Annotated in this window: 52 protein-coding genes and 3 pseudogenes (1 of these 55 running past the window's edge); 26 read left to right on the top strand and 29 right to left on the bottom strand. The window is 52.7% G+C overall.

The window, feature by feature from the left end:
* Positions 1 to 616: the 5' portion of an IS6 family transposase gene (locus ACR0KN_RS13875; protein ID WP_480654518.1), read on the bottom strand. It extends 38 nt beyond the left edge of the window; the window shows 616 of its 654 coding nt (coding positions 1-616); the start codon lies at positions 614 to 616; the stop codon falls past the left edge of the window.
* Between ACR0KN_RS13875 and ACR0KN_RS13870 the strand changes: the two genes are divergently transcribed.
* The 3 genes from ACR0KN_RS13870 to ACR0KN_RS13860 all read left to right on the top strand — a co-directional run bounded on the left by ACR0KN_RS13870 (position 521) and on the right by ACR0KN_RS13860 (position 4,347).
* Positions 521 to 847, top strand: coding sequence for a hypothetical protein (locus ACR0KN_RS13870; RefSeq protein WP_480654315.1), 327 nt, complete (start codon positions 521 to 523; stop codon positions 845 to 847). The genes ACR0KN_RS13875 and ACR0KN_RS13870 overlap by 96 nt on opposite strands.
* A 132-nt stretch (positions 848 to 979) precedes the next feature.
* Positions 980 to 2,245: a TAXI family TRAP transporter solute-binding subunit gene (locus ACR0KN_RS13865; RefSeq protein ID WP_260023778.1), complete on the top strand. Its 1,266-nt coding sequence runs from the start codon at positions 980 to 982 to the stop codon at positions 2,243 to 2,245.
* Positions 2,246 to 2,472: 227 nt separating this feature from the next.
* The gene (locus tag ACR0KN_RS13860) at positions 2,473 to 4,347 is read left to right on the top strand and encodes a DUF3604 domain-containing protein (protein WP_480654313.1); all 1,875 of its coding nucleotides are present in this window, start codon (positions 2,473 to 2,475) and stop codon (positions 4,345 to 4,347) included.
* Between the two features lie 204 nt (positions 4,348 to 4,551).
* Here ACR0KN_RS13860 and ACR0KN_RS13855 read toward each other — a convergent pair whose 3' ends face one another.
* The gene (locus tag ACR0KN_RS13855; protein ID WP_480654516.1) at positions 4,552 to 5,304 is read right to left on the bottom strand and encodes an amidohydrolase family protein; all 753 of its coding nucleotides are present in this window, start codon (positions 5,302 to 5,304) and stop codon (positions 4,552 to 4,554) included.
* Between the two features lie 319 nt (positions 5,305 to 5,623).
* Positions 5,624 to 5,905 carry a hypothetical protein gene (locus ACR0KN_RS13850; protein ID WP_480654311.1) on the bottom strand — a complete coding sequence of 94 codons (282 nt, stop codon included), beginning with the start codon at positions 5,903 to 5,905 and terminating at the stop codon, positions 5,624 to 5,626.
* A 119-nt stretch (positions 5,906 to 6,024) separates the two neighbouring features.
* On the opposite strand from ACR0KN_RS13850, the gene ACR0KN_RS13845 reads away from it, so the two are divergent.
* Positions 6,025 to 6,306 carry a hypothetical protein gene (locus ACR0KN_RS13845; protein ID WP_480553672.1) on the top strand — a complete coding sequence of 94 codons (282 nt, stop codon included), beginning with the start codon at positions 6,025 to 6,027 and terminating at the stop codon, positions 6,304 to 6,306.
* A gap of 495 nt (positions 6,307 to 6,801) precedes the next feature.
* On the opposite strand, the gene ACR0KN_RS13840 is transcribed toward ACR0KN_RS13845, so the two are convergent.
* Positions 6,802 to 7,650 (bottom strand): serine hydrolase domain-containing protein, encoded by an 849-nt coding sequence (locus tag ACR0KN_RS13840; RefSeq protein WP_480654309.1) that lies wholly within the window; start codon positions 7,648 to 7,650, stop codon positions 6,802 to 6,804.
* Between the two features lie 196 nt (positions 7,651 to 7,846).
* On the opposite strand from ACR0KN_RS13840, the gene ACR0KN_RS13835 reads away from it, so the two are divergent.
* A complete protein-coding gene (locus ACR0KN_RS13835) occupies positions 7,847 to 8,827 on the top strand; it encodes a hypothetical protein (protein ID WP_480654307.1) in 981 nt (326 codons plus the stop codon).
* Between the two features lie 216 nt (positions 8,828 to 9,043).
* Here ACR0KN_RS13835 and ACR0KN_RS13830 read toward each other — a convergent pair whose 3' ends face one another.
* The 7 genes and pseudogenes from ACR0KN_RS13830 to ACR0KN_RS13800 all read right to left on the bottom strand — a co-directional run bounded on the left by ACR0KN_RS13830 (position 9,044) and on the right by ACR0KN_RS13800 (position 17,370).
* Complete coding sequence (locus tag ACR0KN_RS13830) at positions 9,044 to 9,610, bottom strand: molecular chaperone TorD family protein (protein WP_480654305.1); 567 nt, start codon at positions 9,608 to 9,610, stop codon at positions 9,044 to 9,046.
* On the bottom strand, positions 9,607 to 12,072 hold the full coding sequence (torA, locus tag ACR0KN_RS13825) for a trimethylamine-N-oxide reductase TorA (RefSeq protein ID WP_480654303.1): 2,466 nt from the start codon (positions 12,070 to 12,072) through the stop codon (positions 9,607 to 9,609). The genes ACR0KN_RS13830 and torA overlap by 4 nt, the downstream gene beginning before the upstream one ends.
* A gap of 10 nt (positions 12,073 to 12,082) precedes the next feature.
* Positions 12,083 to 13,270 carry a pentaheme c-type cytochrome TorC gene (gene torC, locus ACR0KN_RS13820; protein ID WP_480654301.1) on the bottom strand — a complete coding sequence of 396 codons (1,188 nt, stop codon included), beginning with the start codon at positions 13,268 to 13,270 and terminating at the stop codon, positions 12,083 to 12,085.
* Positions 13,271 to 13,301: 31 nt separating this feature from the next.
* Positions 13,302 to 13,475: a periplasmic nitrate reductase, NapE protein gene (locus tag ACR0KN_RS13815; protein ID WP_480654299.1), complete on the bottom strand. Its 174-nt coding sequence runs from the start codon at positions 13,473 to 13,475 to the stop codon at positions 13,302 to 13,304.
* Positions 13,476 to 13,748: 273 nt separating this feature from the next.
* A complete protein-coding gene (gene terL / locus ACR0KN_RS13810; protein WP_480654297.1) occupies positions 13,749 to 14,543 on the bottom strand; it encodes a phage terminase large subunit in 795 nt (264 codons plus the stop codon).
* 62 nt (positions 14,544 to 14,605) lie between these two features.
* Positions 14,606 to 15,358 (bottom strand): annotated as a pseudogene (locus ACR0KN_RS13805) (IS6 family transposase).
* Between the two features lie 101 nt (positions 15,359 to 15,459).
* On the bottom strand, positions 15,460 to 17,370 hold the full coding sequence (locus tag ACR0KN_RS13800; protein WP_480654295.1) for a mechanosensitive ion channel family protein: 1,911 nt from the start codon (positions 17,368 to 17,370) through the stop codon (positions 15,460 to 15,462).
* Between the two features lie 224 nt (positions 17,371 to 17,594).
* Between ACR0KN_RS13800 and ACR0KN_RS13795 the strand changes: the two genes are divergently transcribed.
* Positions 17,595 to 17,792, top strand: a complete 198-nt coding sequence (locus ACR0KN_RS13795) for a CoA transferase (RefSeq protein ID WP_480654514.1) — start codon at positions 17,595 to 17,597, stop codon at positions 17,790 to 17,792.
* Positions 17,793 to 17,876: 84 nt separating this feature from the next.
* Here ACR0KN_RS13795 and ACR0KN_RS13790 read toward each other — a convergent pair.
* From ACR0KN_RS13790 to ACR0KN_RS13770, 5 genes and pseudogenes are all read right to left on the bottom strand, one after another.
* Positions 17,877 to 17,996: pseudogene (locus ACR0KN_RS13790) on the bottom strand (IS6 family transposase); the annotation flags it as partial.
* A 94-nt stretch (positions 17,997 to 18,090) separates the two neighbouring features.
* Positions 18,091 to 18,543: an N-acetyltransferase family protein gene (locus tag ACR0KN_RS13785; RefSeq protein ID WP_480654293.1), complete on the bottom strand. Its 453-nt coding sequence runs from the start codon at positions 18,541 to 18,543 to the stop codon at positions 18,091 to 18,093.
* A gap of 55 nt (positions 18,544 to 18,598) precedes the next feature.
* On the bottom strand, positions 18,599 to 20,665 hold the full coding sequence (locus ACR0KN_RS13780) for an oxidoreductase (RefSeq protein WP_480654291.1): 2,067 nt from the start codon (positions 20,663 to 20,665) through the stop codon (positions 18,599 to 18,601).
* 75 nt (positions 20,666 to 20,740) lie between these two features.
* Positions 20,741 to 21,424 (bottom strand): TetR/AcrR family transcriptional regulator, encoded by a 684-nt coding sequence (locus ACR0KN_RS13775; RefSeq protein WP_480654289.1) that lies wholly within the window; start codon positions 21,422 to 21,424, stop codon positions 20,741 to 20,743.
* 160 nt (positions 21,425 to 21,584) lie between these two features.
* Positions 21,585 to 21,914 (bottom strand): DUF6614 family protein, encoded by a 330-nt coding sequence (locus tag ACR0KN_RS13770; protein WP_480654287.1) that lies wholly within the window; start codon positions 21,912 to 21,914, stop codon positions 21,585 to 21,587.
* Positions 21,915 to 21,992: 78 nt separating this feature from the next.
* Here ACR0KN_RS13770 and ACR0KN_RS13765 point away from each other — a divergent pair, with 78 nt between their 5' ends.
* On the top strand, positions 21,993 to 23,285 hold the full coding sequence (locus ACR0KN_RS13765) for an NAD(P)/FAD-dependent oxidoreductase (protein ID WP_480654285.1): 1,293 nt from the start codon (positions 21,993 to 21,995) through the stop codon (positions 23,283 to 23,285).
* Positions 23,286 to 23,306: 21 nt separating this feature from the next.
* Here the strand turns inward: ACR0KN_RS13765 and ACR0KN_RS13760 are convergent, their stop codons facing one another.
* Together ACR0KN_RS13760 and ACR0KN_RS13755 are read right to left on the bottom strand one after the other, a co-directional pair.
* Positions 23,307 to 24,608 (bottom strand): MATE family efflux transporter, encoded by a 1,302-nt coding sequence (locus ACR0KN_RS13760; RefSeq protein WP_480654283.1) that lies wholly within the window; start codon positions 24,606 to 24,608, stop codon positions 23,307 to 23,309.
* 78 nt (positions 24,609 to 24,686) lie between these two features.
* A complete protein-coding gene (locus tag ACR0KN_RS13755) occupies positions 24,687 to 25,325 on the bottom strand; it encodes a TetR family transcriptional regulator C-terminal domain-containing protein (protein WP_480654281.1) in 639 nt (212 codons plus the stop codon).
* 139 nt (positions 25,326 to 25,464) lie between these two features.
* On the opposite strand from ACR0KN_RS13755, the gene ACR0KN_RS13750 reads away from it, so the two are divergent.
* From ACR0KN_RS13750 to ACR0KN_RS13735, 4 genes are read left to right on the top strand one after another with little or no spacing between them, the layout of a single operon-like run.
* A complete protein-coding gene (locus tag ACR0KN_RS13750) occupies positions 25,465 to 27,102 on the top strand; it encodes a phytoene desaturase family protein (protein WP_480654279.1) in 1,638 nt (545 codons plus the stop codon).
* Positions 27,099 to 28,631 (top strand): phytoene desaturase family protein, encoded by a 1,533-nt coding sequence (locus ACR0KN_RS13745; protein WP_480654277.1) that lies wholly within the window; start codon positions 27,099 to 27,101, stop codon positions 28,629 to 28,631. The genes ACR0KN_RS13750 and ACR0KN_RS13745 overlap by 4 nt, the downstream gene beginning before the upstream one ends.
* On the top strand, positions 28,628 to 29,803 hold the full coding sequence (locus tag ACR0KN_RS13740) for an aminomethyl transferase family protein (RefSeq protein ID WP_480654275.1): 1,176 nt from the start codon (positions 28,628 to 28,630) through the stop codon (positions 29,801 to 29,803). Before ACR0KN_RS13745 ends, ACR0KN_RS13740 begins: the two co-directional genes overlap by 4 nt.
* A 13-nt stretch (positions 29,804 to 29,816) precedes the next feature.
* On the top strand, positions 29,817 to 31,196 hold the full coding sequence (locus tag ACR0KN_RS13735; protein WP_480654273.1) for an aminotransferase: 1,380 nt from the start codon (positions 29,817 to 29,819) through the stop codon (positions 31,194 to 31,196).
* 33 nt (positions 31,197 to 31,229) lie between these two features.
* On the opposite strand, the gene ACR0KN_RS13730 is transcribed toward ACR0KN_RS13735, so the two are convergent.
* A complete protein-coding gene (locus tag ACR0KN_RS13730) occupies positions 31,230 to 32,009 on the bottom strand; it encodes a class I SAM-dependent methyltransferase (protein ID WP_480654271.1) in 780 nt (259 codons plus the stop codon).
* Positions 32,010 to 32,195: 186 nt separating this feature from the next.
* Between ACR0KN_RS13730 and ACR0KN_RS13725 the strand changes: the two genes are divergently transcribed.
* On the top strand, positions 32,196 to 34,655 hold the full coding sequence (locus ACR0KN_RS13725) for a GcvT family protein (protein ID WP_480654269.1): 2,460 nt from the start codon (positions 32,196 to 32,198) through the stop codon (positions 34,653 to 34,655).
* A 24-nt stretch (positions 34,656 to 34,679) separates the two neighbouring features.
* On the opposite strand, the gene ACR0KN_RS13720 is transcribed toward ACR0KN_RS13725, so the two are convergent.
* From ACR0KN_RS13720 to ACR0KN_RS13700, 5 genes are all read right to left on the bottom strand, one after another.
* Positions 34,680 to 35,312, bottom strand: a complete 633-nt coding sequence (locus ACR0KN_RS13720; protein ID WP_480654267.1) for a TetR/AcrR family transcriptional regulator — start codon at positions 35,310 to 35,312, stop codon at positions 34,680 to 34,682.
* A 1-nt stretch (position 35,313) separates the two neighbouring features.
* Positions 35,314 to 36,156: an ABC transporter permease subunit gene (locus ACR0KN_RS13715; RefSeq protein WP_480654265.1), complete on the bottom strand. Its 843-nt coding sequence runs from the start codon at positions 36,154 to 36,156 to the stop codon at positions 35,314 to 35,316.
* Entirely contained in the window at positions 36,157 to 37,065 is a 909-nt protein-coding gene (locus ACR0KN_RS13710) for an ABC transporter permease subunit (protein WP_480654512.1), read from the bottom strand.
* 50 nt (positions 37,066 to 37,115) lie between these two features.
* Positions 37,116 to 38,258 carry an ABC transporter ATP-binding protein gene (locus ACR0KN_RS13705; protein ID WP_480654263.1) on the bottom strand — a complete coding sequence of 381 codons (1,143 nt, stop codon included), beginning with the start codon at positions 38,256 to 38,258 and terminating at the stop codon, positions 37,116 to 37,118.
* 88 nt (positions 38,259 to 38,346) lie between these two features.
* The gene (locus ACR0KN_RS13700) at positions 38,347 to 39,456 is read right to left on the bottom strand and encodes an extracellular solute-binding protein (protein WP_480654261.1); all 1,110 of its coding nucleotides are present in this window, start codon (positions 39,454 to 39,456) and stop codon (positions 38,347 to 38,349) included.
* Positions 39,457 to 39,864: 408 nt separating this feature from the next.
* On the opposite strand from ACR0KN_RS13700, the gene ACR0KN_RS13695 reads away from it, so the two are divergent.
* The 3 genes from ACR0KN_RS13695 (at position 39,865) to ACR0KN_RS13685 (ending at position 42,789) form a co-directional block, all read left to right on the top strand.
* Entirely contained in the window at positions 39,865 to 41,136 is a 1,272-nt protein-coding gene (locus tag ACR0KN_RS13695; protein ID WP_480654259.1) for an aromatic ring-hydroxylating oxygenase subunit alpha, read from the top strand.
* Positions 41,133 to 41,396, top strand: a complete 264-nt coding sequence (locus ACR0KN_RS13690) for a hypothetical protein (RefSeq protein ID WP_480654257.1) — start codon at positions 41,133 to 41,135, stop codon at positions 41,394 to 41,396. Before ACR0KN_RS13695 ends, ACR0KN_RS13690 begins: the two co-directional genes overlap by 4 nt.
* Before the next feature lie 127 nt (positions 41,397 to 41,523).
* Positions 41,524 to 42,789: a flavin monoamine oxidase family protein gene (locus ACR0KN_RS13685; RefSeq protein WP_480654255.1), complete on the top strand. Its 1,266-nt coding sequence runs from the start codon at positions 41,524 to 41,526 to the stop codon at positions 42,787 to 42,789.
* Positions 42,790 to 42,910: 121 nt separating this feature from the next.
* Here ACR0KN_RS13685 and ACR0KN_RS13680 read toward each other — a convergent pair.
* The 4 genes and pseudogenes from ACR0KN_RS13680 to ACR0KN_RS13665 form a co-directional block, all read right to left on the bottom strand.
* A pseudogene (locus tag ACR0KN_RS13680) lies at positions 42,911 to 43,579 on the bottom strand (IS6 family transposase).
* 260 nt (positions 43,580 to 43,839) lie between these two features.
* Positions 43,840 to 44,250 (bottom strand): DUF6841 family protein, encoded by a 411-nt coding sequence (locus ACR0KN_RS13675; protein ID WP_170776125.1) that lies wholly within the window; start codon positions 44,248 to 44,250, stop codon positions 43,840 to 43,842.
* A 221-nt stretch (positions 44,251 to 44,471) separates the two neighbouring features.
* Positions 44,472 to 45,221 (bottom strand): hypothetical protein, encoded by a 750-nt coding sequence (locus ACR0KN_RS13670; RefSeq protein ID WP_480654253.1) that lies wholly within the window; start codon positions 45,219 to 45,221, stop codon positions 44,472 to 44,474.
* 287 nt (positions 45,222 to 45,508) lie between these two features.
* Positions 45,509 to 46,075, bottom strand: coding sequence for a Crp/Fnr family transcriptional regulator (locus ACR0KN_RS13665; RefSeq protein WP_480654251.1), 567 nt, complete (start codon positions 46,073 to 46,075; stop codon positions 45,509 to 45,511).
* Between the two features lie 90 nt (positions 46,076 to 46,165).
* On the opposite strand from ACR0KN_RS13665, the gene ACR0KN_RS13660 reads away from it, so the two are divergent.
* The 5 genes from ACR0KN_RS13660 to ACR0KN_RS13640 all read left to right on the top strand — a co-directional run bounded on the left by ACR0KN_RS13660 (position 46,166) and on the right by ACR0KN_RS13640 (position 50,563).
* Positions 46,166 to 46,723, top strand: a complete 558-nt coding sequence (locus ACR0KN_RS13660; protein WP_480654249.1) for a hypothetical protein — start codon at positions 46,166 to 46,168, stop codon at positions 46,721 to 46,723.
* Positions 46,724 to 47,165: 442 nt separating this feature from the next.
* The gene (gene hydA, locus ACR0KN_RS13655) at positions 47,166 to 48,590 is read left to right on the top strand and encodes a dihydropyrimidinase (protein ID WP_480654247.1); all 1,425 of its coding nucleotides are present in this window, start codon (positions 47,166 to 47,168) and stop codon (positions 48,588 to 48,590) included.
* Entirely contained in the window at positions 48,587 to 48,976 is a 390-nt protein-coding gene (locus ACR0KN_RS13650) for a VOC family protein (RefSeq protein WP_170477889.1), read from the top strand. Before hydA ends, ACR0KN_RS13650 begins: the two co-directional genes overlap by 4 nt.
* The gene (locus tag ACR0KN_RS13645; protein ID WP_480654244.1) at positions 48,973 to 49,653 is read left to right on the top strand and encodes an aspartate/glutamate racemase family protein; all 681 of its coding nucleotides are present in this window, start codon (positions 48,973 to 48,975) and stop codon (positions 49,651 to 49,653) included. The genes ACR0KN_RS13650 and ACR0KN_RS13645 overlap by 4 nt, the downstream gene beginning before the upstream one ends.
* Entirely contained in the window at positions 49,646 to 50,563 is a 918-nt protein-coding gene (locus tag ACR0KN_RS13640; RefSeq protein WP_480654242.1) for a dihydrodipicolinate synthase family protein, read from the top strand. Before ACR0KN_RS13645 ends, ACR0KN_RS13640 begins: the two co-directional genes overlap by 8 nt.
* 289 nt (positions 50,564 to 50,852) lie before the next feature.
* Here the strand turns inward: ACR0KN_RS13640 and ACR0KN_RS13635 are convergent, their stop codons facing one another.
* Positions 50,853 to 51,647, bottom strand: coding sequence for a helix-turn-helix transcriptional regulator (locus tag ACR0KN_RS13635; RefSeq protein ID WP_170477879.1), 795 nt, complete (start codon positions 51,645 to 51,647; stop codon positions 50,853 to 50,855).
* Between the two features lie 117 nt (positions 51,648 to 51,764).
* On the opposite strand from ACR0KN_RS13635, the gene ACR0KN_RS13630 reads away from it, so the two are divergent.
* From ACR0KN_RS13630 to ACR0KN_RS13605, 6 genes are read left to right on the top strand one after another with little or no spacing between them, the layout of a single operon-like run.
* Positions 51,765 to 52,895 carry an ABC transporter ATP-binding protein gene (locus ACR0KN_RS13630; protein WP_170477876.1) on the top strand — a complete coding sequence of 377 codons (1,131 nt, stop codon included), beginning with the start codon at positions 51,765 to 51,767 and terminating at the stop codon, positions 52,893 to 52,895.
* Positions 52,896 to 52,926: 31 nt separating this feature from the next.
* Positions 52,927 to 54,090, top strand: coding sequence for an ABC transporter substrate-binding protein (locus ACR0KN_RS13625; protein WP_480654239.1), 1,164 nt, complete (start codon positions 52,927 to 52,929; stop codon positions 54,088 to 54,090).
* Between the two features lie 27 nt (positions 54,091 to 54,117).
* Positions 54,118 to 54,969: an ABC transporter permease gene (locus ACR0KN_RS13620; protein WP_170477870.1), complete on the top strand. Its 852-nt coding sequence runs from the start codon at positions 54,118 to 54,120 to the stop codon at positions 54,967 to 54,969.
* Between the two features lie 9 nt (positions 54,970 to 54,978).
* Positions 54,979 to 55,794, top strand: a complete 816-nt coding sequence (locus tag ACR0KN_RS13615) for an ABC transporter permease (protein ID WP_170776138.1) — start codon at positions 54,979 to 54,981, stop codon at positions 55,792 to 55,794.
* A 35-nt stretch (positions 55,795 to 55,829) separates the two neighbouring features.
* Positions 55,830 to 56,588, top strand: a complete 759-nt coding sequence (locus ACR0KN_RS13610) for an SDR family oxidoreductase (protein WP_170776144.1) — start codon at positions 55,830 to 55,832, stop codon at positions 56,586 to 56,588.
* A gap of 17 nt (positions 56,589 to 56,605) precedes the next feature.
* On the top strand, positions 56,606 to 57,382 hold the full coding sequence (locus tag ACR0KN_RS13605; RefSeq protein WP_480654236.1) for an SDR family NAD(P)-dependent oxidoreductase: 777 nt from the start codon (positions 56,606 to 56,608) through the stop codon (positions 57,380 to 57,382).
* Positions 57,383 to 57,671: the final 289 nt, after the last annotated feature.

The following is a 57,671-nucleotide window of genomic DNA, read 5'->3' as shown; positions in this document are numbered from 1 at the left end:
CGGTGCGTGCCAGCTTGAAGGTATCTCTGCTGGCTAGCGATCTTTCTTGGTTGAAGTAGTTGTAGACCGAGGAGCGGACGGCGGCGAATTTCTGCAAACTTCGCATGCGCCTGAAACGCTGCATCGCGCGTTCGCGCCGTCGAAACGGCAGGTGCGAATTCTCGACGCGGTTGTTGAGCCACCTGCCCGTCCTTTGTTTTTCGAGTACACCCAGTTCTCTGAGCGCGGCTCTGTATGAGGCGAAGCGATCCGTGACGACGGTTTCCACTTTACCGCGTATCTTCTTGAGGAATTTCAATGCTGCCTGATTGTTTCGACGTTTTGTGACGACTGCTCCCAACGCTTCGCCCTCGTGATCAACAGCCCGCGAAAGGTAATGCCTCTTGCCATTCACCTTCACCAAAACCTCATCCACGTGCCACTTCCATTTGGAGGATGCGCGCAGTTGTTGAACCCTCTTTCTTCGGATCTCAGAGGTAAACATCGGACCGAACCTGTTCCACCAATATCGGATAGTTTCGTGGCTCACGTCGATCCTGCATTCGTGCAGCAGATCTTCGCCATTCCGAAGCGAGAGCGGGAAACGGGTGTACAGCAACACCGCAAGGCGGATGATCTCGGGCTGGTTTTGAAGTACTTAAAAGAGGCAGGATTGGTTATGGGCAAAAGCTACGCAACACCCCTACCCCGCTCAAGCAAAGTTCTTCTGACAAGACCTGCGGGACATTGCCGACAAAAAGACAAAACTAAAACTCTGGTTTACGATAGGATAAACCGTTGCTTAGACGGCCAGTTTTTGATTTCAACCTCGTTCAAGCGCTCTTGGTTTTTTGCGCAACCAACTTAATCTTCAGGGATACTTGAACCGAAGAACTCGAACTTTCGAGTGCTACCCACTGTGATCGGTTTCTCGTTGGCAAAAAGACTGCTATCAAATGAGAACGAATTATCGGTTCCGATCATCTGAATGTGAGAATAAATGCGCTTAGCTCTTTTCATTCTCTTTCCGATTATGTTTATCGGGTTGCTTGTTTTTCTGATCTTTGGCTTGAAACCGCCCAACAGTATTAAGCTGGCCGCTGGCATAAGCGGCGGCGGATATTGGCAAGTTGGACAACTCTACAAAGCAGAACTTGCACGTGACGGCATTCAGGTAATTTTAGTTGAAACTGAGGGGTCCGTTGAGAACATTCAGAAACTTGTTTCTGGCGAAGTGGATGCCGCATTTGTTCAGGGTGGCCTGGAATTACCTCAGGACGAAAACTTACAGTCTTTGGGCGCCATTTTTCTTGAACCCATGGTGGTGTTCCGCGGAAAGTCTAGTCCAGTCGGGGCCAATGCAGGAGAATGGGGAGACATTCGCTTAGCTGCAGGAACCAAGGCGTCCGGTACCCGCGCCGCCGCTTTAGCGCTAATTGAGGCCGCCGAATTGCAAAATGTCGGCATAAACCTCGTCGATGTCGGGGGCAATGATGCGATAAAGGCGTTATATGCCAACGAAGCGGACGCGGCGTTGTTTGTCGCTCCACTCGATGCACCTTACCTTATGGATGCAATTTTTGATCCAGAAATCATTTTCGTCCCTATGGCTTTGGTCGATGCCCTTGCATTGAAACTTTCCGGAGCGAATTCGGTAACTGTACCGGCAGGATCAATCACACTTGACCCTCCGAGACCACCAGAGGACGTCAAGATCTTAGCATTGCGAGCTTCACTTATCGCCGCATCCGATCTGCACCCTGCAGTAACCGATAGATTAGTGAATGCAGCAAAGAACATTCATAGCGAACCTAATATTTTGCAAAGTGCGCGCGAGTATCCGAACACGGCTTCACCGCCTGTACCACTGAACAAAATTGCCACAGAACTCATAAACTCTGGGCCAAACTTTTTGCATGGCGTCTTGCCATATTGGATCGCAGCCCAGTTTGGCAGCGTACTGTTATTGCTGTTGCCTTTGTTGTTCTTAGTACCGTTTTTGCGGATAGTCCCGTCCAGTTACGTGTGGTTTCAAAAGCGCCGGGTCTGGCGTTTTTATCAGCGTATCATGGCGCTTGAGGAGGAACTCAGCAAGGCACAGACCTCAACTGAGGTTGAAGAAGTCGCCAAAAATATCGAAAACGTGGACACCGCCCTTGCAAATCTGAATCTGCCGCTCGCATACCGCCGGGGAGCATATGATGCACGTTTGCACATAGACCTAATTCGACAGGAGATTGCGCGTCGCCAAACTGCAAAAAGTTGATGAAACCTCAACGTTCGCAAGCAATCCGCGCTAAAATACCTTTTTAATTTGAGACTTCGATACAGGTGTGTGCTTTAGTTATTGCGTGTACGCCGCTTTGGGGTCGCAGCCATCGTTCGCAGAGATTTATTGAGCGGCGGCTGTGCTGGACGAATAGAGTTCAGATTATGCGTCATAGTTACTTGTATTGAGCGTTGTTAGGTTTGAACAAAATATGAGGTTAGGAAATGATCCGTTTAGCATCTATTCTGACTATCGCGCTTGCGGCTGGTGCGCACGCTGAGGACGTCCCAAGCACTCAACCTGGCGACAGAGAGTATTCTCCTTACCCGCAGCAAGACTTCCCTAATCAGGTCTTTTTCGGTGACACCCATTTGCACACATCGTACTCTGCTGATGCCGGCATGATCGGGAATGTACTTGGCCCTGATGAAGCGTACAGGTTTGCCAAAGGCGAAGTCGTTATATCCAGCACCGGAGTCGAAGCGAGGTTGCGCCGACCATTGGATTTTCTGGTTATCGCCGATCACGCCGAGAACCTTGGTCTTGCGCCGTTGCTCTCAGCCAAAGATGCCACGCTGCTCTCCACGGAGTTTGGCCAGCAACTGAACGCGGCTGTCGAGGCCGGTGATCCCGTTGGCGCATGGTCGATTTGGAGCCAAGCCAAGTCCACTGGCACAGACCCATTGGCGGATTATCAGGAGATTTACCAAACGGCGTGGAGCAACATTACCTCTGCCGCTGAGGCACACAATCAACCGGGTTTGTTTACTGCGCTTATCGGGTTCGAGTGGACCTCAAACCCACAGCGGAACAATCTGCACAGGAATGTCATATTCAACGGTGACAAAGAGGGCGCTGACAAGATCATCCCGTTCTCGAACTTTGATAGCTTTGACCCCGAAGACCTTTGGGCATGGATGGAACAAGCCGAAGAGACAACAGGCCAAAAGCTGCTCGCGATCCCGCACAATGGCAATTTGTCCAACGGGTTGATGTTCGACGAAGTGCGCTTGTCCGGCGAAGCGTTCGATGTTGAGTATTTCAAACAGCGTGCCAAGTGGGAACCGATCTACGAAATCACGCAAATGAAAGGTGACGGCGAAGCACATCCCATGCTGTCACCAGACGATGAATTTGCTGACTTCGAAACGTGGGACAAAGGACAACTTGGACCAGAGCCCAAGACACCGGAGATGCTTCCACGCGAGTATGCGCGGGCAGCATTGCGGCGGGGGCTTGGATACGAGGCGGAAACAGGGACAAACCCTTTCAAATTTGGCGTGATCGGTTCAACCGATGCTCATACATCGCTGTCCACGGTTGGCGAGGACAATTTCTTCGGGAAAGTCGCGGCTGTTGAACCTACTGCTGACCCGATCCGATTTGAAGAAGTCGTCGGCGGCATTGGTGGTGACGAGAGTGTTGCCCAATATGCATGGCAGACTTCGGCGTCGGGTTTGGCGGCCGTTTGGGCAAGGGAAAACACCCGCGAGGCCATTTGGGATGCTTTTGCTCGGAAGGAGGTCTATGCGACCACGGGACCGCACATGCGTATTCGCGTTTTTGCCGGATTTGAATTCGACGAAACAGACCTGCCACGAGCGGATTTTGCCGCGTATGGATATGAAAATGGCGTCCCGATGGGGGCGGATTTGCCAGCGGATAGTGACGGTCGGTCTCCGCGCCTTCTCGTCCGTGCGCTCCGTGACCCCGATGGGGCCAACCTCGACCGTATTCAGATTGTCAAAGGCTGGCTGAACAGTGACGGCACAACTTCGGAACGTGTTTATGATGTTGCTTGTGGCGGGCGTGAGCTTGTAAACACGGCGTGTGAGGGCCCGGTTGGCAATACGGTGGATGTAGAAAACGCGTATTGGACAAATGACATCGGCCAGGCAATTCTCGCTGGATATTGGAAAGACCCGAACTTCGACCCGACGCAAAGCGCGTTTTACTATGTCAGAGTGCTGGCAATACCAACGCCGCGTTGGACGACATACGATGCAAAGGTGTTCGGAACGGAGATCCCAGACGAAGCACCGCGCTCGATACAGGAGCGGGCCTACACATCACCAATTTGGTACACACCTCAGGGATGAGCGATATTAGGTTAAGACTAAGTATCACTTAGTCTGCTCTGGGCTCACTGCCGACATTCATTGCAATCTGCTAAACATCTGCTTTGCGGACGAAGCAGATATCGCCCGCAGAGCGAAAACAGAGACTTCTTCCACTTTGGAAATAGATGCGCGGGGTGCCGAGGTGGGTTTCACCCCGCGCGACACTCAGTTGAGCGTATTCTTTTAGATCACACCATCCTTCATGATGAGATCAATGTTGTTTTCGTAGTCGACGAGCAACTCAGCATCTTCGACCGGGTTGCCCTCGACCAGAAGCAGATCGGCGTAAGCGCCCAGCTCGATGACACCCAATGGGCCTTCCTGATAAGGATTGCGGGGGCCCGACATCGCAACGAGTTCTGCCGTCGTCGACGTAGCTTGCACCAAAATTTCATGAAACGTGAACCATTGTTTGCGGAGCGCGAACTCTTCATTTTGCCGCGCTAGAGTATCCGAAGTGCCAAATACGTCAGTGCCGAAAGCAATCTTCACTCCATTATCTCTTGCGAGGCGCATGGACAAGTCGAGCCCTTCAACAAGTGGTTGGATTTTCGCGACCATGGAAGAAGGCAAGACTTCCAAAGACTCAGGTGTTGGCGAGAATGCGACCGCTTGAGGATTGTAAATCGCACCAGCGTTTCTCATCGCTACCATAGTGGACGCGTCCTTGATCATGGTCCCATGGTCGATGTTCATGACCCCAGCTTCAAGACCCCGCAGCACCGAACGGTCGGAACATGCATGAACCATCACATACGTGTTCCAGTCCTCAGCAGCCTCAACTGCCGCCCTAATCACATCTACTGTGAACTGCGCTGTGTCCAAAGGGTCGTAAGCAGATGCGGCGCCACCTCCAACACTCACTTTTATCTGCGTCGCGCCGCAGCGAAGTACTTCCCGCGTATAGGCGAGTACTTCACTGCGACCGTCCGCCAGAAAGGCCCAGTTCGTCTCAAAAGCATTTCTGCTGCTCCGATCGCGCGTATGACTCTCGTTAAAAGAGCGAAAATCGGTATGACAGACGTTTGACCGATGAAGTGACCAGACGGGTAAATTCGAGGGCCGGCAAGCAATCCTTCATCAATAGCCTTGGCAATACCGTAAGCCGGCCCACCAGCATCCCGAAGCGTCGTAAACCCACGCAACAGCATTTTTTCGGCTTCTTAAGCGGCGACTGCGCTCAGGTAGCCCCAGTGCCAATCATTCGCGACTTGGTTGGGCGAGGCTGGGATCATGATGTGATTGTGTGCATCAATCAAACCGGCATCAGCGTACGCCCGCCGCCGTCGATGATCTGAGCGTTTGCCGCGACCAGAGGTTCTGATGACACTTCGGCGACAAGGTTACCGACCACCAGCACGTTTGCGTTCTCGATCCGCTCTTCGCTTACGCCGTCAAAGACGTGGACATTCGTGAAAAGGACCGGAATGTCTTCTTCTTTTGCGACGCTTGGTGCTGCCGCCAGTCCCGCAAGGCAAACCGCCGAAGCGGCAAAAACCAATCTGAGTGATGCAACCGGACAAATTTGGAAACCCATCAACGTACCTCCCTGATTTGTAAATTCTGACCTTGGATGTACGTTAACAGGAAGTAGAGCATTTGAGTGTTGTCTTCTGTGGAAAATTTCAATTTTCTCAGTCCAGTAAGGATAACTCAATGAACCAGTCCAAGGCCGCATTAATGGCGCTTCCCGTGATGCAGTCGAAGTTCTTGGCCGAGGTGATTGACCGAGCCTGCAATTCGGGTGCGGACCGCAATCAGATATTGAAGGGGTGTTTGCTGCGACCCGAAGTACTCGATGAACCCAGCCAACCCATTCCTGGCGCGTATATCTGGCATCGACACGGGCCGCTGTTTTGTCCGGCAATCCTTATCTATGCGCAGAAATCGCGCGGGAATATGATTGGAGTGCAGGTTTCGTACCTCCGGTCACCATGAGCGAAAATGCCGCCAAACTAGGCTGCCTACAAACTCGTATGAATCAAATGAGTGTTGCTCTAAGACAAATTCGAAGCGGTCTCAGTTGCGCCAATTGGGAGTGTCCTCAATGCCGCGCACGGATCGCGCCACTCAAGCAAGCCAAATCTGAACGGGATCTTTGACCGACATGACTGGACCGGCAAAGCGAGATTTTGGAAACATAGTAAAGCTGGCCACCGCCTCTTTCACCTTTCAAAAGAGCAACTTAATTGGCGCTCCAGTTGCTCCACCGCCCCACGGAAGACGAAGGCTGTTTGATAGTTCAGCGCCGTCCAGGCCAAGCGTGACCAACCCTAAGCAGTGTTTATGAAACGTCTAGGTAGCATTCAAAATCGGACCATCTAACAATCTGACCAATTCTCCAAAATAGCCTCCAGAACGCGCGGGACGCGTAGGATCAGATGTAATTGCGACAGCAAGGTTTCGCTCAGGACGGGGCGCTATGATTTGGCCTCAGTACCCACGCGCCAAAGCATAGCCTGAAGGGGACAGAAACCAGCCATAGCCGTAGTCCATTCCAGAGAAAGGCGAACGGCCGTGTGGCTTGGTCGATTCCATGACCCAACGCTCAGGAACGATTTGCGTGTTGGCAAAAGCCCCGCGGTCCCGAAGCAACACCGCGATCTTCAACATCGACCTCGGCCTAATCGCCATCTCGTTCCCACCCAAGTAGTAGCCCTGTGGATCCCTTGTCCAAGCAGGTATCTCGATACCAAGCGGAGCACCTAGCCTTTCACGCGTCAGTCTCAATAGGCTTTGTCCGGTTGCTGCGGTCAGTGCTGCGCCAAGCACATGGGTCGATCCAGTAGAATAGAGCATCTGCTGTCCGGGCTCAGCAACCATCGGTCGTGTCAACGCGTCTGCGATCCAGTTGGGATAGTTGATCCATTCTCCGTAGTTGCTGCCCGAAGTTCTTTCGAGCCCCGCGCGCGGCGTCACCAGATCCTCCATCGTAATGCTTTCGGAACCGGGTGTCGCATTAGCGGGCAAAAGCCGTGGAGCGACCTCCTGCAAGGTGGATTCTACAGATGGGATATCCTGCCGGTCAATCGCTGTCCCCAACAACAAAGCCACGATGCTTTTCGAACAAGACTTAATATTGTCCGGCCTATCCAGGCCTGCACCCTGTTGGGCCTGCGCGAAAATGACATCGTCGCCGCGTTGAATTTGAAGTGAATGCAACTGCGGAAGACCGCTAATTGCATCATTCAGCGCCACCGTTCGTCCCCGCGCAATATACGTAGCACAAATTGCGGTTGCGGTAACCAACAGGAGCTTTCGACGGGTGATCATGGCCTTCATTTGGAAGCAAATCTCGGAATGTCCAGACACCTACGCAACATCACAAGATTTATTGTCCAAGATGTAAGAAAGCCTCCGCAAACGAAAAATGGGATTTGAGGCAACAGGGGGCGTCGTTCGTACAATTGACGAGCATCCTTGCGCTTACGAATTGTGTTAGACTGACCCCGAGGACATTCTAGCAGGAGATCTCCCGTTGCTAACGAATTCACTCCGTCTCGCACTCTCGGTCATAACAATCGCCATGTCGGTGGGCGCCCTACCGGACCGCGCCAATGCGATAACGCAAGATGTTCCTGCGTGGCTACAAAAGCACGTCGGTACAGGTGAGGGGCAAATCGCGCCAATCGTTTTGGAAAGGGCACGAGCGCTTTACATCAAGAAACTACGCCGAGGCGAAGTCAGGAACCCTTGCTACCTTGCCAAGGACGCAACCCGCCCCAGCACTGCAAGTAACGGCAATCCGGGTAAGCGTTTTTATGTCATCTGCGAGTCACAAAAGTCCTTCCGAGCGGTTTCGTCCGGCTATGGCAATGGCAGAAAACTCCAGCGCGCCAATTTTTCGAATGGCCGACAATGCGCGAAGAACTTCAGCAATGCAGAGGGCTCTAAACTAACCGCCGGAGGCGCCTATGTGACGGCTGAAACCCGCACGTCCTTCAAAGGTTACCACAGTCATTCCGGCAAAACGCAGCCGTTCTACCGCACGTTTCTTTTGTTTGATGGTGAAGGAGAAACGAGCAATGCTCGCGAGCGTGCCATCGGAGGCCATCCGGCTGTCTTCCTGAAGTGGCAATGTAGGTTCAAAAACCCTCAAAGCACTCATGCAGACAACGACGGTTATGTCCCCTACGGAAAACTTGTGAACTACACTGGTGGTCGTAGCAATGGTTGCACAACCTGGTCACAATCCGCCTCAAAAGAGATTTTGGCGCTTGTAGAAGGGAACCCGGCGACCCTCTACATCTACCCAGAATCCAAAGACATAAACGCTGTCGCCAAAGCGTTAAAAAAGGGAAAATCACTTTCTCGAGCTGGAGTTTATTGGAACGCAGCTTGCCTAAAAACGATTGGCGAACCAAAGTTTTGGCCCAAAAGCAGCCTCCAACCGATCATAAATAGTTGGAGAGCATCCTTGCCTCAACAGCCACCACTGGAATTGCCGATCTGCAAGTAAACTGCAAAGCAGACCGTTGGCGCGCTACCCTTCAAGCCTTTCTGCTGTGGGCTCGATGTTGACGTTCAGCGAGTTTCACTCAATGTCTGCTTTGCGGACAAAGTTTCCATTCGCCGCCATGTGGTCTTGAGATGCCGGCCGATCTTCTTCTACGCAAACCAAGATGTCCCGTTAGCCTAGAAATAATCTTTTCACAAAACGCTTATTCCACTTTGACTATACTCTTTTTAAGCCCTCCACCACGGCTTCAGTAATCTTCACAAGCGACAAGTAAAAAGGATCGGACCCGCTATGGCGATGGACCTTTTTCGAGAAAACACTGTACCATGGCAATATCTCACTGGAAGCAAATTGTGTGGCGTCTAGTGCGGCGTGATGCCCTTCCAAACAAATCGCGAGATACTCGAGCATTATTGCCAAGTGATCGGCCGGTTCAGAGTAGCTATTGGCAACTTCTTTTCCGGCTTGCTTCAGAAGTGACAGCATTCTGTAATGTGGGGTGGACATGAGTGTCCCGTCTCCTTGCCAGGCGGAAGCATATAGTGGCGCCGCTTCCCTTCCACCTGCCAGAAACACACTTCCGTAACTGATTGCGAGCCTTCTTTGCGTTTCCTGAGCATTGGACCACGTTTTCATTTCCTGGATCAGTTGATCTGTTCCAGCAGCACCACGCAAAAGCTCGTCTGCGACTCCGTTGTAGCATGCCGCAATTGTTGCCAAGTCAAGTTCACGCGCGAATGCATTCGATAGAAAACGTATCAGTTGCGGGGAAACTTCTTTCATACACTAGTCGGCCCGCCAAAAGCCGTTACTTGCGGAACTTCTCCTTCAAACTTCTCCATCTCAACTATACAGGTATTGGCTGAAGTAGCTTGAGAAAGTTTTGAGGCCCCCACATCCAAAGTGACGGTGTTTGGATCACCATAAGTGTCTAAAGCGTTTGGCGATGCATCGACTGGACCGTACCAAGCACCTTCATGAATACGAATTACTCCTCTCGGATAATCTTCACTCAGAACTGCACCCGCTAAAAGTTGACCGCGATCATTAAAAACACGCACGATATCCCCGTCTTCTATACCTCGTTCGGCCGCGTCTTCCGGGTTGACGTATACAGGCTCTCGATCCTTAACCGCGTACGTCGCGCGGTATGGATCGCTCTCGCACATTTGAGAATGAAGTCGCTGATCAGGGTGACAGGATTGTAGCCACAGCGGAAACTTCTCTGACCCCGGCCCCCCATGAGAACGTTCGATTTTTTCCATCCACTTAGGATGCTCTCCGCAATCATCGTACCCATAGTTGCCGATAGTACGGCTGGAAATTTCAATAAAACCTGAAGGCGTTCCAAGAGCGTTTATTTCCGGGTCGTCGCGGAAATCGGCGTGCCTGACCCAGGGTTCACCCCTCTCAAACCGAACGATGCCTTTTTCCCAAAACTCGTCGAAGGACGGCATCTCATAGCCTCCCTCGTTTGCGCTGCGGGTCGTTTCATAAAGGCTTTTAACCCATTCCATTTCATCCCAACCGCGTGTGTATTCTTCTTCGCGATCGAAGCGTTTGCAGAATAGCGAGAATATCTCAAAATCGGTTTTGGAGTGGAACAACGGATCGACCAGTTTCTTCATCGCGATCACACCGGAGCGTGAATAGGAACCGTAGCTATCGATATCATTTCGCTCAAACTGAGTGCACGCGGGCAGTACCAAATCTGCGTGTCTGCATGTGGCAGTCCACGCATAGTCTATTGCAACAATGGTCTCCAGTTTTTGGATGGCCACACGCATTTTGTTGTGATCCTGATGATGATGGAAGGGATTGCAACCAGTGAAGATTGCCATACGGATGTCCGGATAAGTAACCGTATGACCGTTGTGTTCGACTGTCCCACCGGGGTTCATCAGGCAATCAATCCATCTGGCGACGGGGATCGTACTGCTTGCTCCCAGGAAGTTGTCGTCCGTTCGCACAGGATCGACACCAATATCCAAGTTAAGGGGAAACGCCCCAGGCATGCTGGCGCCGGAAGGTGCTACACCGATACCGCTATAATGGTGAGAGTAGCTAATACCACCACCTGGCAGCCCGATTTGCCCCAGCATAGCCGCTATGATCGCTCCCATCCAATACGGCTGTTCGCCGTGCTGTTGCCGCTGGACAGACCAACCGAAGATCAATTGAGTTCGGTCTGAAGCAAGAAGACGAGCGAACTCCTTAATCGTATCAACAGGCACGCCACAAATTGGTGCAGCCCATTCGGGCGTTTTTTCAACTCCGTCTTCAGCTTTACCCATGACGTAGGCGATGAAAGGTTCATAACCGAGCGTGTAGACACTCAGGAACTCTTGGTCGTGCAGGCCTTCGGTGTGAAGTGTGTGTGCCAACGCTAACATGAAAGGTACATCCGTCATCGGATTGATATAGAGCTGCTCCGCTCCGATGTGTTTTTGCGTTTTTGTGCGCACTGGATCCACGCTGATGGACCGGATTTCTCCAGAAGCGATCTTGTCCCGCAACTGATCAAAATACTCAAAAGGTTCGTGTGTTTCGCACGTCCAGCCGACTTGCAGGTTTTTCAGCGGGTCATTTGCCCAGAATACGATGGTCTTGGCGTTGTCCAAGATCAGTGGCCAACTAGTTCCCTGAGAGTACACTTCAGTGGAGCCCAGCACATATGGAAGAATAGTTTGACCAGCGCCAGTTGAATAGTCACCCGCTTTTTTCACATATCCGCCATACATGGACACGGCCCGGTTCATGTGATTGATGCACGAGTGGAATTGACCCGTCTGCCGCCACCCGGTCGCACCGGCATAGAGACCCGAAGGCCCGTGCGAAACCTGAACTCGCTCAATCTCTTCAAAGAACAAATCCAAAGCCTCGTCCCAGGTTAGACGAACGAACCGGTTGTCGCCCCTAGACGTCCGATCAGCATCCTTGCGTTTGTCGAGCCATTCTGCACGAGCCATGGGATAGCGGACGCGGGACGGTGAATAGATCAGGCCCTGGATGCCGTTCACCATGTCTGTCGGATGCGGATCGTCGGCGAGAGGGCGGACTTCAGCAACTTGTCCGCCTTTTACCAGAGCTTCAATAGCGCCCCAGTGAGAACCTGATGTTTTCCAAACGCCCGCAGACGTTAGTTGCTCAGCTCGAGCAGCGGCTGGCTGGAGCAAGCTGGGGCCTAATAGAGCAGATAATCCTGCTGCCCCGGTGCCTTTAAGAAAATCACGGCGCGTGGACATTGGTTTCTCCTCAATGAGAGCCGCCATAATCAGCGGAATGTTTTTGCAAATAGGTCAGCACCAAATTGGCCTGAGCTTCATCCATGTTGGTAAAGCCGACCATACCGTTGAACTGTGCTGGCCAGGAATTGGTGCCAAAGTGATCTGGGTCCGGTTGTGCGTGGCAAGTCGAGCAATTTGAAGCATAGCTTTCCTCTGCCACAGTCCAAAGCTCATCTATCTCGTCCACGTATCCCTGTTTGTCTGACCAGAGGGTCACTGTAACAGGGGCCCAATCGAGCCCTGTCGCCTCATCCGTTTGGGGCGCAGAAGCCTCAACCAACTGTGCGTCTTGCGCGGTGTCCTTGGACAGAACCGCAACCCGAATATTGTGCCCAAACTCGTCAAATATGACGCGGCCAAACCCTTTATCTTTTCGCCACGCTTTCAGTGCAAACTGAATACGGTCGCCGCTTTCATCCAGAATTTCGACGGCGGCGCCGAGGGTTAGGTTGCCTACTGGTTCCGTCGACTCTGCGCTGTCGTAAACGGGAATATCCCGAATAGCGAAGTAGTCTTCACCGACGGATACACTTCCAGAATTTGCCTTGTTTTCCAATTTGGCCATGGCCGGGCTTCCGACCGCAACGTTGTCTGGCAAGTGATGGGCTATGCCTTTGTGACACTCGATGCAGCCGGTATTTAGTGCTGCTGCAGGTTCCATGTAAAACCGCGCTTCGGCCGACATAGCGTCCCAATCCATGCTGTCATAATCATGACAATTGCGGCATTCGAGAGAGTTGTTTGCCTCCAGTCGAGCCCATTCGTGTTTTGCCAATTCTGCACGGCGCTCTTCAAACTTTTCACGGGTGTTTATGGTTCCAAATACAGCTGCCCAGACCTCCTTCGAGGCTTGCATTTTTCTGGCAACCTTATTGGTCCACTCGTGTGGCACATGACAATCCGGACATGTTGCACGCACACCCGTACGGTTCTCCCAGTGGACAGTGGACTGAAGTTCCACGTAGACATTATCGCGCATTGCATGGCAGGAAACGCAGAATTGCTCTGTGTTGGTAAGCTCCATCGCGGTATTGAAACCGCCCCAGAAAATTATCCCTGTAATGAAGCCGCCGAGGCTGATTACACCAAGACTGATCGTCGTAGCTGGGCGCGAAACCGTATTCCAAAATGATGACAATGTGGACTTCAGAGACATGAGAACTAGCTCCTCGGTTCATGTTCTGGGCTTATAGAGATCCAGTTGGTGGGCCGTAGATCATTTGCAGAATCCAAACGGTAAAACCGTATGCTCCTACTCCCAGGACCGTAATGCCTGGCAATAATATCAAAGTAATAAATAAGAAGGACAGCCATTCGCGCCTGGCTGCGCCTTTCGAGCTGCTGACGGATTGGTCTGTCATAACTATCTCGCTCAGCTAAGAAAAATTCAATAATAGAAATATTAGTAGCATAGATAATCTTGCCTGAGGTAAGTGGCGCGTCGGAATGTCGCACTAAGAGGCCGACCTAACTTGCTGACTTTGAATATTAACCTTTAAAAAAGTCGGCTTCGGGCTCGGTGCGGACCTTCGCTGCAATTAGCCCTAACGGCAGCTTTGCGCTTCATCGCAGACGTGTGAGTTCGAAGATTTGATATCCAACCCCAGGTCGCTTGAAAGCGCTCTCGCGTTACGTCAGAATCGCATGCGATCTTCCCTTCTTGGTCGTTCGGGTCGATAGTTGCCTTGGCGCCGGCCAGTGTAGGGATCTGTATCGAGATATGTCCCTTGGCTTCGACGCATGTATTCAGCGAACTGGGTCAGGGCATCTACCTGATCATCTTTGACAGCATCCGGAAACGCCAGCAGTTCCCTACGGAACTCATCAAACCAGGGCTTGTCCGTAGGGATGCCTAACTTGCCTGATTTAATCCAGTCGGTCTGTGTGATGAAGCGGTCCAGTTTGCTGGTTACCACGTTGACGGGCATCAAGACACCTGCTGCGGTGCGTTTCAATTCATCCAGAAGGTAGTTACCCATCGCCGAGGACTCGATCAGGACCCGGTCCGCGTGCCACTGTTTGCGCAATCGAAGAACAGCACTCCGCACCTGAGTATAGTTGATTCGAGCCCGAAAGACGTCGAGTAAGTACCACCTCACTTCATACGCATGCCACCCAAAGGTCAGCCCCACCGTAAAGTCCGAACGCGGACTATCCTTCGCCGCTGTATCCCAGCTCTGGACCCGCCGGACAAACACGCTTTCGTCCGGCAAGGTTTCCACCAGATGCAAATCGGACATTGAGAGAAATTCGTTTTCACCGTCTGTGGGGTTCTGTTGATACTGTGCCTGGAAAGCAAAATTGCCTATGTCGGCCTTGATCCGATCAAGAACCTCCTGCGGTTCCCGCTCTGGGTTCAACAAGTCCCCTGGCCGACGCTTCAGCACACGATTGTTGTAGAGCGAGATCTCTTCAGGGATCGCTGCCAAACATATCCGCCAGCACTTCCAGGGCAGCCAGGTCTGAACCGGGGTCGGCCGCTGAGGTGCTGTCAGACGAATTCGAACTCGTCTCTGGTAAGCCAGTATGGCTGTCCTTTATCCCGCGCCAAGTCGTGCCACTCGGCAAGAGCGGCGGATCGTGTCAGCTTGAAGGTATCTCGGCTGGCGAGCGATCTTTCCTGATTGAAATGGTTGTAGACGGAAGAATGTACGGAGGCGAATTTCTGTAAACTTCGCATGCGCCTGAAGCGTTGCATCGCACGTTCTCTTCGTCGGAACCGCAGGTGCGAGTTTTCAACTCGATTGTTGAGCCACCTGCCCGTCTGTTGTTTTTCCAGCGCACCCAAATCTCTGAGCGCCGCCTTGTAGGATGCGAACCGATCTGTGACGATCTCTTCGGCGCAACCGTGCCGCTTTATCAATTTCCTGAGGAATTTCAGTGCCGCAGCTTTGTTTCGGCGTTTGGTGACAACGGCTTCCAGCACTTCACCTTCGTGATCCACAGCCCGCCACAGATAATGTCGCTTGCCATTCACCTTCACGAATACTTCGTCTACGTGCCACTTCCATTTCGAGAATACGCGCATTTGTTGCACCCGTTTGCGTCTAATCTCAGAAGCAAACATTGGGCCGAACCTGTTCCACCAGTATCAGACGGTTTCGTGGCTCACGTCGATGCCTCGCTCATGCAGCAGATCTTCGACATTCCGAAGCGAGAGTGGAAACCGAATATACTGCATCACCGCAAGACGGATGATCTCGGGACTGGTCTTAAAGTACTTGAAGGAGGCAGGTTTGGTCATTCCAAAACGCTACGCATACCCCCTGCCCCGCTCAAGCAAAGTTCTTCTGACAAGACCCTTGTGGCTTTTCTACAAAGCGTAGTTGGCATGTAACTCACATATCAGGTCTTTTGTGAAGAGCTAGAAGCGTTTGTACAAGACTCTTCTTCGGGATCAGCTGCCGAAAGCCTCTCAGCACCACTAGCGAGTTCTTCGTTCGTTGCGGCATAGTCGGGTGACCCAATTGGTGGATAGGAGAGCTGATCTTCCATTTTAGCTTCGTCCGGACTGGAAAAGCTAGGGAAAGGCAGACGGTTACTTCGCCGCCACTTGTCAACTTCATCGCCGGCCTTGGTGCTTTTTTCAGTATCGAGCCCGGCATCGCGGCTTAGATAGAGTGTGCTAGAAGGAAAAGCGAAACTTGTACCGGAATCTTCCACGATGTCTTTTATGCGTAGCATCACATCCTCACGGACAGCATAAAAATCATTCCATTCCCGCGTGCTTGCGTAGATCCGTATATGGATGTCTAGCGAACTTGCGCCGTAGCCGTAGAACCGCACGCGGATCGTATCGTTGTCGATCCTTGGGTGCCCAAGGAACATTTCGCGGATCTTAGCTAGGACATAGCGCAGCTGGTCAGCGCCAGTCTCGTAGCGCAAGCCGATCACGTGATCGATCATCATTTGGTCACATTCGGCCCAGTTTATCAGCTCCATGTCAGCAAATTGAGCATTGGGGATTGTGATAAGTGTCCTATCTAGCGCACGAATCTGCGTCGAACGTACGCCGATCGTCTCGACTGTTCCGCTCCTATCACCGAAAGAGCAAAAATCACCAACACGGATTGGCCGGTCTATGTAAAGAATGAAACCACCAATCAGGTTCTCAAGTGTCGGACGGACTGCCAACGCGACCGCGATTCCTCCGATGCCCAAACCGGCCATGACACTTAGTACAGGAAGCCCGAGAGCGTCAGCTCCGAAAGCGAGGACGATGATCGCAGCGACTGCTCCAATAACTCGACCGATCAGTCGAAGCATGTTTCTGTCTATGCTTTCTTGTTCGCTATTCACACGCTGCATGAATCCTTGCATCGCAGCGATAACTAAAAGCCAGATGATGTATGCTAGCGCAACGTAGGTGACAAAGGTTTGAACTAAACTAACAAGCGAGGATAGGCGCCCGACTACCAACAATTGGTTCTCAAAAAATCGAGCTAGAGAACTGGCCGCGATTATCACTACGACTGGAGATAGAATTTGCAGCAGGGTATCGGAGAGCACACTTTTGGTGGAATAATTACGTGTCACCTTATGCCAGAGTATCAGTGCGGATGAGACTAACATTATTGCAACCAGACCGATCAATACCTTCCAATATGGTGTATCTAAAATACTCTTAGTAAGTGCTGAAGGGACGTTTCTCTGCAACCAACCAGGTATCATCGGTCCCGTGCCCTGCAATAATTCCCTGCGCCAGTCGTTTATGCGGACTTCTGGCTTTGTTGGAAAATGAATTACTGAGCTGTGGATCCGAGGTGCAACCTGCACCGTGTCCGGACTAAATAGAAACTCGAGTTCACGCGGCCCATCCATCATTTGAACAATTTTCAAAGGAGTGCCCGGAATTCGATAGATCCCTCGACCGTTGCTGTCAAAGGAATCAACACCAGGCACATCCGATAACTCCGGCAGCGGCACTCGAGCAACAATGTTCAATAGATAACTGACTGTCTCGATACTGGTAATTTGCTGTGCTGCGGGCGGAACTTTGGAAAGGTCGATTAACGAGGACAGGTCGCTTACCAATTCCCTAACACGTTTTCCGTTCGCTCGATTTCGTTGATTTCGATAGATTTCGACTGCTTCCTCGAGAGAAATTCGCAGCGTTAGTAGCTTTCTGAGTGTGGCGCGTGGGCTCTCGTTGTTAAGAGCCGCCAGACTCAACGCTGCTGATTCATCTAACTGCTCCTGAGCAATCACTCTAGAATTTGGGATAAATGCCAAAACTACCAACAGCGCAATCAGCATAAGCCAAAAGCGTCTTACATGCATTGTTGCGCTTATGTAGCTCCTAATAACAGTCCCCTTTCTTATACCCTGAGGTAAGCTGGTCTTTAATCACTGTATAGCGCAATATCTCAGATCCGACGCAAAGGTAGTTCGGATCGGCCTTGGGTCCATCAGGACAGTTGAAAGGGTAACTGTTGCACAAGTGGGAAGCTGTCTTAACTCAGCTAGAAAAGCTGAACTAGATCGGTGCTAGGTTCTTTCTGACTTTTAATCACAGCCGGAAGTCAGTGACTTTGAATATCCAAGACGCTGATGATCTGGCCAAGTTGCATGGTCTTCTGAAGAACTCGTACATCTTCGTCGAGAATTTCCGGGACGAGGCGTTGGCCAATATCGGTCTGGCGCCCGAATTCTTAGCGGTTACGAACTTAGTTATTTGAAATGCGGTATTGGGCTCGTTGCAGTAATTCGCTGCGGGATGCGTGAAAGCTACGCAACACCCCTGGCCCGCTCAAGCAAAGTTCTTCTGACAAGACCTCTTCGACATTTCGAAGTGAAAGCGGAAATCTGACATACAACATCACCGCCAGGCGGATGATCTCAGGGCTGGTCTTTAAATACTTGAAAGAGGCAGGATTGGTCATAGGCGAAAGCTACGCAACACCCCTGCCCACCTCAAGACAAGTTCTTCTGACAAGACCAGCGCTAAGATAAGTTTTTCTGGCAAGTCTCTACCAGTTATTCATCTTTTTCATAAACTATGAATGGCGTTCTTTTAGCGACTTTGTCGTACAGAACTCGACCAGGATAGTTAAATTCTTGAGTTGTCCAGTAGGTTGTTGGAACACCGTGCTGCTTAGCGATCTGAAAAACAGATTCGATCAGAGCTCGTCCAACACCTTTTCCCCTAACCTGCGGATCAGCGAAAAGATCCATAAGATAACACGTATCCTCCACCGACCACATGAATCTATGGTAAAGGTAGTGCGCCAATCCGACCGGTTTCCCTTCTAACTCAGCGATGAGACAATTGTATTCACCTACATCTGTTAACAACAATCTGTTGAACGAAACCTCGTAGACTTCTTCTGAAACAGAGGTCTCGTAGAAATCCAAATATGCCGTCCATAAGCGGCGCCACTCTTCGTTGTCTTTCAATTCAAGCGGACGGATAATTAAGCCTTCCGGCATGGGTGATTTCTCCTGCGTTCCCTTGAGTGCGTACAACCGAGATCGCCCAGCGCAGTCAAATCGGCTGCTGCTCGACATCCAGACGATCATGTCTAAGTGGAATGTCCTCATCCACTGCTTCGTCCAATTCCTGGGCGTATCGATGACCTGAGTAAACCGCTGCTGCAATAATCGCCGGCGCGTCGCAATCTCCTATGCGACGAAGGCTGAACGGCAAATCCTCGGAACTCACCCGCCCCAGCAATCCCCTGTAGAGACCATCATTTGGCTTCCGAGCAGTAACCATCACTATGTTGGCAACCGGAACATTCACATTTGGACCGCAATAGACGCACTCCAACTCTGCGATTTCGCCATCAAATTGTTTAAGCGACTTTGACGGCAGGGTCTCGACTCCTAAGCGAAGCAAATGCGTTCGGATGCGCCAACGTTCGGACGTATTTCCTGCCCAGTCAGAAACACTGTCAGTCGGTGTGACCAGCGTGACGGCATGTCCATGCGTTCTGATTTTTTCAGCAATAACACTAGCCATGTAGTAGCCATCACCATCAAAAACGAGCGTTGGTCCATCGGGAACCTTCCCATCCATGATGTCATCGGGAGTAAAGACGCGACCTAAGGCAGACCCTTTTGCGACCGGGGCGAAACGTTCTTCGTCAAAATACTCCTTTCGCCAAGTCGCGCCGGTGGCAATTGCAACGTGGTCAGCTTGAACGGCCAAGATATCGTCAACTGTCAGCGGACTTTCACGGTAGATTTCAACGTTGGGCAACTCAATCAATTGCTGCTCGCGATAATCTTTGACGCGAATGTACTCGCTCATTCCAGGCAGAGCCGCTTCGCGCGAGACCCTGCCACCCAACTCACGATTAGCTTCCGCCAATTGGACATCATACCCACGCACGCCAAGTGCCCGTGCCGCTTCCAGTCCGGCAGCGCCTGCCCCGACAATCAAGACGCGCGCATCTGAGGATTTCTTACGAATGATTTCAGGGTGCCAGCCTTTGCGCCACTCCTCTCCCATTGTTGGGTTCTGAGTGCATCGAATAGGTACCCCTATCGAGTCACTGGCGTAACAAACATTGCATCCGATACACTCGCGGATCGCGGACAAGCGTCCTTCCTCAATCTTCTTTGGAAGGTATGGATCAGCAATCGACGGGCGCGCTGCCCCGATGAAATCGGTTACGCCCCGCCTGACTTGCGAGACCATGGTATCAGGTGACGTGAAGCGACCAACGGTCACGACAGGCTTATCCGTTACCGACTTGACCCAATGCATGTAGGGTTCAAGAGCTGCTTCTTTGGTAAAACGGGAGACACCCATCTCAACCGAATAATCTGCGATGTTGATATCCCACAAATCCGGCAGGTCAGAGAGCATCTCAAACATCTCTCGTCGTTCACCATAGATTGGCTGGCCATCCTCGCCGATCTCTTCGTCAGCCGAGAACCGAACGGCCACGGCGCACCGGTCGCCAACGGCGTCCTTGGTTTCCTGAATCAATTCTCGGGTGAGACGCACCCTATTTTCTAAGTTGCCACCATATTCGTCACCGCGCGTGTTCACGCGCGGATGCAAAAAATTCGAGATCAGGTATCCATGCGTTGCATAAACATAGACAACGTCAAATCCAGCGTCTCTTGCCCTCAAAGCGGCCTTTCGATGCCAACGGCGTAGATCCCGGATGTCCTGCTTGTCCATGGCGCGGGTCTGAAATGGATGCCCTTTTGTGTTTGGCCGGCTGTCCACATCCATGCTCGGCAAGCGGGAAAACAAGTTGTTCGAGTTAGCGCCTCCGTACCAAAGTTCAGCCCCTGCAAGGCTGCCGTGTTCGTGCACCGCGTCCGTCATCAGTGCGTGCGCCCGAACATCACTTTCATCCCATAGAGACGCATAGGGATGCGGAAGGTCGTCAGATGAAGGGTGGATTGAGTTGTATTCCGTGCATATGACGCCCCACCCTCCTTGCGCCTTCACTTTTCGCATAGCGGCAAGAGTACGTGGGTATTGCCAGCCCATACCTGTACAGTGCGGCACCTGATAGAACCGGTTTGGCGCAGTAACTGGCCCGATTTGGACTGATTCGAAAAGGATGTCGTAGCGAGAGTCCCTGCCCATTTTATTATCCTTAGCTGGCTGCGCCATGCGCTGGCTGATTTTGTCTGGAATGTCCGGCCTTAAAGCCGCGCTGTTTCAATCACCGTTGTTAAACTCAGGCATTCGAAAGTGACCGGGATAGACTTTGGAAAGGAAGGCGGTGATGTGATCCCGCGCTTCGGTACGTCGAAAGTTTTCTGGATAGGTCAAAAGCTCCAACCAGATTCCGTCGTAAAGTGCTTCGAGGATATTTGCGACTTGCCTTGGCGGCATGTCCATGTATCCACCGTCCTCGGCAATCTCTGAACATAGTCGTAGTGCAATATTGTACCGCTCCTGATCGATATCATTGATCAGGCTGCGGTAGACTTTGCGCCGCCCTGCCTCTCCAAAAAACGCAAACCAAACGGCTAGCTTCTTTGGAGTACAAATCTGCGGGTGGAAGTGCGCGTCGACAATAGCCAACAGTTTCTCTGGCGCTGACAGCCCTGCATTTTCAAAAGCTTCCAACCACTGTTCATGATGCTCCTTTGCAAGAAACAGCAACGTTTCTTCCAGCAAGTTCTGTTTGCTTTTAAAGTGAAAGTTGACGATGCCCAGCGACAAACCGGCAATCTCAGTCACGGTGGACATGGTCGTTCCACCTATTCCGTTTTGAGCAATCGAGTCGATTGTCGCATCGATGAGTTGTTGACGCCTCACTTCCTTGGACTCGGTACGCCGACGCCCCTCAGGGTTTGTTTTTTCGTTTGGCGATTGTCTCACCCGATTACATCCCATCTGTTAGAGCGCTCCATCGGTTTTTGCCTGCCTCCACGGCGAAACTTCCCCCAACGAGAGCGCATTTGACATCTAAGGGATATATGTCATTGATTGAATGCTCATTCAATGGTGAAGAAAAAAAGATGTAAAAACAAACTGGGTGTTCGCAATCGTCATTCTAAAGTTCCGACCAAAAAGTGAAAACTGGCTCATGCACCAAAGAAATAACCTTGCGATGCAAAGCTCCCAGAGGCTCAATGCGATCTTCAATCGCCGCCCAAGCCGCGTCGGCCTGCAATTGATCCTTGAATTCGATAACAGCCATAAGCGTATGATCTCGCTGCTCGTCGGTATCATAACCACTTGCGGGGATGCGCTCACACAAAGGCGCCCCTTTCGTGGCCAGACCTGTCTTGACCAAGTGTTCGACAAACGCGTTCCACGCCTGCTTGAACGCGTCGAGTTCAACAGTGGGTTTCAATTCGAATTGGTTCAAAAGTCTTGGCATTCTTCACGCACTTTCCGGCAAAGTATCAAGTGCCAAACCTATGCAATTCCTCCCGCAAGACAAGCGCGAGGCCAATAGATGATCCGAAACGAAAACCCAGTCATCGCAAATAGCCTGTGGTCTTCAACCGCTAGCTATTCAGCAGAATACCCGCAGCTCGTTGGCGAACAGCAATCCGACGTAGCCGTGATTGGCGCCGGTTTCACCGGACTTTCGGCAGCACTTCATTTGGCCGAGCAAGGCATCAAAGTTGTTGTGATCGATGCCCAGCACCCGGGTTGGGGAGCGTCCGGACGCAATGGCGGTCAGATCAATGTCGGCCTCAAAGACGGACCGACGGGCATCAAAACCAAATTTGGTGATCTCTGGGGAAACAGAATGATCCGAATGGCTGGTGAAGCTGCCGATCTTGTGTTCGACTTAATCGCTCGGCACGGCATTGAGTGCGACGCAAAACGTCCGGGTTGGCTGCGCGCAGCGCATACTCACAAAACACTCAGTGAATTACACAAGCTCGCCGAGGATTGGGACAACCACGGCGGGGGCATGATACAGCTTGACCAAAGCGAAATGCAGCGCCTGACAGGGACCGAAGCTTACCTCGGCGGCGTTCTGGATCGTCGCGGCGGTGTATTGCACCCATTGAATTATGCGCTTGGGCTGGCCGAAGCAGGTCGCCGCAACGGTGTGGCAATCTTCGGCGAAACGCCCGCCAACCAGATTACTTCAGAGGCCGACCGTTTTCGGATTGAAACTCCCAAAGGGACTGTCATCTCAGAGAAGGTGTTGATTTGCACGAACGCCTATACTGGAGATCTGCATCCGCGGTTGTCTCAGTCAGTTTTGCCCGTACGCTCAGTTCAGGTTGCTACTTCGCCCCTGTCCGACAATGTCCGCCAGTCAATTCTGCCAGAAGGCAACGCTTTGTCAGATGCACGACGCCTGCTTCTGTACTTCAGGCAAGACGCGGAGGGTCGCTTTCTAATGGGAGGTCGCGGTACCTACAACGACAACTCCACTCTCAAACAAATCGAACGTTTGAAGCGCATCTCTGTCGAACTTTTCCCCCAATTGTCCGGAGTTCAGTGGGAATACGAATGGGGCGGCTTTGTTGCATTGACGAGAGATCACTATCCACACCTGCATGAACTCACTCCGGGGGTTATGACAGGCCTGGGATACAATGGGCGCGGCGTTGCCATCGCCACGGCAATGGGGCGCGTCCTCGCCAAATGGGTGACAGGGACCAATGCGGACGAGCTGGAATTTCCGGTTACCCCCCTCAAACCACTGCCCTTCTCGTTCGCGAAAGAAACTCTTGTCGAAGCAGAAATCCTACGCCTTAAACTCTTGGACAAGTTGAGTCTTTAGTGAGCGCGCAAGCAACGCCGCCTAGCGTTTTTGGGAGAAGAAGCGATAGGTCAACGCGATAGCCGCCAAAGAGAGACCCGAGCCGTATCCGATCCAAACGCCGTTGGGACCGAACCCAAGCCAAAAGCCCAGCGCATATCCAAGCGGCAAAGCAAAGACCCAATACGCAATCAGGGTAATGGCAACAGGAACGTGATTGTCCATCATGCCCCGAAAAGCGCCAAGCATTGTCCCCTGCACGCCATCTGCAATCTGCATTGCAGCAATAACAAGGAACATCGATATCGCGAGAGAAACAACTCTTGGATCATCTGAAAGGCCATTGGCCAAAGGAGCGCGGCCTATCAAAATACCATTAACGACAACGGCCATCCAACCAACAACAACCAATAGCGACGCCAACACAATCGGCTTGAGCCGTTCTGTTTCATCCGCACCAATTGCCTGAGCTACACGTATCGAAATCGCAATCGAAACACCCAAGGGCACCATGTAAATGACGTCGCTGACCGCGGAAACGATTTGATGCGCGGCAAGCGCGGCGGCGCTGAACCATCCCAGCATAAGGCCGGCGACAGCGTATGCGGCCCCCTCCCCCAGGTAACCAACGGAAATAATGAACCCTTCTTTGATCTGCGCCCTAACCTCGGACCAATCAAAACCTGCGGCCTTTAGGAAACCCTTCTTCTTTCTCCACGCGCGCAAAATCACGAATGCCACAATTAATGGCACCATCTGAGACAACAGACTAGCGATCCCGGCACCGACGAGACCCAGACCCGGCCAACCAGCAACCCCGTGGATCAAAACATAGTTCGAAGGGATATTGAAACCGACCGCAAGGAACGCGAGGCCAACCCCAATCCACGGGCGATTCATGGCGTCAAACAGGGCTTTCAAAGCATAGAAAATCGTGAAGGGCACCAAAAGGAGGCTCATCGCAATCCAGTAGCCGCCAATCAGACTAACCACTTCGGGCGGCTGCCCAATCCTGGAAAGGGCAGGCTTGAGGCAGATCATTACACCAGCTCCAACGACACCAACGACAAGCGAAACGCTAAGCCCAGCACTTGTTGCCGATGCAAGCCCTCGTTCACTCGTTTTTCCAAAGGCTTCAGCCATTCGCACACCAATTGCGGAAACAAAGCCATAGAGCGCTGAATAAAAGATGATCAGCACCGAGGCTGTGATCGAGACCGCCGCCAAAGGAAGTGTTCCCAATGGGGCCACCATCACGGTGTCCACGACGCCAATCAAAGTAGCTGCAGCAAGAGAGATAACTATCGGAAGAGCAAGCCGCGCAAGATAACGCGCCTCATTCAAGATCGCGTTCCAAGATGGCCGAGGCTGCTGCGACAACCGCACATGCGCCATATTGTTGGGCCTTTCAGTCGTAATTGACTAAGCCGTATCCCCAAGTAATTCCGGGACCAAACGAACAAGACATCCCCAGGCAGCCTGTTCCGCCTGCTTTCGGCTTAGGCCTTGAGGAGCAAGATGCAATCGCTGCCAATAGCCATCCGTCAATGTCTCCATCCATTCAGCCATTTGATCTGGTGAAGTAACCTCATCGTCGGGCAGCAATTCGTTCCAGATTACACGCAAGGTCTCTCTCCGACGTGTTTCGAAATGCTCGGCAACTTCATCGTACTTCAGTTGAAAGCGAAGCTCGCCCCAAAACGCATACCAAAGGGGTAAGACATCCGGACCACATGCATCAGGGTGGAAATCAGCTTTTATCAGAGCCCTTATCTTTTCGGCTGGCTTATCCCCTGCTCGCTCTAAAGAAGCTGTCCAGTGGTCTTCGTAGCGCTGGTAAAGGTCGCGCAAAGCTTCGGTCAGAAGACCAAGCTTTGACTTGAAGTAAAACGCCGCAACACCCTGAGAAAGCTCAGCTTCAGACGCGACCGTTGCGAGCGTCGTTTTTGCCAACCCATGAGCCAATATAGAGCGGCAAGCCGCGTCCAGCAGCTGTCGGCGACGACGATCTGCGTTCTCCTTCCGCTCTTTGCGGGGACGTTTACGATCTGCTTCGACCAATTGCCGCTCCTTCGACGAATACAGCCATCTACAGCGAGCAAAAAAGATGCGTCAATAGCTTGAAATTTATTTGAGCGCTCAAATAAACTTTACGAACTCGAACCTGATCTGTAAACGAGAGAGAAAGGGATGGAAAAATTTGACGGTTGAGAACAGATACGACGTTATTGTGGCCGGTGCTGGTCACAACGGATTGACTGCCGCCGCCTATTTGGCACGTGCCGGCATGCGTATTTTGGTGGTCGAAAAGAACGATTGGATTGGAGGCGCTGCAGTCAGCCGCTCACTGCACGATGGTTGGACGTACTCGAATTGCTCATACGTTTGCTCTCTTCTGCGACGCGAGATTGCCCGGGACCTCGAGTTACCGAAATACGGACTTCAGGTTATTCCGTATGAAGGTGGCGCGAGCTTTACGCGCGATGGGGATTACTTCGCCTATTATTCCGATCACAACGCCCTTAAGCGCGAGATGGCGCGACATTCTGCAAAAGATGCCGACGCCTATCGCGGTTATTCGCAAGCCATCATGCGGCAATGCCGTTTTATCCGTCCATTTCTGCTTCGAGATGCACCGGACCCGGCGTCTCTCCATCCACGTGATCTCGGCGAACTGGCTTATCTCGTAAAAAAAGCACACGGGCTGGGCAGTCGGGAGCTCGGCGAAACACTGAAATTCTGGACAATGTCCATTGGTGACTTTCTGGATGAGCATTTCGAGAACGACTTGATCAAGGCCCATTTGGCTGGCTCCGGCATTATCGGCACCGGTCTTGGGGTGTACTCACCCGGCACGGCATATGTGCTGCTGCACCACTACATGGGTGACATTGACGGCGGCATCGGAGCATGGGGTTTCGCACGTGGGGGGATGGGTGCAATTTCGAATGCCATTGCAGCCTCTTTCAAGGATCACGGCGGTACCATCCACACAGGTTCGGGGATTGAGAAAATCCTCAGCAAAGATGGACGCGTTGAAGGCGTAGCTTTGGAGGACGGCAAGGTTTTTTATGCCCCTGTCGTTGCCTCCAACATGGATATCAAACGCACTGTTCTGCACCATATTGATACGGCCGAGTTGCCGGATGAATTCACGAAGGCGGTGCGGAACTTCAAAATTCGTGGCTCTTCGGCGAAACTCAACATCGCACTTGACCGCTTTCCAAATTTCCCTGCAGCACCCGAGCACACCAGCTTCCTCAGGGGTGATTTGCATGTGTCGCAAAGCCTCTTTGAACTTGAAATGGCCTATGATGATTGGAAAGTCGGGCGCTGGTCGGAAAAGCCTTATATCGACATGCTCATCCCCAGCCAGATTGATCCGACTATGGCGCCGACGGGTGCCCACATGATGACCGTTTTCGTTCAATATGCTCCTTATGACCTGGAAGTTGACGGCGTTAGATCAGCAGAGAATTGGGACGAAAAGCAGCGCAGTACGTTGGCAGAAACTGTACTCGACCAGATGTCCGTGGCGTGCCCTGACATTCGCGAGCGCATTGTTCATATGGAAGTGCGTTCACCATTGGAAATCGAACGCGAGGTCGGTCTGACGGAAGGCAACATTTTCCAAGGCGAACTGACTTTTGATCAGCTTTTCTTCAATCGCCCCGTCCCGGGTTGGTCTCAGTACAGCCTACCTATCAAAGGACTATATCTGTGCGGTTCGTCCGCCCATCCGGGCGGAGGGGTTATGGGAGCACCTGGTGCAAACGCTGCCCGCGCAATCCTGAGGCACGAAACTCGGCATGGCCGAATGAAGGGGTATGCCGCATGAGCCAATTTGATGCGATTGTCATTGGCGGCGGCGTAAACGGCCTGATTGCCGGAACACTCCTTGGTCGACGGGGCAAGAATGTCTGTATTATTGAGAAGTCCAACAGGTTCGGTGGCATGGCGTCTTATTCCGTGGATGGCGGCCCGACTCTGGCCCATTCGCTATATAACCTAAGCCCGCGGGTCTTGAGTGACATCGGCATAGATCCTCAACACCCTGTCCTGTCCGGCAAACCCGTCTCCACAGTTTCTTTGTCTGAGGATGGGCGGCATATCGTCTTCAATAACGAAGGCGTCATTTGGAGCGAGGGGGCAAAACACCCGGAATCCGACGCCTGGTCCGATCTGACAAAGCAGTTGATTACGTATGGGGGCCTTTTGCGCCAACTCGCCGAGGCCCCACCACCCGGCGGTCAAAAAGCCATCCTTTCGCGGGGTGGGCTGAATGAGTTCTTGCGCCTGGCAAAACTGGGCATCGGATTGAAAAAGCTTGGAAAATCCGAGATGCGGCGTTTCATGCAGGTCGTTTTGTCCAATGTCCACGACATTGTAATTGATGACTTACCGGAAGGACCGGTGGCTGGAATGCTTGCCGCTGATGCAATCTGGGGGTCAGCCACCGGTCCAAGATCTCCGGGCACTGTGTTCAATCTGATTTATCGGCTTGGCCACGGAGGTACCATCACACAACCAGCAGGTGGGATGTCCGCGCTGACCGATTTGATGGTTGAAGCAGCACAAAAGGCGGGGTGCGTGCTGATGCCGGAAACTGAGGTGTCTCGCATTATGTTGCACGACGACACAGTCTCCGGAGTGGCAACTAACGATGGACGAACTTTGACCGCACCCATTGTGCTCAGCAACCTTGCTCCAAGACGAACAAGCCGAATGACCGGACCCTCTGCTTTTGACATCGAAGCAATGCGGCGAGTTCGAAATATTCGAGTTCGTGGAACAGCGGCTAAGGTCAACCTACGGTTAAAAGACGACGCCGCCCTGCCCGGTCTGCCGAGCGAACTAGCCCACGAACGACTGATCTATGCCCCTTCTGTGGAGTACATCGAAGCAGCGTTTAATCCAGCTAAGTACCGTCAAATGTCTAAAGCACCGGTGATTGAAGCCTTTAAAATGCAGACAGCCGATGGGGCAAATTGGCTGTCAACAATAGTGCAATATGCGCCATCTGACATTGAAGGCGGTTGGACTGAGACTGCCAAGGAACAGCTTGCGCAAATCACAGTTGAAACTCTTAGCCGTGCCCTGCCCGGCTTGGGCGATCAAATCGCAGGCAAACAGGTCATAACTCCGGATCAAATCGAAAGCGCGACTGGAGCACCAGGGGGGCACTGGCACCATGCGGAAATGTCCTTGGACCAACTGCTGACACTTCGGCCCGCGAACGTGATGGCCAGATATTCCATGGGGCCGAAGGGGCTATTCCAATGTGGTGCGGCAACGCACCCCGGCGGTGATGTCATGGGGCTCGCTGGTCGCAATGCTGCGCTGGCAGCGCTGGAGGCACAGGCATGAACATCTTCACCGATCCGAAACTAGGTTTGATCCCCGGGCCGTTTCACGAAAAACTCGAAGAGCAAAATCGCGCGCAAAATTGGTACGATTGGGCAGGTTATGCCGCCCCGGGCGTGCTGGACAGTGTCGAGTTCGAGTACTTCGCGCTGCGCAATCAGGCATCCTTGTTCGACATCTCACCAATGCACAAGTACCGATTGACTGGGCCGGATACGACAACGATGCTCAATCGCCTAGTGACACGGGACATCCGAAAAATCGGCGTTGGTCGCGTGGGGTACGCAATCTGGTGTGATGAAGAGGGTATGGTCATCGATGACGGGACCCTTTTCCATCTTGGCGACAACGATTGGCGCCTTTGCTGTCAGGAACAAATGCTGACATGGCTACTCGACGCGGCTTGGGGTTTTGACGTTTCAGTCGTCGACGAAACTCATAGTGTTGCTGGACTTTCGCTGCAGGGCCCGACCTCCTACGCAGTTTTGGAGGCCGCCGGGTTAGATGTCAGCCAGCTGAAGCCATTCGATCTTGCTCAAGTTGACCAAGATCTCATGATTTCGCGGACGGGTTTTACCGGTGATCTGGGCTATGAACTCTGGTGCGACTGGGACAAAGCAGAAGCGCTTTGGGACCGTATTTGGACAGGTGGCGCACATCAGGGACTACGCGCCATTGGATACGAAGCTGTAAATTTGGCCCGTATTGAAGCGGGGTTTCTGACCGCAGGTGTGGATTTTCAGCCAGTTCATGCGACCGAGCGATTGCATCGGGGACAAACACCCTTTGAACTCGGTCTGGGTCGGCTAGTAGATTTCAACAAAGGTCATTTCAATGGTCGAAGAGAGCTGCTGCCCAAGCGTGAAACTCCAAGAAGCCTGCTCATGCGTTTCGACGTCGAAGGATTCAAACCCTCGGAAGGGTCATTGATCTACAACCGACGCAAAAAAGAAGTTGGGCACATAACGTCCGGAATATGGTCGCCGACCGCCAAACGCAATATCGCGTTGGCACATGTCCGTATGCCGGATGCAGGCCGGTCATCAGGCTTAAAGGCCGAGATTTACACTCTGCAAGAAGGCAAATGGCGCACCAGGATGGCGCGCCTCACTCTTGTCACCAAAGCCTTTTTCGCACCGCCCCGCGCACGAGCTACGCCACCGGCCCGCACCTAAAGGAGAAGCAGACGTGAACACCCTAGGGAATACACCAACCGACGGCGACCTTGTCGCTTGGGATCGCGACCATCACCTACATCCTTGGGCCGGAACCGACGGCTTTGGGTCCGACGAGTACATGCGGGTAAATACAGCGGATGGTATCTATCTCTGGGATGCTGCCGGGAAGCGATATATTGATGGCCCTGGCGGAATGTGGTGCACACAGATCGGATACGGGCGTCAAGAGATGGCCGATACCATTTCCCAACAGGTTATGAAGATGCCCTATGCGTCGCCGTGGTCGTTTACGACCGAACCCGCGGCCGTTTTGGCGCGAATGATCGCGGAACGTACACCAGGCGATCTGAACACGGTGCACTTCACGACCGGTGGGTCTACCGCCGTTGACACCGCACTGCGGACCGCACTTTTCATGAACAAACGGCTTGGCCGACCGGAGAAGAGGATCGTGATCGGCCGGGAAAAAGGCTACCACGGATCAACCTTTCTCGCCGCGACTGTTACTGGAAAAGAACGTTTCGAAACAAGCTTTGAAAAAGCTCAGGATCTGGTGCGTTTTCTGCCCGACGTGAATCCCTACCACCGGTCAGAAGGCATGACAGTTGATGCATGGTGCGACGCCAAAGTTGCTGACCTTGAGAGCCTGATTGCTGACGTAGGCGCCCACCGTGTTGCCGCCTTTATCGCGGAACCGATCCTGTGTTCCGGTGGCGTGATCGTTCCACCTCCGGGTTATCACAAGCGCACGCTCGAAATTTGCCGGGCAAACGACATTCTGTACATTTCGGATGAAGTCGTAACCGGCTTTGGTAGGTTGGGACACTGGTTCGCCTCAGAAGACGTCTTTGGCATCGTCCCTGACATTATTACCTGCGCAAAAGGTTTAACCTCGGGCTATCTGCCGTTAGGTGCCTGCATCATCTCGGACGCTGTAATGAAACGCATTTCAGACGCACCGGGCGACGATGTTTTCTACAACGGCTACACATACTCCGGGCACCCTGTGAGCTGCGCGGCTGCCATTAAAAATATTGAAATCATGGAGCGCGAGGACATTCTAGGACACGTTCAACGCGTCACACCGCATTTCCAGGACCGCCTAAATCAAATAAAGGAAAAGTTTCCGATAGTTGGGGATGTGCGCGGTGACGGGCTCCTCGGGTGCATAGAATGTCGCCCTGGACTGAACGTCGAGAGTTACGAAGCGCATGTGAAGTTTGGACAGAAACTGGACGATGCGTGCGAGGAGATGGGACTCCTCTTGCGACCATTTGGAAACATGGCCGTGTTCTCGCCCCCTCTGATCATAACTCCGTCGCAGATAGACGAAATGTTCGACATCATGGAGGCTGGTATGGCACAGGTCAGCAAGGACTACGACGCATAACGGTCGTCGCGCCCATTCAAAGCTCCAGTCAGATCAGGCAGGTTTCCAACCACGGATGTGATGCGGGCAATGCTCTCCGGTTTTCAACACTGGCTGCATAGCGTCCCAGATCTCGATCTGATGTTCAATAAACTCCGCACCATGACGAGCTTCCCAGTCGACTCGGTTTGGCCCGGTCAATTCCTCCAGCTCAGCAGCTGATACCTGAGCATACCAAGCGTTGCGGTTGACTAACTCTACGTCTTCAAAGCCAGCCAGCTCCATTGCAGCGCGGTACTTAGAGGGCGACGCCATCTGAAACTCCAAGGCTTCCATCTTTACGTAGTGCGCCATCTCGGGTGACATTTCCCCGTCGTGATTGGTCAACCAGTCAGAAGCTGCGAAATGACCACCCGGTTTGAGCACGCGATACGCTTCCGCGGCCATCGCTACTTTGTCGGGGATATGAATGATCGAGTCTTTGGAAAACACAACGTCAAAAGTACCATCTTCGAATGGCATTGGCCCTGGGGTGACCTCTATGATATCGACCTTTCCCTCCAGATCCGCCTGCCTAACTCGCTCTTTCGCAGCCGCGCAAACCGGGGCCTCTACATCAATCCCCGTAACTCTAGCGGCGCCGAACTCCCGTGCCATCAACACTGCAATGGCCCCAGATCCGCATCCGATATCAAGGATATGCTTATCTTTCAGATCAATCCCTTTAACAACACGCGCAACTTCTTCAGGGCCTCCCGGTGAAAGAAATCCCTCTCCCCAAAGCTCCTCCAGAAAGCTGATTGCCTGTTGGTCATATAGGATCTCGTCTGACATAGGATTCCCCCGCATCTGATTGTCAGTCAGTCACTGCAGTGAAACCTTTTCTCTCATCTCAGACAAGCTTTATCGCGAAATCGCAGGTCAAAGATTCAGCCATAATTGAATGATCATTCAGTCAGTAGACAGCAAGTGATTTGACTGGTATTCGGAGAAAAGAACGCCTAAAAGGATTTTATCGCAATGGCTGACACCCTACCGACGCATGCCCAAACTGTGATTATTGGGGGGGGGTCGATCGGCGCGAACACGGCCTATCACTTGACTAAGCTTGGCCATACCGATGTTGCGGTTCTGGAACAGGGACAACTGACATCAGGAACGACTTGGCACGCCGCAGGCCTGATTGTAGCCGGCCTTCTCAAGTCGGAAGCTGAGTGCGCCATCTACACGCACGGTCGCGATCTTTATGCGAACCTAGAGATGGAAACCGGTATATCCACAGGTTTCCGCGATGTCGGGTATCTGCAAATTGCAACTAACGAAGAACGCCTGCACGAAATGCGCAGGATTGCAGCCTTCATGCGGCGTTTTGGAATAAACAACCACGAAGTCTCAGTCAAAGAAGCGCAGGATATGTTCCCTATAGGGGACCTCTCAGACGTCGTTGGAGCATTCCTAATTCCGGAGGACGGGCGGGCCAACCCGGTAGACGTGACGATGTCTCTGACCAAGGGAGCCAAAAACAGAGGCGCGCGTTTCTTCGAAGGCGTGCGGGTCGAGGAGATTTTGGCCAGGAACGGCACCGCAACAGGAGTCCGAACCGCAAGTGGTCACACCATAACAGCCGAAAACGTTGTGATATGCGGTGGCATGTGGTCTCGCCAACTGGGCGCCAAACACGGTGTAAATCTACCCCTCCAGGCAGCTGAACATTACTATCTGATAACGGAGAGTATCCCGGACCTTCCCCGCGATCTGCCCGTTCTCGAAGACCCCTCCACCTACACGTATTACCGTGAAGAAGTCGGCGGGATGATGTTGGGGCTCTTTGAACCCGGCGCTGCGGCCTGGAAGCTTGATGGTATCCCGGACGAATGGCAATTCGGAGAGATCGAGCCAGACTGGGAACGTGTTGGGCCCGACCTGGAGAAGGCCTATTCGCGCGTCCCGGACACCATGAACTACGGCGTCAAAAAGCTATTCTGCGGACCGGAAAGCTTTACACCTGATCTTGCACCACTTGTTGGCCCAACGCCTGAACTGCGCAATCTTTGGGTTGCATGTGGGATGAACTCACTTGGCATCCTGAACGGTGCAGGCACAGGGATGGTATTGGCCCATTGGATGGTGGACGGCTTGCCGCCCATCGATGTTACCGGCATCAACGTCAATCGCTTTTCCCGTGAAATGGCGACACCGGCCTTTCGACGCGACAGAACACCTGAGTTGCTGGGAAAGCTCTTTGGTCAGCACTACCACAATGAGAACTACAAAACGGCCAGGAACGTTAAGCGTTCAATGCTCTATGACCGTCTCAAAGCGGCCGGAGCCTTTTTCGGCGAAGGAAATGGTTGGGAACAACCTGATTGGTTTGCTCCGACGCCCGAAGAGGCCAAAGTCGAGAAATACAGTTGGCATCGCCAAAATTGGTTTGAATGGCACGCTGAAGAACACCGGGCAGCACGCGAGGATGTCATCGTAATGGACATGACATCAATGGCGTGTTTCAGCGTCGAAGGACCGGATGCCTGCGCCCTCCTCTCTCGCCTTTCCTGCAATGACGTTGATGTTGAACCCGGTCGTGTCGTCTACACGGCCTGGGTAAATGAACGGGGTGGGTTTGAGGCAGACCTTACGGTTACCCGGCTATCCGATCGGAAATACTGGGTCATCGTTGGAGAAAACTCGGCGGGTCATACCGAGATGCGCATGCGACGGCACGTCCTGGACAACGAGAACGTTGTTATAACAGACATCACCGCAGGGCGCTGCCAAATCAACGTTCACGGCCCAAAGTCGCGTGAACTATTGAGCAGAATATCCGGAGCTGATTTGTCGGACGAAGGTTTTCCCTTCATGACGGCGCGTGAAATTGACATCGGGTACGCCGTAGTTATGGCCTATCGCGTGACGTTTATTGGCGAACTCGGTTGGGAAATTCACGTACCTGCCACTCAGGCCATTCAGACCTACGATCTGATTATGGAAGCAGGTCGAGATCTGGGTGTTCGCAATGCTGGAATGCAAACTCTCAACTCCCTACGGCTAGAGAAGGCTTATCGTGATTTCGGAATTGACGTGGACAACACGGACAACCCAATTGAGGCCGGGCTTGGTTTTGCCGTCAAACTGGACAAACCCGGTGGCTTCATCGGTAGGGGAGCACTCGCCACGATCAAGGCGAAAGGCACGCCCAACAACCGGATGTTGCAGTTCCTGCTAAAAGACCCAAAGCCTCTCATGTACGGCAATGAGATGATTTATCTAAACGGCAATGAAGTCGGATATATCCAAGTTGGCGGATATGGGCACACGCTCGGCGCTGCCGTCGGCATTGGTTTCGCCGAGATTGACGAACCGTTGACCGCGGACATAGTCGCAACTGGGCATTGGCAGATCGAAATCGCAGACGAGAAATACGACGCGGCAGCCTCGTTAAAGCCGCTCTATGACCCCGGCATGCACAAAATAAAGTGCTGAAGCCATATTGTTCGACGCTTTCGCTCAGACTGGAAAGTGTTTTGGGAAGAACCGCGACAGCGAAAGCATGCAAACATCCCTGAATTCCCGACGATCAGCCACTTTTGGATACAACACCAAACTTAGCCAGGCCCCGTCTGACATCGCCTCTACGGCCCGAGCTGTTTTTTCTGGATCAAGATCGTCGTAGCCGCCGCCGGCAATCAATTCACCACATAGGTGCAAAATTCTATCATATCTTTCGTTGTCATATTTATTATGAATCTTCAAGTAATTAGGCCGATACTTCGCTTGCCCCCAGAAGGCAAACCAGACGGCCAACCGCTTGTGGGTACAAATGCTCTTGTCAAAGTCCGCTCGAATAATCGCAGCCAGCCGATGTGCGGCTGTAGGTTCCGCAGCCTCATAGTATTTGAGCCAATTTTCATAGTGTTCTTGTGCAAGGAAACCCAGCGCGGCGTCATACAGTGCTTCCTTACTGTCGAAGTGATAATTCACCACGCCATGGGACAGATTGGCTGTTTCTGTCACGTGTTTAAGCGTCGTGTCAGAAAACCCGCGTTTCGAGATCGAGTCTATGGCGGCCATGATCAACTGCAAGCGACGAACTTCGGGAGGTTCGGTGCGTCGTTTTTTCTGAAGCTCATGCGTCTCCAATTTAACTCTCCTCTCGTTCTGCCATCTGCCTGTCCAACAAATCCGCTCTCTGTTGCCGGAACATAATTATTGCTGCGATAGCGACACAGATAGCGATCACAAGAATCATGATGGTTGCTAGCGCGTTGATGTCCGGCCTGAGGCCCAGTCGAATGCGCGAAAAGATCAAAATTGGCAAGGTATTTGCGCCTGGGCCAGTAACAAAACTTGCTATGACCAAGTCATCGAGAGACAGCGTGAAGGCCAGCAACCATCCCGAAATTAGAGCCGGCGTCAGCTGTGGGATCGTTATGGCCGTCAGAACTTTGAACGGTTTTGCGCCAAGATCGGCGGCGGCTTCTTCCAGTGTTTGCCCCACACCGGTTAAGCGTGCCTGAATTGTTACCGCCACATAGGCCATGGAAAAGGTAACATGCGCGATCGTAATCGTCGCAAAACCGCGCTCAGCAGGCCATCCGATCAGCTGGTTCAGCGAGATGAAGAAAACCAGCAAGGACAATCCGGTTATCACCTCGGGCATCACCAAGGGCGCGACCAACATGCCACCAAACAAGGTCCGCCCCTTGAACCGTCCAAAGCGCACCATAGCCAGACCTGCCAAGGTGCCAAGCGCCGTGGCAAAAGTAGCGTTGACAACGGCAATCTGAAGACTGAGTGAAACAGCACTCCAGACTTCCGCAGATTGAAAAAGCTCTTTGTACCAGCGCAACGACCATCCACCCCAAACCGGTACCAGCTTGGAGTAGTTGAATGAGTAAATAACCAACAGGATCATTGGGATGTAGAAGAATGCCAGTCCCAAGGTCAGCATGATGGTTAAGAAACGGGAGCGTTTGGCGTACATCTATTGCTCCTCCGCTGCTTTGCCTTGGTAGTGCTGGAAAACCATGATTGGCAGCACCAGTATGAACAGCAGAACAATCGCAACTGCGGCGGCCACTGGCCAATCGCTGTTTCTAGAGAACTCATTGTAGAGAACCCGCCCAATCATCTGCACGTTGCCGCCACCTAACAGATCGGGGATAACGTACTCGCCGGTCGCAGGGATAAAGACCAGCAGTGAACCAGCGACAATTCCAGGCATCGTCAGAGGCAATGTGATTTTGAAGAAAGTGTTCGTTGGTTTGGAACCAAGGTCGGCGGCCGCCTCGTTCAGGCTGTTGTCCAGCTTCTCCATATTCGCGTACAGTGGCAGGATCATGAACGGCATATAGGTGTAGACGATCCCGATATAGACGGCGAATTCCGTGTAAAGCATGCGGATCGGCTCGTCGATCACTCCCAGCGCTATCAGAAGGTTGTTGATCGTGCCTTGATCCGCAAGCAGGCCCATCCACGAATAGACCCGCAACAAGAAAGACGTCCAAAACGGAAGAATGATTGCAAACAACAAGAGCGGCTTCGCGACCGGCCCCGATCGTACAATTGCATAGGCAATAGGGTAGCCAAACAAGAGGCACAAGAACGTACACGTTACTGAAATCTTGAGTGAATTTACGTAAGTGTCAAAGTACAGGCTGTCTTCCCAGATGTAGACAAAATTGTCGAAGACTAGGCGGATTGTTATGATCCCGTCACCTGTCCTCTCAATTAAACTTGTGAATGGCGGGCTCGCAATCGCCAGTTCAGCTAAGCTTATCTTTGCGACAATGAAGAACGGTGCCAGAAAGAATACAAGCAACCAGAAGAACGGTATGACGGTGACGATCTGACGCCATCTGCTCTGGATACGCCGCATCACTAAACGGATCATGGGTTGTCGTTCAGCCTGCGGCGGTTCGGACATATCCTCGGTGAAATCCGTCATGAGTGGAGCAACATGGCGCTAGACGGATCCCAGCTGATATTTACCTTGTCTTCCCAGGTTAATCGCTGCGCAGCATGCGTCGGACGTGACTGGTTGGGCTGAGTGACGTCGAAGATTTCGCCATTGGGAAGCCTTACCTTGTAGATCGATGTCTCTCCCAAATACCCAACATCGTCGATAACGGCCGCTGTCTGGTTCGCGCCCTCAGCAATTGTATCAGATTTCTCAAGTCGAATTTTCTCGGGCCTCAGCGCAACCCAAATCTTGCTGCCAGCCTTAACAGAATGACCGTGATCAATATAAACTTCGCAGAACTCGGTTTCGACCCGAACATGGTCGACCCCATCCTCGGTCACCCTGCCCTCAAAAATATTTGCTGATCCGATAAAGTCAGCCACAAAGCGGGATTCTGGAAACTCGTAGATCTCTGTCGGAGTTCCAATCTGTTTGAAGCGACCCGCGTCCATAACGGCCATTCGCGAAGACAGGGTCATTGCTTCTTCCTGATCGTGAGTCACGACGATGAACGTGACGCCGACCTTGTCCTGAATGTTGGCAAGCTCAAACTGCGTTTGCTTACGCAATTTTTTGTCCAGAGCAGCCAAAGGTTCATCCAAGAGCAGCAACTTGGGACGTTTGACCAAGGCCCGCGCCAATGCAACACGCTGGCGTTGTCCGCCAGACAATTGCTTGGGCTTTCTCTTTTTGAAGTCTTCCAACTCAACAAGCCTAAGGATGTCGTGAACTCTGTCCGCTATGTCAAACTTGGGGACATGGTCTTGCTCCAACCCGAAAGCCACGTTTTTTTCGACGGTCATATGCGGAAACAGCGCATAGCTTTGGAACATCATGTTCGTCGGACGTTCGTAGGCTGGCACATCGGCCATATCGACTCCGTCGATAGTGATTGTGCCACTGTTTAAATCCTCGAACCCAGCAAGCATTCGAAGCAGTGTCGACTTTCCACATCCAGATCCGCCTAAAAGGCAGAATAACTCTCCTTTGTAGATATCCAGATCAACGTTATCGACAGCAGTCACTGCACCGTATTTTTTGGTTACGCCTCTGATTTTGACCAGAGGTTCCTGTTCTTTTTGATCGAGCCATGATTCTGGGCTGACAGCCGTGGAAACAGTCAATTTGGGCCTCTTAGTCTGCCAGTCGGGATTAGGGGATGCAGTAGTGAACCGGTCAGGTTCGCTACTGCATTTGCTAGTGTGAGTGGAATTAGTTTCCGGCCTTAAAGTCAGTCCAGGTACGTGTCTGCAAGCGCTCAACCTTGGGAGGAAGAACGGCAGTCGTGTACATCTTCGCAACCTGATCCGATGTTGGGAACGCGGCTGGGCTGGAGGTGACAGCCTCATCAACCATCGGCTTGGCCGTCAGGTTGGCAGTCGCATACCAAGTGAAGTTACTATCATTGGCTGCAACCTCGGGACGCATCATATAGTTCAGGAAAAGATGAGCGTCTTCTTTGTTCGCAGCATCTTCCGGGATCAACCAGCCATCAATCCAAAGCTGCGCTGTGCGATCACCTTCGGGCAGGAAGAAGTCCAGAACGACTCCAGTGTCGGCTTCAGCTGCACCGGACATAGCAAGGAGACCATCAGGGCCCCATGTGGTTGAGACACAGAACTCTTTCTGAGGCATCCGTTGATAAGCATAGTTATCGAAGGTTTTGATGTATGGCCTGATTTCCGCCAGCATCTCCCCAACTTTCTCATAGTCTTCTTTGTTTGTGGAGTTCGCATCCAGGCCCATATGCGCCAAAGCCATCGGAATGATGTCGCCTGGGGAATCCAGGAATGAAACGCCACACTTGGACAGCTCTTTCATGTGAACAGGATCGAAAACCATATCCATCGAGCCGATGGGGGCATCTGGATACGTCTCTTTCACCAATTCTTCGTTGTATGTGACGCCGTGCGTTCCCCACATATATGGGATGAAGTGTTGGTTGCCTGGATCCCATTCACTTGACAACTGCTCCATGATCGCCGGGTCGATGTGCTTGATATTGTCCAGCTTCGACATATCCAACGGTGCAACAATTCCCGCCTTAATCAGACGAGCCGTATCACTGCCGGCATGACTAACCACATCATATCCGCTGTTTCCCGCGAGTAGCTTGGCATCAATTGCTTCGGCAGAGTCATACGGATCATAAATGACCTTGATGCCGTATTCTTTTTCGAAGTTCGAAATTGTGTCTTCCGCGATGTACTCTCCCCAATTCGTAACCTTCAACACACGTTCTTGCGCGATTGCCGATCCCGAAATTGCAGTAGCCGTTACTGCTAAAACTGTAATCCCGGCGACTTTCCTGATTGAGCTCATGATTTCGCTTCCTCTCCCTGAGTGGTGGCTGCAGCAATTTCGCTTGCCTTGTCTGCTAGACACTATTTCGAATGATCGCGCCCTGCGTCGCGGGCGCGATCATTATGCGCCCCATCCTCCTCCAGCCGTCATGTTTTTATCTGACTGGTCATTCAGAACGGTAGTCTGATGAAATCTTCGCTGTCAAGCGCAGCCGGGAAGATTTTGATCAAATCCCCGCAAGCTGTTAAATTTGAACAAAACTTATGCAAATACGCTGAAAATCACTATGCCAAATCGACTTCGAGATTTATTTCAGATCTATTTCTGAATGATCATTCAGTCAGAAATTGTTGACGCACAACCCAAACTGAGCGAAACCTACAGTTACTTGAAGGGTGGCTGAACAAGTTGAATATTCAAGACTGTATGCTTGAACTCGCCCACCCAGCTGAAACAATGACTGACCAAGTCAAAATCAAGCGGATTGCACAGATGCGCGACGAAGCCAGAAATACCGAAATTCCCGCCAATTGGGACCGGCGCGGGCTGCCCGGGTGGTGCTACCACAGCGCTGCTCTTCTTGAGCTCGAGAAGAGCGAACTCTTCAAAACTCACTGGCAAATCGCCTGCCATATTTCGGATATTCCGGAACCCGGTAGCTTCCTTTGTTTTGACATGTGCGGTGAACGTGCCTTGATCTTGAAGGACAGTAACTCGGACATTCGCGCATTTCTAAACGTATGTCGTCACCGCGGCTCTCGGCTGGTCGCTAAAGAGCAAGGAAAATGTGCAAACGCTCTAGTCTGCCCATTTCACGGCTGGGTTTACAATCTTGATGGAACACTGCGTGGCGCCGCCCGGCCGGAGTCCTTCCCCGATCTAGACAAGCACGAGTTTGGCCTGAAAGAAATCGAAATGGAAATCTGGCAGGGTTTTGTCTTTGTCCGATTCAAGCCCGGCCCCCAGCCATCGGTAGCGGAACTTCTTGCCCCGATTGAACAGGAAATCTCTGCCTACAAAATGGCCGAACATATTCCGACGGACGGGATATGGACGGAGGAAACTCCGGTAAACTGGAAATCAATCAGAGATGTCGACAACGAAGGGTATCATGTCCCTCTCGCGCACCCTGCCCTTCAAGACTTATATGGCTCGACTTATGCAGACGAACCATATGTCGATGGTCTCTCACGCTCCGATGGAAAATTCACTCCGACGAAGGGCCGTAGGTGGGCCGTTCGCAACTACAAGAAATTCACAAAGCCACAGCCTCACCTACCTGAGCACTTGCACAAAACTTGGCTTTACTACGGCATTTTTCCGAATGCGGTAATAGCGGTCACGCCTGAGACAACCCTGTTTTATCAGGAATTTCCGGTCACGACAGAAAAGTCCATCCTTCGAAGCGCAACATACCGAAACCCAAACGAAGACCGCCAACAAAAAGCGGCGCGGTACCTTGCCGCCCGGATTGATCGAGAAACAGTGGAAGAAGATATTCAGCTTACGATATGGTCAAACGAAGCCATGGCTTCAGAGGCGTTCGAGGGCTTCTATCTTTCTGATCTCGAGTACGGCGTGCGCTCCCATCATGACCATCTCAGGAAAATTCTTCCAATCTACAGCTCTGAATTAGCGCCAGGAGAAGATGAAGTTGTCGCGTTGAATGATGCGATGTCCGCTGAGCCGAAATCGTGACTAAAGGTATATTCAAAGTGGAGGAAGCAGAAACTCAAAGGCAGTACCTGACAACGACTATCGGAACGTCTGGCTCTGGCGCTACAAGGTATGCTGCAGCCATGTATTTTTTTAAAAACGGCAAGCTTTCTGCCGAGATGCTGGAAGTTTACCGAAGATGCAGCAAGTTTGACACGGAAGATCCGCTCGATCTGGCTAGATACGAGGGCGTTTCAATTCCACAATTTGTTTGCGATTTGAGCGCAAGCACCGACGCATGACTGCTTCTGCGCAAATGCCAAAATTATTGGACAATTCAGATTCCTGTAAGGTCTCACGAAGCCGAAGAAGCGAAAGCTCACTCTGGAAATTGTCCTTCAGGTCACTTTATTTGTTGGAGCGAAATCATTGAGTGCTCATGACTTTGACGTCGTTGTCGTTGGTGCCGGGGCTGCGGGAATCGCGGCTACTCAAGCCCTCAAATCGGCAGGTCTCTCGGTTGTCTGTGTTGAGGCATCCAACCGCGTTGGAGGGCGCACACACACGGATACGAAAATCTTTGGTGTACCGTTCGACATGGGGGCGCACTGGATGCACACCGAACATGTAAACGCTCTGAAAGCCCCCGGTCTCGCACTTGGTCTTGATCTCTATGCGGCCCCGGACAACGCGAGGACTTATGGCTTAGAGGATGATGCCGTTCTTTGGGACGAAGTCGATGAAATTCATAGTGCGATAAACGAAGCGGCGCGCCTCGATGCAGAAACTGAGGCAAGCACTGAAATTCCAACAGACCGGTCCCTGGCAGACATTTGGCAGAACAAGGGGCATTGGTCATTTACTGCAGCCATGACATTTGCGTTGTCGCTTGCGAGAGATTTGCCGGATACTTCGCTGCGAGACATCAGTGCCTGGGAGGGTGGCGACGATTGGTTTTGCCGCGAAGGCTTCGGACACCTCGTTGCGTGCACTGCGCAGGGGCTGCCAATTAAACTGGCCACTCCAGTCACAGAAGTAAAATCTCTCACTGATGGCGTGCAAATAACTACGGCAACTGGCAAGATCAAAGCTCGAAGCGTAGTCGTAACAGTTTCCGTCGGGGTCCTAGCCGAAGACATCATCCGCTTTGATCCCCCGCTCGAATCCGACCGGCTCTCAGCGCTCGAGCTTATCACCATGGGAGACTACAATCACGCTGGCCTCCTTTTCCGCCGCGGAGCTTTGCCAGTGCAAGCCGATACTTGGCTGACATACCACTTAAAACCCGACGCCAATGGGGTAGCCCGCGGTGGCGGTTTTCTTTGCAACATCTCAAACACCGGCCTAACCAGCTTTGAAAGCTCTGGAAGCTTTTCTAAAGACTTGCAGAAAGCAGGACCAGAAAGTGCCATAGAACACGGGCTCGAGACTCTGGTTGGCTTCTTTGGTACGGCCATCAGAAAGAACTTCATCAGAGGATACGCAACCGCCTGGCGGAATGAACCTTATGTGCTTGGTTCTTACGCTGGAGCCAAGCCAGGAGGCCACAACCAGCGCGCTGTCCTACGCCGGCCTCATGCCGAGTGGGTGCATTTCGCCGGTGAAGCGACGCATCCCAAACAACAATGCTCGGTCAGTGGAGCCCACTTAGAAGGATTAAGGGCCGCGGAAGATGTATTGGCGCAGTTGCGCTGAACAACTAGCAATCAACTTGCTCCAGCAAGTGGAACAATCTTAGAATTTCGAATGAACCTTTGACTATAAGTCACAAGGCCAAGTTCATCTTTCGCATGCTCCGCGGCCAATTCAGGGTAAGCTATCCGGAACAAAGCTGACGCCACTCGCTAAGAGCGGCGGCGCGGGTCAGCTTGAAGGTGTCTCAACTGGCTAGCGATCTTTTCTGGTTGAAGTGGTTGTAGACAGAGGAATGGACGGAGGCGAACTTCTATAGACTTCGCATGCGCCTGAAACGCTGCATCGAGCGTTCGCGTCGTCGAAACGGCAGGTGCAAATTCTCGACGCGGTTGTTGAGCCACTTGCCCGTCTGTTGTTTTTCGGTAGCGCCAAGCTCTCTGAGAGCGGCCCGGTACGATCCGAAGCGATCCGTGACGACGGTTTCCGCTTTACCGTATCGCTTCATCAATTTCTTGAGGAATTTCAGTGCTGCAGCTTTGTTTCGGCGTTTGGTGACAATGGCTTCCAGCACCTCGCCGTCATGACCAACGGCCCGCCAGAGGTAGTGCCACTTCCATTTGGAGAATGCGCGCAGTTGCTGAACACGCTTACGTCTGATCTCGGCAGCAAACATCGGGCCAAACCTGTTCCACCAATATCGGACGGTTTCGTGGCTCACGTCGATGCCTCGCTCGTGCAACAAATCTTCGACATTCCGGAGAGAGAGCGGGAAGCGGATGTACAGCATCACCGCAAGGCGGATGATCTCAGGACTGGTTTTGAAATACTTGAAAGAGGCAGGATTGGTCATGGGCAAAAGCTACGAAAGCCCCCTGCCCCGCTCAAGCAAAGTTCTTCTGACAAGACCGGGCTCAAAGTGGACCTTCGCCGCGTCCTAGCTGAATGACTTTTTTGGGCTCGAAGCAGACATTCGCTGCATCCTTAACGAACAACGTATTTCCGAGGTCCAATTGTCTGGCTCAATGGAAACTTCAACAGGTAAACGGACTTTGCGGCTGCAAACAAAATCACCTGCGAGATTCGCTTTTTCAAATTGACCGAACTTGCCAGTTAGGCTTCCCACCCAGGAGCGCAGACAACAGCAGCTGTAAACTTCCAGTTTTCACCGGATCGTCTTGCAACGTAGTGCCCATCTATCACTTCGATTATCGATCCGTCTTTTCTAAGACGAGCCAATGATTTTACATCGACTATTGCCATTTTTTCAGCACACGCTCTGGCAGTTACCTCACCTACTACCGTGTGGCTAAATCCATCCGCCTCCAAACCAGCAAAAACCTTTTGAAGCAGTTCCACAAAGGCATCATGGTCTGAAATGGCTATGTCCATATCCGGTAGTGCATAGAACGCAGGTTTGGAGAAGCAATGAGCGACACCTTGGAAATCACGCCCATTCCAAGCAATCAGATATTTGCCAAAAAGCTCTTCAATTTCTTTTTGGGGCTGGTGCAATTGCGACATGTCTGAGCGCTCCAGTTACCTGAAGCGGACATTACAGAGGAACGTAGCATCCGTCAAAATGGGCTAGGTACGGTCGTTCGCCGAAATTTCGTGAGTGACTGCATTGCGGACACAACTGCCCAATGCGGGCGCGACGCCGACTGGCTGCCTAGTTGCCCATTCCGTAAGCTAACATCGAAAAATCAAAATTCACTTCGCCAAAAGGGCAACTGACGACTCGATTACACTCCCACGGCAGACAGCCACAGTCGGTCTATTTGCGCCAGTACGTCTTGATCAATGGAGGCGTAGTGCTCCCAATACTTACCATCTTGGATCAAGTAACCAGCCTCGTTTTCCAGGTTCAGGGCTTTGCGGGAAAGTTCCGCGCTATAGTTGGTTAGCGGCAAATCACCGCTTAGCGCCGTGTGGCTAACTCTTGGGAAAAGCAGACGACTTTCCAATTCTTCCGAGATATTGACGCACGCGCAGTGCTGTTGGGCAGCGATCGTCATAAGCCTTGCCGATTTGGCTTCCAAAGATAACAAAGTAATGTCTTCACGAAGAGGATCAGGTTTGCCTTGCCCATAGAAATGCGTGTTTCGTCCCGTGTAGACCATGTCACAGCCCAAGTAGGCTAGGACTGTAGGTTTCAGGGCGCTGAGAGCCCAATATCCAGCCGTGAATGCCATTGTCGCACCAGCATATACAACGCCGCCAAACTGATTGTTTGCCGGGACATAAATTGATGAGTCAATCAGCCTCTGGGCGTGACTCTTCCGGTCAGGTCGATACTGTGTGGGAAAGTCATCAGGATACACACTGTAGTCCCAGTCATCCCGAATTCTCCATGCATTGTTTATGCTGACAATTTTGCACTCGTCTCGTTTCGGCCAAGTAACCGCTCGCATTGCGTCTGGAGCGCTGCCAAGAATAATGGCGATTAACTCTTCCCCCATTTTGCTACCAAAGCTTCGCTTGTTGCCAATCAAAATGCCATCCCAACAATAACTCGACGTATACATTTTTGATACGCAGTGACCGTAAGATCAGATCAAAAGCACAATAGGCTTTCAAAGCAGAGCTCGAATTTTTTAATCGTTTCACGACGTATTGCCTCGGTTTAAACTCTCGGCAAGGCGGAACGGCGGCTAAGGGCTCCCAGCGCTCATTCGCTGTACTCGGCATGAGCAACCGCTTTGCGGACAAAACCTCCATTGCCTAGCAAGTGAATGGTTTCGAACTACGACCGCCTTCGCCTAAGAATATTTGACTGAAATCACCTGTTACGAGCTCTGCTCAATGTGACGGGCGTCATTCCCAGGTATGAAGCAATGTGGAAATGGGCAAACAGCGCTTCATGCCCGGGGTGTACCTTTCGATACCACTCTAAACGTTGCCGCGCGCTCAATGCTGCAAGGCACCACTCGCGTCCGACTTTGCGGGCCAACTCCTCGCGCATTAAGTTATTACCCCATTCGCGTATGCCTTCGAAATTCACCATTAGGTCCATCAACTGCGCAGCTGGCATTGTCGCAGCAACGGCGTCATCCAAAATCTCAATATCCACCAACGAACATCCACCTGACGTTCTGGCCATGTTGGGCGTTATCACCATTGGAGCGGCGTACAGGTTCAGGGTTACCTCCGTACCCTCGGCATCGGTGACTACGCTTCGCGCACGTCCTCTGAGTAGGAAATACTCATTCTCGTCTCGCTGACCTTGGCTCGACATGTAAGTTCCGATTGGCCAGTTACGTATTTCTAATGCATTTACCAGTGTCTCCCGATCTTTGTCCGGGAGTTCCGTCATGAATTCTTCGATGGTTTTCAGATGAATTTCCACTCCATGCGCCCCTAACTCACGTTATCAAATGATAATGCTTGAACCGGCCACGCACTGATAGTCCAGCATCGTCAATGTTGGAGAAAATCTATGAATAACTCACATCCCTACCCACATCATGGTTCCCGAATCCTGCTGTTCTGGTGCGCCGCGATGCTCGTCTACTTTCTTATGGTCTTCGGTTCGCTTGCAGATATTGAACGGATCACCGGGGTAAGGGCATTCGACATGCGACCAAACGGCTATTCCTACGCTGATGCCCTGGCACTCATTTCCGCACTCGGAGAAGAAGGACGACGAGTTTATCTTACCATGCAAATTCCGCTGGACACGGTGTACCCGGCTCTATTGGCGATTTCGAGCGCCAGCTCGCTTTATTGGTTGTCGCAATCCTTTGGCTCGACTGCTCGATGGTATCGAGTCGTTGCCGCTGTAGCTTATCTTGCGGCAATCGCGGACTATGCTGAGAATGGGTTGATCGTCTGGATGCTAAATACCGGTCTTGGCGTTCCCGAAGCACTGGTTACAGCGGCAAGTTTGGCGTCGGTGAGCAAGTCTATCTTTTCGACGATTGTGTTTACCACCTTGCTAACTGCTCTGGCCGAGTTCGCTATACGGAGAATACGTAAACGACCAAAGGTCAGTTGAACGTCGGCTTCGGACTGGAGGAGGACGCTCGTAGAGTTTGGGCGAACGTCTGCTGTGTGGACTTTCCCGACCTTTGCGACATTATGGCCAGTTGGCGCCTCCGGCTCTTAGCTGCCATCGGACTGGAGTGAACGTCACCGCAGCGCGGCCCGTCATAGCTGCCGTTCACTGCGATGGTTCAATCTGGTTTGCTATGAATGTCCTGTACACGAGATACTCCCGCAACCCTAACACAAAAGGGCGCCCGTAGTTCATGCCACCACGCAATGTGCAAAACTTTTGTGTAGCGCCAAACTGGTTGGTGAGAAATAGGCACGCGCAGGCGTGCCCGCCTCACGCGTCCGCCACCTATGGAAGCGCTTTGGCAGTGTCTGTGGCGCTTTGTAGCCCCGGAGATTTGGTGCATGCTACCCCTTAGGCGTTGGTAAAATGGCAGGAACAGATGTCCCACGGCATAGACTTTGTGATTCATGATGGTCGACTGGTTACTCCTGACGGGGTGATCGAGGGCGATTTGGCCGTGGCGGATGGTGAGATTGTATCAGTCGGAAAGCCAGTTTTGGACGCGAAGACCCACATCTCGGCCAAAGGCAAACTGGTGATGCCCGGCGGTGTCGACCCGCACGCGCATATCGAGCAGATTTCTGGCATGGGTCAATGGAACGCGGACACTTTCGAAACCGCGACCAGGTCAGCGGCAATAGGGGGAACAACCAGCGTCATTTCCTTCGCCGCCCAAGCAAGCGGTCAGGTATTGGCCGACACGGTCGCGGATTATGCGGCGCGCGCCGCGCGGGGCGCGATGATTGACTATGCCTTTCATATCACTCTGACCGATATCTCGGTTCCCAAGTTCGAGCGTGATTTCGCCGATCTGATCGGTGCGGGCCACCGGTCGCTGAAAGTGTTCACTACGTACAATATCCAACTGCATGACACCGAGCTCTTGAAAATCTTCCGTCTGGCGCGCGAGGCAGGCGCGCTGGTCTGCGTTCATGCCGAAAATGACGCGATCATAACGCAGGCCAAAGAGGCGCTGATAAGTGCTGGTCACACCACCCCGCGCGATCACGCCCGGTCCCGTCCCAGAATGGCCGAAATCGAGGCGGTTGAACGGATTTGCCGTTTTTCCGAATACCTTGATCAACCGGTGATGCTGTTTCACATTTCGACGAGCGAAGGCGCGAAGGCGGTGCGCGTCGCGAAGGACCGGGGTGCGCCCGTATGGGCCGAAACCTGCCCGCATTATCTATTCATGACAGAAGAAGTGTTGGATCGTCCCGGATTGGACGGCGCCAAGTGGATGTGCTCGCCACCACAACGTAATGTCACGGATCAAGAGGCACTTTGGCATTCCCTGCAGGACGGAACGCTGGCCTTGGTGTCTTCGGATCACGCCCCCTACCGTTTTGACGAAACGGGCAAGCTGGCCGCTGGACCTGAAGCAGGGTTCCATCAGATCGCCAACGGATTGCCAGGGCTGGAAACGCGGCTCCCACTGATGTTCGACGCTATGGTGTCCAAGGGGCGCGGCGGGCCTGAAGGTTTTGCCGAACTCACCTCGCACGCTCCTGCCCGGCTTTATGGTCTGCAAAGAAAAGGCCGCATCGCAGAGGGCATGGATGCGGATATCGTGATATGGGACCCGGATAAGACCGTTACTTATGGCGAGAATGATCTGCATGACAATGTTGGTTACAACCCTTGGAAAGGTTTCAGCGTGAACGGCTGGCCGGATCAGGTCATTCTGCGTGGGCGAACACTTGTGAAAAGCGGTGAGTTCTTCGGCATCCCAGGAAGTGGGCAATGGATCGACCGGCCTGTCCTTGCTACTCAACCGACCAAACAAGAAGGCGCACCCGCATGAGCAGACCAGACGCCGCCAATCAACTGGCTATCACATTCTTTTACTACCGTGATTTGCCCGCCGCGATGCGGTTTTACGAGGACGTCTTAGGCTTGACGCTGGCGATTGATCAAGGTTGGTGCAAGATCTATCAAATCTGTCCCGGCGCCCATGTCGGACTGGTGGATGAGGCCGAGGGCATGAACAAATGGGCCGCAGTCAAGCCCGTGCAGCTATGCATTCGGGTGCCGGATGTGGACGGCTGGTATGACTACGCCCTCGCCAAGAGGCTGGACAACCTGTCAAAGCTATTCGTCAATGATGAGATCGGCATTCGCGCGTTCGTGTTCAACGACCCCGAGGGCTATCAAATCGAGATCCAGTCAGCTATCCGGCAAGGCGCATGAGCACGCTCATCGTCATAAACCCTAATTCCTCCCATACGGTCACTGGCGGGATCGACGGGGCCATCACCCCTCTGCGCAGCTTTGGCATCCCCATTCGTTGTCTGACCCTGGCCGAGGGTCCATCGGGCATCGAAAGCCAGCGTCAGGCGGATTTAACCATCGCGCCGATGCTGGAACTTGCCGCCGCGCAAACCGATGCCGCCGGATATGTGATTGCCTGTTTCGGCGATCCTGGGTTACATGCTCTCCGCGATCAGACAGACCTTCCGGTAATCGGCATTCAGGAAGCGGCGGTCGTGACGGCGCTGACCCTCGGACAACGGTTTGGTGTGATCGCCATTCTACCGCACTCTATACCACGCCACCTCAGGGCCTTTGGCGCAATGGGCGTGCTGGATCGGCTGGCAGGGGATCGTGCCCTGGGTCTTGGGGTGGCGGACCTTGCCAACCCCCACACAAGCCTTGATGCGATGATTGCCACTGGTAGACGACTGCGCGACGATGATGGCGCGAACGTCCTGATCATGGGATGCGCGGGAATGGCCAGCTATCGCGAACCACTGCAGGAGGCGACCGGCCTGCCCGTTGTCGAACCCACCCAGGCCGCCGTTAGCATGGCGTTGGGACAAATCCAATTGGACCTTTCACACAAACCACAAAGTACTGACCATGCTTGATGAAACCGCAAAAGGCGTCTTTACCATCGCCGCCACCCCGTTTCTGCCAGACGGCACGCTGGATTTCGACAGTATCGACCGGATGGTCGACGCCTATATCGAAAAGGGCGCCGACGGCCTGACAATCCTGGGCATGATGGGCGAGGCGGGCAAGCTGTCCGCCGAGGAATCCGTGGCGGTCGTTCGACGCGTCACCGCACGTTGCCAGGTGCCGGTGATCGTTGGAGTGTCGGCGTCCGGCTTTGCGGCGATAACGGCACTGAGCAACGAGGCAATGGAGGCTGGAGCAGACGGTGTGATGGTCGCCCCGCCAATGGGGCTCCAGACAGATGCGCAAATTACAAATTATTTCCACAGTGCCGCAGATGCGCTGGGCGATATCCCGTTTGTCCTGCAGGATTTTCCATTGGCGACCGGTGTTCAAATTTCGCCTTCGGTGATCCTTCGGATCGTTGAAGATTGCCCGACTTGCGTTATGCTCAAACACGAAGATTGGCCCGGCTTGGAAAAGATTAGCGCGCTTCGAAAAGCGTCCGACGCTTGCGGGCGCCGCATTTCTATCCTGTGTGGGAACGGCGGGATGTTTCTGCTGGAAGAAATGATCCGCGGCGCGGATGGCGCGATGACGGGATTTGGATACCCCGAAATGATGCGCCAGGTACTTGACGCCTTCCTCGCAGACAAGCTTGACCGCGCACGTGATATCTTTGATGCCTACATGCCGATGATCCGGTATGAATCACAGCCCGGCATGGGGCTTGCTATCAGGAAGTATTCTCTGGCTCGCCAGGGGATTATCGCCCATCCGACGCTGCGCAAACCGGGGGCAGGTCTGACCGCCGCGGCGATAACCGAAATCGATGTCCTTACCGTGCGTCAGGAAAAACGCCTGGCAGAACTTGGGCTGTAGAGCGGAATTCAACGAAACCTTGGCGGGGATATAGTGGACGTGGGAAGTAGGCTGTCCGCAAAGCGGTCGTATGTGCGCCGCGCAGCGAAGGTCAGCTGTCCGGCACTCAGCGACCAATGCATCGCTTACCGTTTCAGTCGCCTTGGGCTCGGTGCAGACATTCAGTTAATTACGCCCAATGTCTGCAATGCGGACAAACTTGTCATTCGCAGCTGAGCAGAGCCAACTGTTCACCTAGTAAAGGCGGATCGGTTTCTAAGTATTGCCAAAATTCTGATTTCTCATAGTTTTAAGTTTGCTCCGGTCCCAATAGGGCATCGATGAATCTTGAGAACAATTCCCCCTGAGACCTTATCCTAAGCTTGGAATATATGTTCCGACGGTGGATACGAACCGTTCCTGGAGTAATACTGAGTATTCGGCCTACAGCGTCTGCAGAATGACCCTTGAGGGTAAATTCGACAACCTCCTTTTCGCGAGGCGTCAGAAGACCTTCATCAAACTTTTCAAATGCCTCTTCCACATTCAGCACCCTCCCCTTGCGACGCGTGTTTGCCGGGTTCTGTCCGAACTCACCAGCCAAACTGTTCCAGTGGTGCCTGCAGGCTTCACTGACCACCGGCCATGCTTTTCCCAGCTCCCGGAAGTCTTTGGCGCTAAATGCTTTATCTGCCCGCATCAAGGAAACACAGACTGTTGCCTCGTCAGGAAGGTCAACAACATAGCAAATTTCCTCAGCCAAGCCGGTCTGAACATAGTAGTTTCGAAAATACTCACCCTGATAGAACCGATCAGGCGCCAGATCACGTAACCGGTACAAACCCGGATCAATCGAGTTTGCACTTGCAAGGTAAAACGGATCCAGAAGATAGGGACCTTCCTGATAGTCCTCGACCATGATCTTCCGTTTCGATTTTGGGAAATCGTCAAATAGGTCGATCGGGCGGGCTGATCCGAGATAACCGAAAATGACTGTATAGTCGAACCCACTGATTTCCTGAAGGGAATCTGAAAGGGTTTGGGAAAAATCCTCTGTTCCAATAGCAGCAATGATTGCGCCAGCTTCGGTCAACCAATCTGTCACGGCTGCCTCCTATTAAAAATAGAGTACCACATTCGTGATATATACAAGAATCGGCAATCTTTTTACCGTTTGGATGATTCAAGTGGTATTTCAAAAATGAGGATATGTCCCGAAAAAATGGCGATTGGTGAATATAGCCAGCAAACGGACAAACCGGCAACAGGCACTGTCGCTGAACTTCGCAGCGTGTCCAAAAGGTTTGGGGACGTGTTGGCGGCCAATGATCTCAACCTGAAGATCGCAGAAGGAGAGTTCCTGTCCTTTCTGGGGCCGTCCGGATGTGGCAAGACAACAGCGTTGCGAATGCTGGCGGGGTTCGAAAGCCCGTCCGAAGGCGAAGTCTTGCTGGACGGAGAGGTCGTAAACTCGCTTGATGCTCATCTGCGTCCGGTCAACATGGTGTTTCAGCATTACGCTCTGTTTCCGCACCTGACCGTCGCCCAGAACATAGGGTATGGCCTGAAACAAAGACGCCCGAGGCTACCCAAGGCTACGATCGCGCAGAAGGTCAGCAAAGCATTGGAAATTGTACGACTCGAAGGGTACGAGGCGCGCCGGATCTGGGAAATGTCCGGTGGTCAGCAGCAACGTGTCGCCCTAGCCCGTGCGATTGTGAACGAACCCAAGCTTCTGTTGCTTGATGAACCTCTTGCAGCGCTGGACAGAAAGTTGCGCAAGGAAATGCAGATCGAACTGCAGAATATCCAGCGCCGTCTTGGCATTACGTTTGTTCTGGTCACCCACGATCAGGAAGAAGCGCTGTCGATGAGCGACAGGATCTGCATAATGCGCGATGGCCGGATCGAGCAGGTAGGCAGCCCGCAGGATCTCTATGATCGTCCGGCAAACAGGTATGTGGCCGGGTTTGTTGGAACAACCAACATTTTCGAAGCCACTGTTACTGCCGTAAGCAACCAGCAAGCCGGTGTTCAGTTAATGACCGGCCAGACCGTTGCAGGGCAGAACCCGTTCGATCTGAACGTTGGGCAAGCTATCGGCCTTAGCGTCAGGCCCGAACAAATTCACCTCAGCAGATCTTTTCAGGCGGAAACGGACCTCGCCGTCAAAGTCCTCAACCGCATCTTTCTGGGAGAGCATACCGAATACCTGGTTAGGCATGACACGTTGGGAGAGTTCCTGGTGCTGTCGCCTCGCCAGTCAGAGTTGAACGAGGGATCGTTCAAAGTGGATGAACAGCTTTACGCGTCATGGAACGCCAGCGGAGCGCTCATCCTTTCAGGAGACTAACCTAACGGATCCAACCAACAGGGGAATACTCATGACAAAATCACCGGATCACATCTCGAAGAAGAAATTCATGGAAGAGCTGTACCGCTACAAGCGCGGTTCGGTTACACGTCGACACTTTCTCGGTGTGACGGGATTGGGGGCGGCGACGGCTGTGCTTGGTTCGGCTGTGCCCGGCCTGCGACCAGTTCCGGTCTGGGCTGCCGGTGACATTGGGGATCGTGTGGTTCTGGCCACCTGGCCGAACTACCACGATACCGCGAACTTTGATGCCTTTACCGAAGCCACGGGTGCCAATGTTCAGGTTAACGTTTTTGGTTCGAACGAAGAGATGTTGGCCAAGCTTCAAGCTGGAGCGACAGGCTGGGACGTGTACGTGCCGACCAATTACACCATCACCACCTATGTCAGCGAAGACCTTATCGAACCGCTTGATACGTCGCGGTTGCCTAACTACGACCCGTCGGCCTATGACCCGCGTTATGCCGAGGCAGGCTCGGTCGATGGCAAGCTCTATGCTGTCCCAAAAAACTGGGGCTCGACTGGGTTTGTCGCCAATACCGATCAACTCAACGGTGCGCCGACGCCGTCGACTTGGAAAGAGTTTTTTGATTTGACAATGGGCGATCTGTCGGGCGGTACGATCGTGCACGATTATCAGCTGACGACGATTGGCAACGCGCTGAAGTACTTTGGCTATTCCTTCAATTCGGTCGACGAGAAAGAACTGGCCGATGCCGAAAAGCTATTGATCGAAGCTAAGCCGCACCTGTTTGCGATTTCGTCGGATATTCAACCGTCTATGCGCAGCGGCGACGCGACGCTTGCCATGGCTTGGTCTGGGGATGGGAAACAGCTGAACACCGACATGCCTGAGATCATGTATATACTCGGCAAGGAAGGTGGCGAGTTGTGGAGCGACTACTACGCCATCCCGAAAGGCGCACCTCACATGGATGCAGCGTACGCTCTGATCAACTACCTGTTGGATCCCGAAGTGAACGTTAGGGAAGTGCTGGCACACGGGTATCCGACGGCAGATGCGAAATCGACTTCCATGCTGCCTGAGGAGTTGCAGAACGATCCAATCCTTTATCCAGCTCAGGAACTTCTGGACGCGCTTGAGTTCGGCGCAGCCGTGACGCTGACAGATCCCAATCGCGCCGAACTGATGGCCCGGTTCAAATCTGCCTAAAAATCGACTGCCGGAGACGAGAACGACATGACTGCGAGAACACGCAACTGGCTTTTGCTGGCCCCGGCCGGGACATGGTTCTTGGTGATGTTGGTGGTGCCGCTGACGGTTGTTCTCATCTTCAGCTTCGGTGAACGTGGACCGGCAGGGGGCTATGTTCCGGCCCTGACGCTGGAGCAATACGCCAATCTTCCGGCGCGCTGGACCGCGTTCAAAAACACAATGGTGCTGGCTCCGGTCGGCACAATCGCCGCCTTGCTCATAGCCTATCCGCTTGCCTATTTCCTGGCTGTCAAAGCGGACCCGAAATGGAAAACCATCCTTCTGGTTCTGGTGATCGTTCCGTTCTGGACCTCGATCCTGATCCGTAGTTACGCGTGGATCTTCCTTTTAGGTGGCCGCGGCATTCCGGAATTGATCGACCTTTTTGGGATAGGGAAGCCGCGCCTCATTAACACTCCTTTTGCCGTCCTGATCGGCATTATCTATGGCTACCTGCCGCTTATGGTCTTTCCGATCTTTGTCAGCCTCGACCGGCTGGACAAGCGCCTGCTCGAAGCGTCCTCGGACCTCGGCGCAACACCGGCACGAACCTTCCTGCAGGTCACTCTGCCCCTGTCGGTACCGGGCGTTGCCACGGGGTGTTTGCTGGTGTTCATACTCTTGATGGGAGAGTTCCTGATCCCTGCACTGCTGGGTGGCGGTAAAGTGTTCTTCGTGGGCAATGCACTGGTCGATCTGTTCCTGCAATCACGCAACTGGGCTTATGGCTCGGCGGTGGCGGCCACGTTGGTATTCATCATGTTGATCTCGGTGACGATCTACATGCGGCTGATATCGCGGCTGAATACCCAACGTGAAGACGTATCGTTGATGTAGGGGGGTAGGATGCGACTTTATGCTCTATGCGTTTATCTCTTCCTCTATATCCCGATCGGGGTCATTGCGCTGTTCAGCTTCAATGCAGGGCGCCATGCCAGCCAGTTGCAAGGTTTATCCACACAATGGTATGGCAAGGCGCTGAACAACCCGTTTGTTATGGACGCGCTGGAAACAAGCCTTATCGTTGCACTTGTTTCTGCTACACTTGCCTCATTGTTCGGGACAATGGCGGCCGTAGGTTTGCAGGGTATCCGCGGGCCGATGCGCGCGGCCTTTGACGGGTTGATCTACGTGGCGATCATGATCCCCGGCATCGTCATTGGCATCGCGACGCTGATTGCCCTTGTCACTATTTTCGACTTCGTGAACCCGGGTATCGCGGCCATATGGCCCGAAGAGGTCGAACCACCAAAGCTCAACATGGGTATGGGATCCCTGATTGCTGCGCACACCATGTTCACGATGGCCCTTGTCGTGATTATTGTTCGTGCAAGGCTTTCCGGCATGGACGCCACCCTGACCGAGGCATCTTCGGACCTTTATGCCACGCCATTCGGCACTTTCAGACAGGTCACTTTGCCTATGATTTTTCCCGCGATTTTGGCCGGATTCCTGTTGAGTTTTACGTTCAGCTTTGACGACTTCATTATCGCGTTCTTTGTCGCAGGGTCCGAAACAACGCTTCCAATATACGTGTTTTCGTCAATCCGCCGTGGGGTCACGCCAGAGATCAACGCCATCGGCACAATGGTATTGGCGGCGTCATTGGTCCTTTTGGTCACAGCCCAAATCCTTCTACGGAGGGGAGATAAGAAAAAATGACAGCTGTAAAGCTTAGGAAAAAACAAACTGACAAGATCTCGCTTGCGGGGCGCATAGCCTTTGTGACCGGGGCGGGTTCTGGTATCGGAAAAGCAAGCGCCATGTCCATGGCCGACTGCGGAGCGCATGTTGTTGCAACCGATCTTGTCGGTGAACTGGCCGAGGCCACCGCTCAAGCAATAGCAGAGAACGGTGGGAGCGCCGAAAGTATTGCTCTGGACATGACGGATGACACCGCCGTGGTCGACGCACTTGGTAAAACAATCAAGAAGTTTGGCCGACTGGATATACTGCATTCACACGCGGGCATTCAGGTTGAGGGTACGCTGGAACAGGTGAGCCCCGAAGGCATGGATGAAAGCTGGCGGTTGAACGTACGGTCGCATTTCGTGGCGGCGCGGACGGTGGTTGGGCAAATGCGTTCCCAGGGCGGCGGCAGCGTCATCATCACGTCGTCCAATTCAGGTGTGCAGTACGACCGCGAAATGATTGCTTATGCCACCACGAAGCACGCAGTTGTGGCTATGGTACGCCAGATGGCTGCGGACTATGCCAAGGACAATGTCCGGTTCAATGCACTTTGCCCCGGTTGGGTCGACACGCCCTTCAATGCTGGCTTTGAAATCCAGATGGGCGGTCGGACCGCGCTGGAAAGCTATATCGCCAATAGCATTCCCATGGGGCGGTGGGCGCAATCCGGCGAAATCGCCGATGCGGTCGTGTTTTTGGCCTCGGACATGTCAACCTTCATGACCGGTCATGCGCTTGTGATCGACGGTGGCGAGTGTATCTGACAAGGAGGTAGGGTTTGATGGCTAAGCACGCCAGATTGGAAGGAAAGACCGCCGTTATCACCGGCGGAGCATTGGGCATGGGGCGCGCAACGGCGCTATTGTTCGCACAAGAAGGGGCAACTGTTTCGATCTTTGACATCAACGATGAAGAAGGACAGAAAACGGTTCAGATGATCCGCGATCAGGGCGGCAAAGCCGGCTACTTCCACTGCGACGTCACCAAAGTCGATGACATCGATGCCGCCTTTGAAGCCAGCGTGGCCGAGTTTGGCCCTTACAACGTGCTGTTCAACCATGCAGGCTCGATCATTGTAAAATCACTGCATGAGACATCGGAAGAAGAATACGACTGGTTGATGGACCTGAATGTGAAATCAGCCTTTCTTGTGTGCAGACGCGCCGTCAAAGAGATGGCAGGCAATGGCGGTGGTTCAATAATCATTACTTCGTCGATCGCGGCCGAGTTAGGTTACGCGCTGGAGTCCGTTTACTGCATGTCCAAAGCCGCCGTCCTGCAATTATCCCGCACGATCTCCACCGAGTATCTAGACGCCGGAATACGCTGCAACGCGATCTGTCCTGGATTTGTTGAAACAGCCCATGGGCTGAAGGAAATTGCCGAACTCGACGCCGCTGGGCAGGCATGGGAGGAGAGCGGAATGGCTGCAACGCAAGGGCGAATTTGCTACCCGGAAGAAGTGGCCAGGACCGTGGTCTTTCTTGCTTCAGATGACGCAAGTTTCATCAATGGAACTGCTACCTATGTTGATAACGGCTGGCACGCGAAGGGTTAAACGAATAGTTTTGTGTGCGGCCCGTGAACGGTAGTTGAAGAACATTCCGTATTACACCAAGTGACGTGACTGCCGGAGAACGACCAGCCATTTACCAAACCTCGCTAAGAGATCATTCGAATTTGAGCTCACTAATTCACCCCAAGGCAAGAGAACGCAGCAAACTAATGACCGATCTGACGAACGTCCGCTTAGGGCTGCCGATTCAACCGATCGCCGCAACACACTCTTCGAACTTCTCTGCCGGTGAGAAGTAATTCAAGGTCATTCTCGGCCTTTCATTGAGTTC

It is taken from the genome of Ruegeria sp. AP7, assembly GCF_056539905.1.
The sequence above is the reverse complement of the archived record's forward strand: the minus strand, read 5'-3'. Positions and strand labels throughout refer to the sequence as shown.

Coding starts and splice junctions, on each gene's coding strand:
- ACR0KN_RS13645 (WP_480654244.1), top strand. CDS start 48,973: ATGAGCACGCTCATCGTCATAAACCCTAATTCCTCCCATACGGTCACT.
- ACR0KN_RS13740 (WP_480654275.1), top strand. CDS start 28,628: ATGAACATCTTCACCGATCCGAAACTAGGTTTGATCCCCGGGCCGTTT.
- ACR0KN_RS13615 (WP_170776138.1), top strand. CDS start 54,979: ATGCGACTTTATGCTCTATGCGTTTATCTCTTCCTCTATATCCCGATC.
- torA (WP_480654303.1), bottom strand. CDS start 12,072: ATGTCCACGCGCCGTGATTTTCTTAAAGGCACCGGGGCAGCAGGATTA.
- ACR0KN_RS13745 (WP_480654277.1), top strand. CDS start 27,099: ATGAGCCAATTTGATGCGATTGTCATTGGCGGCGGCGTAAACGGCCTG.
- ACR0KN_RS13620 (WP_170477870.1), top strand. CDS start 54,118: ATGACTGCGAGAACACGCAACTGGCTTTTGCTGGCCCCGGCCGGGACA.
- ACR0KN_RS13605 (WP_480654236.1), top strand. CDS start 56,606: ATGGCTAAGCACGCCAGATTGGAAGGAAAGACCGCCGTTATCACCGGC.
- ACR0KN_RS13780 (WP_480654291.1), bottom strand. CDS start 20,665: ATGGGCAGGGACTCTCGCTACGACATCCTTTTCGAATCAGTCCAAATC.
- ACR0KN_RS13640 (WP_480654242.1), top strand. CDS start 49,646: ATGCTTGATGAAACCGCAAAAGGCGTCTTTACCATCGCCGCCACCCCG.
- ACR0KN_RS13800 (WP_480654295.1), bottom strand. CDS start 17,370: ATGCTGATTGCGCTGTTGGTAGTTTTGGCATTTATCCCAAATTCTAGA.
- ACR0KN_RS13865 (WP_260023778.1), top strand. CDS start 980: ATGCGCTTAGCTCTTTTCATTCTCTTTCCGATTATGTTTATCGGGTTG.
- ACR0KN_RS13815 (WP_480654299.1), bottom strand. CDS start 13,475: ATGACAGACCAATCCGTCAGCAGCTCGAAAGGCGCAGCCAGGCGCGAA.
- ACR0KN_RS13675 (WP_170776125.1), bottom strand. CDS start 44,250: ATGTCGCAATTGCACCAGCCCCAAAAAGAAATTGAAGAGCTTTTTGGC.
- hydA (WP_480654247.1), top strand. CDS start 47,166: ATGTCCCACGGCATAGACTTTGTGATTCATGATGGTCGACTGGTTACT.
- ACR0KN_RS13850 (WP_480654311.1), bottom strand. CDS start 5,905: ATGGGTTTCCAAATTTGTCCGGTTGCATCACTCAGATTGGTTTTTGCC.
- ACR0KN_RS13860 (WP_480654313.1), top strand. CDS start 2,473: ATGATCCGTTTAGCATCTATTCTGACTATCGCGCTTGCGGCTGGTGCG.
- ACR0KN_RS13710 (WP_480654512.1), bottom strand. CDS start 37,065: ATGATCCGTTTAGTGATGCGGCGTATCCAGAGCAGATGGCGTCAGATC.
- ACR0KN_RS13650 (WP_170477889.1), top strand. CDS start 48,587: ATGAGCAGACCAGACGCCGCCAATCAACTGGCTATCACATTCTTTTAC.
- ACR0KN_RS13765 (WP_480654285.1), top strand. CDS start 21,993: ATGATCCGAAACGAAAACCCAGTCATCGCAAATAGCCTGTGGTCTTCA.
- ACR0KN_RS13840 (WP_480654309.1), bottom strand. CDS start 7,650: ATGAAGGCCATGATCACCCGTCGAAAGCTCCTGTTGGTTACCGCAACC.
- ACR0KN_RS13630 (WP_170477876.1), top strand. CDS start 51,765: ATGGCGATTGGTGAATATAGCCAGCAAACGGACAAACCGGCAACAGGC.
- ACR0KN_RS13845 (WP_480553672.1), top strand. CDS start 6,025: ATGAACCAGTCCAAGGCCGCATTAATGGCGCTTCCCGTGATGCAGTCG.
- ACR0KN_RS13770 (WP_480654287.1), bottom strand. CDS start 21,914: ATGCCAAGACTTTTGAACCAATTCGAATTGAAACCCACTGTTGAACTC.
- ACR0KN_RS13625 (WP_480654239.1), top strand. CDS start 52,927: ATGACAAAATCACCGGATCACATCTCGAAGAAGAAATTCATGGAAGAG.
- ACR0KN_RS13730 (WP_480654271.1), bottom strand. CDS start 32,009: ATGTCAGACGAGATCCTATATGACCAACAGGCAATCAGCTTTCTGGAG.
- ACR0KN_RS13785 (WP_480654293.1), bottom strand. CDS start 18,543: ATGCCGGAAGGCTTAATTATCCGTCCGCTTGAATTGAAAGACAACGAA.
- ACR0KN_RS13830 (WP_480654305.1), bottom strand. CDS start 9,610: ATGAAAGAAGTTTCCCCGCAACTGATACGTTTTCTATCGAATGCATTC.
- ACR0KN_RS13775 (WP_480654289.1), bottom strand. CDS start 21,424: ATGGGATGTAATCGGGTGAGACAATCGCCAAACGAAAAAACAAACCCT.
- ACR0KN_RS13695 (WP_480654259.1), top strand. CDS start 39,865: ATGCTTGAACTCGCCCACCCAGCTGAAACAATGACTGACCAAGTCAAA.
- ACR0KN_RS13715 (WP_480654265.1), bottom strand. CDS start 36,156: ATGTACGCCAAACGCTCCCGTTTCTTAACCATCATGCTGACCTTGGGA.
- torC (WP_480654301.1), bottom strand. CDS start 13,270: ATGTCTCTGAAGTCCACATTGTCATCATTTTGGAATACGGTTTCGCGC.
- ACR0KN_RS13725 (WP_480654269.1), top strand. CDS start 32,196: ATGGCTGACACCCTACCGACGCATGCCCAAACTGTGATTATTGGGGGG.
- ACR0KN_RS13700 (WP_480654261.1), bottom strand. CDS start 39,456: ATGAGCTCAATCAGGAAAGTCGCCGGGATTACAGTTTTAGCAGTAACG.
- ACR0KN_RS13660 (WP_480654249.1), top strand. CDS start 46,166: ATGAATAACTCACATCCCTACCCACATCATGGTTCCCGAATCCTGCTG.